At 56.0% G+C, this 54,522-nt stretch carries 47 protein-coding genes; 19 read left to right on the top strand and 28 right to left on the bottom strand.

The genetic code is table 11. The features are described from left to right. Window positions 1–193: 193 nt before the first annotated feature. Genes PU683_RS12415 through PU683_RS12395 form a run of 5 tightly spaced genes read left to right on the top strand, consistent with a single transcriptional unit; the run spans window position 194 to window position 5,060 of the window. Window positions 194–1,516, top strand: a complete 1,323-nt coding sequence (locus PU683_RS12415; RefSeq protein ID WP_277171877.1) for an MFS transporter — start codon at window positions 194–196, stop codon at window positions 1,514–1,516. Between the two features lie 17 nt (window positions 1,517–1,533). After that, window positions 1,534–2,697: a mandelate racemase/muconate lactonizing enzyme family protein gene (locus PU683_RS12410; protein ID WP_277171874.1), complete on the top strand. Its 1,164-nt coding sequence runs from the start codon at window positions 1,534–1,536 to the stop codon at window positions 2,695–2,697. Next, complete coding sequence (locus PU683_RS12405; RefSeq protein ID WP_277171873.1) at window positions 2,691–3,587, top strand: dihydrodipicolinate synthase family protein; 897 nt, start codon at window positions 2,691–2,693, stop codon at window positions 3,585–3,587. The genes PU683_RS12410 and PU683_RS12405 overlap by 7 nt, the downstream gene beginning before the upstream one ends. Then, on the top strand, window positions 3,584–4,477 hold the full coding sequence (locus PU683_RS12400; protein ID WP_277171871.1) for a 2-dehydro-3-deoxygalactonokinase: 894 nt from the start codon (window positions 3,584–3,586) through the stop codon (window positions 4,475–4,477). Before PU683_RS12405 ends, PU683_RS12400 begins: the two co-directional genes overlap by 4 nt. After that, window positions 4,467–5,060: a beta/alpha barrel domain-containing protein gene (locus PU683_RS12395; RefSeq protein ID WP_277174282.1), complete on the top strand. Its 594-nt coding sequence runs from the start codon at window positions 4,467–4,469 to the stop codon at window positions 5,058–5,060. Before PU683_RS12400 ends, PU683_RS12395 begins: the two co-directional genes overlap by 11 nt. On the opposite strand, the gene PU683_RS12390 is transcribed toward PU683_RS12395, so the two are convergent. Continuing rightward, a complete protein-coding gene (locus tag PU683_RS12390; RefSeq protein ID WP_277171869.1) occupies window positions 5,040–5,741 on the bottom strand; it encodes a helix-turn-helix domain-containing protein in 702 nt (233 codons plus the stop codon). The two genes, PU683_RS12395 and PU683_RS12390, sit on opposite strands and share 21 nt — an antisense overlap. A gap of 355 nt (window positions 5,742–6,096) precedes the next feature. Here PU683_RS12390 and PU683_RS12385 point away from each other — a divergent pair, with 355 nt between their 5' ends. Next, window positions 6,097–6,603 (top strand): ferritin-like domain-containing protein, encoded by a 507-nt coding sequence (locus PU683_RS12385; RefSeq protein ID WP_277171867.1) that lies wholly within the window; start codon window positions 6,097–6,099, stop codon window positions 6,601–6,603. A gap of 24 nt (window positions 6,604–6,627) precedes the next feature. Then, window positions 6,628–7,506 (top strand): manganese catalase family protein, encoded by an 879-nt coding sequence (locus PU683_RS12380; RefSeq protein ID WP_277171865.1) that lies wholly within the window; start codon window positions 6,628–6,630, stop codon window positions 7,504–7,506. A gap of 45 nt (window positions 7,507–7,551) precedes the next feature. Here the strand turns inward: PU683_RS12380 and PU683_RS12375 are convergent, their stop codons facing one another. Continuing rightward, window positions 7,552–8,388: an MBL fold metallo-hydrolase gene (locus PU683_RS12375; RefSeq protein ID WP_277171863.1), complete on the bottom strand. Its 837-nt coding sequence runs from the start codon at window positions 8,386–8,388 to the stop codon at window positions 7,552–7,554. Between the two features lie 14 nt (window positions 8,389–8,402). After that, entirely contained in the window at window positions 8,403–9,152 is a 750-nt protein-coding gene (locus PU683_RS12370) for an OBAP family protein (RefSeq protein WP_277171861.1), read from the bottom strand. Between the two features lie 263 nt (window positions 9,153–9,415). Here PU683_RS12370 and katG point away from each other — a divergent pair, with 263 nt between their 5' ends. Beyond that, on the top strand, window positions 9,416–11,605 hold the full coding sequence (gene katG / locus PU683_RS12365) for a catalase/peroxidase HPI (RefSeq protein WP_277171859.1): 2,190 nt from the start codon (window positions 9,416–9,418) through the stop codon (window positions 11,603–11,605). 227 nt (window positions 11,606–11,832) lie between these two features. On the opposite strand, the gene PU683_RS12360 is transcribed toward katG, so the two are convergent. The 5 genes from PU683_RS12360 to fdhF all read right to left on the bottom strand — a co-directional run bounded on the left by PU683_RS12360 (window position 11,833) and on the right by fdhF (window position 17,929). Beyond that, complete coding sequence (locus PU683_RS12360) at window positions 11,833–12,042, bottom strand: hypothetical protein (protein WP_277171857.1); 210 nt, start codon at window positions 12,040–12,042, stop codon at window positions 11,833–11,835. 68 nt (window positions 12,043–12,110) lie between these two features. Next, entirely contained in the window at window positions 12,111–13,097 is a 987-nt protein-coding gene (locus tag PU683_RS12355) for a cytochrome d ubiquinol oxidase subunit II (protein ID WP_277171855.1), read from the bottom strand. 1 nt (window position 13,098) lies between these two features. Then, entirely contained in the window at window positions 13,099–14,481 is a 1,383-nt protein-coding gene (locus PU683_RS12350; protein ID WP_277174281.1) for a cytochrome ubiquinol oxidase subunit I, read from the bottom strand. Then, window positions 14,478–14,957: a helical membrane plugin domain-containing protein gene (locus tag PU683_RS12345; RefSeq protein ID WP_277171853.1), complete on the bottom strand. Its 480-nt coding sequence runs from the start codon at window positions 14,955–14,957 to the stop codon at window positions 14,478–14,480. Before PU683_RS12345 ends, PU683_RS12350 begins: the two co-directional genes overlap by 4 nt. Beyond that, a complete protein-coding gene (fdhF, locus tag PU683_RS12340) occupies window positions 14,957–17,929 on the bottom strand; it encodes a formate dehydrogenase subunit alpha (RefSeq protein WP_277171851.1) in 2,973 nt (990 codons plus the stop codon). Before fdhF ends, PU683_RS12345 begins: the two co-directional genes overlap by 1 nt. Before the next feature lie 529 nt (window positions 17,930–18,458). On the opposite strand from fdhF, the gene PU683_RS12335 reads away from it, so the two are divergent. The 5 genes from PU683_RS12335 (at window position 18,459) to gap (ending at window position 22,069) form a co-directional block, all read left to right on the top strand. Next, window positions 18,459–18,641, top strand: coding sequence for a con-10 family general stress protein (locus PU683_RS12335; protein WP_277171849.1), 183 nt, complete (start codon window positions 18,459–18,461; stop codon window positions 18,639–18,641). Between the two features lie 102 nt (window positions 18,642–18,743). Beyond that, window positions 18,744–19,241 (top strand): YciE/YciF ferroxidase family protein, encoded by a 498-nt coding sequence (locus PU683_RS12330; RefSeq protein ID WP_034812573.1) that lies wholly within the window; start codon window positions 18,744–18,746, stop codon window positions 19,239–19,241. Between the two features lie 389 nt (window positions 19,242–19,630). Next, window positions 19,631–19,885: a hypothetical protein gene (locus PU683_RS12325; protein ID WP_277171846.1), complete on the top strand. Its 255-nt coding sequence runs from the start codon at window positions 19,631–19,633 to the stop codon at window positions 19,883–19,885. A gap of 114 nt (window positions 19,886–19,999) precedes the next feature. Continuing rightward, window positions 20,000–20,980, top strand: coding sequence for a GlxA family transcriptional regulator (locus PU683_RS12320; protein WP_277171844.1), 981 nt, complete (start codon window positions 20,000–20,002; stop codon window positions 20,978–20,980). A gap of 78 nt (window positions 20,981–21,058) precedes the next feature. Beyond that, entirely contained in the window at window positions 21,059–22,069 is a 1,011-nt protein-coding gene (gap, locus tag PU683_RS12315) for a type I glyceraldehyde-3-phosphate dehydrogenase (RefSeq protein WP_277171842.1), read from the top strand. Window positions 22,070–22,372: 303 nt separating this feature from the next. Here gap and adhP read toward each other — a convergent pair whose 3' ends face one another. Together adhP and exaC are read right to left on the bottom strand one after the other, a co-directional pair. Then, window positions 22,373–23,404 (bottom strand): alcohol dehydrogenase AdhP, encoded by a 1,032-nt coding sequence (adhP, locus tag PU683_RS12310; protein ID WP_277171841.1) that lies wholly within the window; start codon window positions 23,402–23,404, stop codon window positions 22,373–22,375. A 26-nt stretch (window positions 23,405–23,430) separates the two neighbouring features. After that, the gene (gene exaC / locus PU683_RS12305) at window positions 23,431–24,951 is read right to left on the bottom strand and encodes an acetaldehyde dehydrogenase ExaC (RefSeq protein WP_277171839.1); all 1,521 of its coding nucleotides are present in this window, start codon (window positions 24,949–24,951) and stop codon (window positions 23,431–23,433) included. 271 nt (window positions 24,952–25,222) lie between these two features. Here exaC and PU683_RS12300 point away from each other — a divergent pair, with 271 nt between their 5' ends. Continuing rightward, window positions 25,223–26,986 (top strand): sigma-54-dependent Fis family transcriptional regulator, encoded by a 1,764-nt coding sequence (locus tag PU683_RS12300; protein WP_277171837.1) that lies wholly within the window; start codon window positions 25,223–25,225, stop codon window positions 26,984–26,986. A gap of 24 nt (window positions 26,987–27,010) precedes the next feature. Here PU683_RS12300 and PU683_RS12295 read toward each other — a convergent pair whose 3' ends face one another. Then, window positions 27,011–27,748: a S1 family peptidase gene (locus PU683_RS12295; RefSeq protein WP_277171835.1), complete on the bottom strand. Its 738-nt coding sequence runs from the start codon at window positions 27,746–27,748 to the stop codon at window positions 27,011–27,013. Window positions 27,749–28,185: 437 nt separating this feature from the next. On the opposite strand from PU683_RS12295, the gene uilS reads away from it, so the two are divergent. Beyond that, window positions 28,186–29,046: a UilS family quorum-quenching N-acyl-homoserine lactonase gene (gene uilS, locus PU683_RS12290; protein ID WP_277171833.1), complete on the top strand. Its 861-nt coding sequence runs from the start codon at window positions 28,186–28,188 to the stop codon at window positions 29,044–29,046. Window positions 29,047–29,084: 38 nt separating this feature from the next. Here uilS and mqo read toward each other — a convergent pair whose 3' ends face one another. After that, window positions 29,085–30,731, bottom strand: coding sequence for a malate dehydrogenase (quinone) (gene mqo, locus PU683_RS12285; RefSeq protein WP_277171831.1), 1,647 nt, complete (start codon window positions 30,729–30,731; stop codon window positions 29,085–29,087). A 261-nt stretch (window positions 30,732–30,992) separates the two neighbouring features. Then, on the bottom strand, window positions 30,993–31,907 hold the full coding sequence (locus PU683_RS12280; RefSeq protein ID WP_277171829.1) for an N-acetylmuramic acid 6-phosphate etherase: 915 nt from the start codon (window positions 31,905–31,907) through the stop codon (window positions 30,993–30,995). Window positions 31,908–32,080: 173 nt separating this feature from the next. On the opposite strand from PU683_RS12280, the gene PU683_RS12275 reads away from it, so the two are divergent. Together PU683_RS12275 and dcuR are read left to right on the top strand one after the other, a co-directional pair. Next, entirely contained in the window at window positions 32,081–33,697 is a 1,617-nt protein-coding gene (locus PU683_RS12275; protein ID WP_277171827.1) for a sensor histidine kinase, read from the top strand. After that, complete coding sequence (dcuR, locus tag PU683_RS12270) at window positions 33,694–34,413, top strand: two-component system response regulator DcuR (RefSeq protein WP_277171825.1); 720 nt, start codon at window positions 33,694–33,696, stop codon at window positions 34,411–34,413. Before PU683_RS12275 ends, dcuR begins: the two co-directional genes overlap by 4 nt. Here dcuR and PU683_RS12265 read toward each other — a convergent pair. Next, window positions 34,394–35,356, bottom strand: a complete 963-nt coding sequence (locus tag PU683_RS12265) for an FAD:protein FMN transferase (RefSeq protein WP_277171823.1) — start codon at window positions 35,354–35,356, stop codon at window positions 34,394–34,396. The genes dcuR and PU683_RS12265 overlap by 20 nt on opposite strands. Before the next feature lie 89 nt (window positions 35,357–35,445). After that, the gene (locus PU683_RS12260; RefSeq protein WP_277171821.1) at window positions 35,446–38,223 is read right to left on the bottom strand and encodes a flavocytochrome c; all 2,778 of its coding nucleotides are present in this window, start codon (window positions 38,221–38,223) and stop codon (window positions 35,446–35,448) included. A gap of 634 nt (window positions 38,224–38,857) precedes the next feature. On the opposite strand from PU683_RS12260, the gene PU683_RS12255 reads away from it, so the two are divergent. Further along, window positions 38,858–40,369: an anion permease gene (locus tag PU683_RS12255; protein ID WP_277171819.1), complete on the top strand. Its 1,512-nt coding sequence runs from the start codon at window positions 38,858–38,860 to the stop codon at window positions 40,367–40,369. 53 nt (window positions 40,370–40,422) lie between these two features. Beyond that, on the top strand, window positions 40,423–42,072 hold the full coding sequence (gene fumA / locus PU683_RS12250; RefSeq protein WP_277171817.1) for a class I fumarate hydratase FumA: 1,650 nt from the start codon (window positions 40,423–40,425) through the stop codon (window positions 42,070–42,072). Between the two features lie 53 nt (window positions 42,073–42,125). Here the strand turns inward: fumA and PU683_RS12245 are convergent, their stop codons facing one another. The 13 genes from PU683_RS12245 to PU683_RS12185 form a co-directional block, all read right to left on the bottom strand. Continuing rightward, window positions 42,126–42,653, bottom strand: coding sequence for a hypothetical protein (locus PU683_RS12245; RefSeq protein WP_277171815.1), 528 nt, complete (start codon window positions 42,651–42,653; stop codon window positions 42,126–42,128). 17 nt (window positions 42,654–42,670) lie between these two features. After that, entirely contained in the window at window positions 42,671–43,774 is a 1,104-nt protein-coding gene (locus tag PU683_RS12240; protein WP_277171813.1) for an Ivy family c-type lysozyme inhibitor, read from the bottom strand. A gap of 133 nt (window positions 43,775–43,907) precedes the next feature. Continuing rightward, window positions 43,908–44,474: a hypothetical protein gene (locus tag PU683_RS12235; protein WP_277171811.1), complete on the bottom strand. Its 567-nt coding sequence runs from the start codon at window positions 44,472–44,474 to the stop codon at window positions 43,908–43,910. A gap of 30 nt (window positions 44,475–44,504) precedes the next feature. Then, the gene (locus tag PU683_RS12230; RefSeq protein WP_277171809.1) at window positions 44,505–44,804 is read right to left on the bottom strand and encodes a hypothetical protein; all 300 of its coding nucleotides are present in this window, start codon (window positions 44,802–44,804) and stop codon (window positions 44,505–44,507) included. Between the two features lie 250 nt (window positions 44,805–45,054). After that, on the bottom strand, window positions 45,055–45,336 hold the full coding sequence (locus PU683_RS12225; protein WP_277171807.1) for a hypothetical protein: 282 nt from the start codon (window positions 45,334–45,336) through the stop codon (window positions 45,055–45,057). Between the two features lie 196 nt (window positions 45,337–45,532). Next, a complete protein-coding gene (locus tag PU683_RS12220) occupies window positions 45,533–45,850 on the bottom strand; it encodes a hypothetical protein (protein WP_277171805.1) in 318 nt (105 codons plus the stop codon). A 243-nt stretch (window positions 45,851–46,093) separates the two neighbouring features. Further along, window positions 46,094–46,486 (bottom strand): DUF4150 domain-containing protein, encoded by a 393-nt coding sequence (locus tag PU683_RS12215; protein ID WP_277171804.1) that lies wholly within the window; start codon window positions 46,484–46,486, stop codon window positions 46,094–46,096. A 9-nt stretch (window positions 46,487–46,495) separates the two neighbouring features. Beyond that, window positions 46,496–47,104, bottom strand: coding sequence for a DUF3540 domain-containing protein (locus tag PU683_RS12210; protein ID WP_277171802.1), 609 nt, complete (start codon window positions 47,102–47,104; stop codon window positions 46,496–46,498). Then, window positions 47,101–48,186 (bottom strand): pentapeptide repeat-containing protein, encoded by a 1,086-nt coding sequence (locus PU683_RS12205; protein ID WP_277171800.1) that lies wholly within the window; start codon window positions 48,184–48,186, stop codon window positions 47,101–47,103. Before PU683_RS12205 ends, PU683_RS12210 begins: the two co-directional genes overlap by 4 nt. Next, window positions 48,183–50,723, bottom strand: a complete 2,541-nt coding sequence (locus PU683_RS12200) for a DUF2169 domain-containing protein (RefSeq protein ID WP_277171798.1) — start codon at window positions 50,721–50,723, stop codon at window positions 48,183–48,185. The genes PU683_RS12205 and PU683_RS12200 overlap by 4 nt, the downstream gene beginning before the upstream one ends. A gap of 164 nt (window positions 50,724–50,887) precedes the next feature. Further along, the gene (locus tag PU683_RS12195; protein ID WP_277171797.1) at window positions 50,888–51,151 is read right to left on the bottom strand and encodes a hypothetical protein; all 264 of its coding nucleotides are present in this window, start codon (window positions 51,149–51,151) and stop codon (window positions 50,888–50,890) included. Between the two features lie 576 nt (window positions 51,152–51,727). Next, complete coding sequence (locus PU683_RS12190) at window positions 51,728–52,075, bottom strand: DUF3592 domain-containing protein (protein ID WP_277171795.1); 348 nt, start codon at window positions 52,073–52,075, stop codon at window positions 51,728–51,730. Between the two features lie 5 nt (window positions 52,076–52,080). Further along, on the bottom strand, window positions 52,081–54,483 hold the full coding sequence (locus PU683_RS12185) for a type VI secretion system Vgr family protein (protein ID WP_277171793.1): 2,403 nt from the start codon (window positions 54,481–54,483) through the stop codon (window positions 52,081–52,083). Window positions 54,484–54,522: the final 39 nt, after the last annotated feature.

Below are 54,522 nucleotides of genomic sequence, written 5' to 3'. Positions count from 1 at the left end.
TTATCCGGCCTACAAAAGCGCATTGCATCCATGTAGGTAAACCTTACTGCTTCACTATATGAAGCACTTTCTCCGCGCAATTTTTGATAAGCCTCACGCAATGTGACATGCCGCTCGCCTGTCAGCCTGCGATCCCCAACACTCCCCGGACGATAACAACAACGCAGATACCCTACTCACTACGGGAGGCTCAATGGAGCACACCACCTCACAGCCGCGCACAGGCCTCGACGGCGCAGAGCAAAACGTGCCAGCCCGCCGCACCGCCAGGATCATGCTTTCGGCGGGCGTCGGGCACTTTATCGAATGGTTTGACTTTGGCCTGTACGGCACGCTGGCGGCGATCATCGCCAGCAACTTCTTCGTCAGCGACGACCCGGCGATCGGCCTGCTGAAATCCTTCGCCGTCTTCGGCTCCGGCTTCTTAATGCGCCCGCTCGGCGGCCTCTTCTTCGGTTCAATGGGCGACCGCCAGGGGCGGCGCAAAGTGCTGGTGACGGTGATTGTCATCACCTCCATCTCCACCTTTGTGATGGGCATCTTGCCCACCTTTCAGCAGGCCGGGATCATCGCGCCGATCCTGTTGGTGCTCACCCGTCTGGTACAGGGTTTCGCCGCCGGGGGCGAAAGCTCAGGCGTGATCACCTATCTCGCTGAAAGCGCACCGCCGCACCGCCGCGCGACGCTCACCTGCTGGAGCGAAAACTTCAGCTTTATGGCCTTTGTCTGCGGCTCCGGGCTGGTGCTGCTGCTCACTCATACCCTCGGCGAGGCGACGATGAACGACTGGGGCTGGCGCATCCCCTTCCTGCTCGCCGCCCCTCTCGGTCTCGGGGGGCTCTATATGCGCCGCAATATGGAAGACTCCGCCGAGTTCCATAAGCTAAAAGCCAGCGGCAAGCTTGAGTCCTCACCGCTGCGTAAAACCCTCTCCACCTCCATGACCGCCCTGCTGTTTTGCACCGGCTTTGTGGTGGTGAAAGCGGTGAGCAGCTGGGTGCTGCAATCCTTTATGCCGGGTTATCTCTCCACCCATCTGCACTACAGCCGCACCGACTCCTATCTCATCACCACCCTGGGGCTGCTGAGCGTGGCGGTCTGTATGCCGCTAACCGGCTATCTCTCCGATCGCTGGGGCCGGCGGCCGCTCATGTTAATGGGTTGCGGCGGCTTCATTCTTTTTACCTGGCCGGCCATGCTGCTGATGAGCCAGGGCTCGGTTGGCGCCTCGATTGCCGCCATGAGCCTGCTCGGCATCTTTGTCGCCATGTTTAACGGCGGCTGCGGCGCGGCGATGGTTGAGCTGTTCCCGACCGCCATCCGCTACGGCAGCATCGCCATCGCCTACAACCTCACCGTTGCGGTATTTGGCGGCGTGACGCCGTTCGCCTCGGCGGGGCTTATCACCCTGACCGGCGACCCGCTCTCACCGGCGTGGTACGTGATGGGCACTGCCCTTATCTCCTTTATTGTCGTGTGGATCGCCAAAGAGACCGCCGGCAAAGTCCTCGATTAACCTGACCTGGAGTCGTCATGAAGATCAGCCGTATCGACTGTTTCCCGCTCAAAATCACCGCGCCGCAGCCCTATCTCGGCGGCGAGGTGAAGGCGAGTGACAGCGATTATTACTACCGCCCGGAGTACCGCTGCGTCTATTCGCGCAAGATGGAGACCTGCCTTGTCAAAATCACCACCGACAGCGGTCACGTCGGCTGGGGCGAAGCCCTCGCCCCCGTCGTGCCGCAGGTGATCGCCGAGTTAATTACGCAACTCTTTGCACCGCTGTTAACCGGCCAGTCACCCTTTGCCAGCCAGGTGCTCAATGCGCGGATGTATGACGCGATGCGCGATCGCGGCCATATCACCGGGTATCACATCGACGCGCTGGCGGCAGTGGATATTGCGCTGTGGGATTTGAAAGGGCAGATCCTCGATCAGCCGGTTTACCAGTTGCTTGGCGGCGCGTTTCGCGAGCAGATCCCCTGCTATGTCTCCGGCCTGCCGGAGCCGGATCTCCCGGCGCGCTGCGCGCTGGCGTTGCGCTGGCAGCAGAAAGGGTTCAATGCCATCAAGCTGGCGCTCGGCTACGGCGTGCAGCAGGACATTGAGAATGTGCGTGCCATTCGCGACACCCTCGGGCCGCAAGCGACTCTCTTTCTCGATGCCCACTGGAACTACAGCGTGGCTCAGGCGGCGGAGCTGGCCAACGCGCTGCATCCTCTTGGCGTCGGTTTTCTTGAAGCGCCGCTGTTGCCGGAGGATATCGCCGGGCACCGCGAGCTGCGGGCAAAAAGCCCGCTGCCGATTGCGCTGGGCGAAACCGAGCGCACCCGCTACCAGTTCAGGCCCTTTATCGAGCAGCGGGCAATGGACATCGTGCAGCCGGACGTCGGGCGCACCGGCATTAGCGAGCTGATGCATATCGCCTCGCTTGCGCAGACCTGGAATTTACAGGTTGCGCCACACCTCAGCGTCGGCCTCGGCCCCTGTATCGCCGCCTCGATCCACGTCGCCGCCGCGCTGCCCAATCTTTTTATGCTTGAGTATCAGCCGCCGGTGTTTGAGCTTGCCAACCAGTTGCTCGATACGCCGCTGGTGTGCGAAGCGGGTCACTACGCCCTGCCGCAGGGTGCAGGTCTGGGGATTGCAGTCAATGAAGCGCGGGTGCGCGAATCGGTAATGGAGGTCACATGTTAAAGGGTAATGTGCCCATTCTGGCGACGGCGTTTGATGAGCATGGCGAGGTGGACTTAGGCTCCATCGAGAAGTTAGTGAAGTTTCTGCTGGCCCAGGGGATCGACGGGCTGGCGCTGTTTGGCAATGCGTCGGAAGGTTATGCGCTAACGACCGGGGAAAAAGAGGTGCTGTTTGCCTGTGTAAAACGTCTGACCGGCGCGTTGCCCCTTATTGCTGCCGCAGGTGGCGCCTCTGCGGTGGTGGCCATCGACGATATTCAGCGCGTACAGCGCTGGGGGGCGCAGGTGGCGATGGTCAACCCGCCGTCAGTGGTAAAACCTGGCCCGCAGGAGATCTATAACTTCTGGCGCGATATCTGCTCCGCCTGCGATATCGACATTATGGTGCAGGATGCGCCGCTGATGACCGGGGTGAACATCCCGGTGCCGACGATGGTGAAGTTGTGCGAGGATTTTCCCTCTATCAAATACATCAAGGTGGAGCAACCGCCGACCACGCTGAAGATCAGCGCCCTGAAGCAGGCGCTCGGCGATCGTGTCGGGCTGTTCGGCGGCCTGAATGGCGCTTTTCTCTATGAAGAGCTGCGCCGGGGGATTATCGGCACCATGCCCGCCTGCGAATTCCCGGAGGTCATTAACGCTATCCTTCACGCCTGGCAGCACGATAAGCAGCAGGCGCAGGCGATTTTTTACCGCTACCTCCCCTTCCTGCGCTACGGCGTACAGCCGGGGCTGGGGGTCGCCATTCACAAAACCGTGCTGCACCAGGCGGGAATTTTCGCCACCGATGTGGTGCGTGAACCGGCAAAGGGGCTTGACGAGGCGACCCGTGACGAACTGCGCGATCTTACCCATGCCCTGCCGCTGGCGGTGCTGGAGGCGAGCCGATGAACTACATCGCGGTGGACTGGGGCAGCAGCAATTTTCGCGCCCTCAGCGTGCGTAACGGCAAGGTGTTTCGCAGCGTGGAGGCCGGGTGCGGCGTGGGCAAATGCGCGCGCGAGGCGCTGCCCGATACTCTGCGTGAGCAGTTGCTGCGCCTTGAAGAGGGGTGGGATGAGACGCTGCCGGTGCTGTTATGCGGCATGGTCGGCAGCAATATTGGCCTGGCTGATGCGGGCTATCTGCCGTTGCCGCTCAGTTTTGCCCAGCTGACGGCAAAGGGGCGCGCGCTGCCGGGTATTCTGCCCAACCCCGTCACGCTACGCCCCGGTATTTGTGACCGGCGGGTGATGGAGATCTGTCGCGGGGAAGAGATGCAGCTCGCCGGTGCACTGACGCTGACCCCCGGCCAGACCTTCGCCGCCGTCGGCACCCACAGCAAATGGCTGACGGTCAACCGCGCGCAGCAGCAGGTGGAGAGCCTGCGCACCCTGATGACCGGCGAGCTCTGGAGCCTGGTGCTGAACCACTCGATAGTCGGCAAAGGGCTGCCGGAACAGTCGGCTTCAGACGAGGCGTTTCTGCGCGGTGTGGCCACCGCCCGGCAGGTGGAATCAGGGGAAACGACGCTGGTAAGCGAGCTGTTTCGCTGTCGCGGACACTATATTCTCGGCGATCTCGATCCGGCCGCTGCGGGCGCGTGGCTGTCAGGTTTATTGATCGCCCATGAGATCCTGCAGGGTCATCCACGCGCAGAAGCCGTCTGCTTTATTGGCAGCCGCGCGCTGCTGCCACGCTATGCCCTGGCCTGCGAGGCGCTCAGTCTGCCCTTCACTACCCTTGACGCAGAGCAGGCGCTGATCGCCGGGCTGAATGAGGTATTCCGTGATGAAACCTGAGCAGATTGTCGCCATCCTGCGCGGGATTGCCCCCGCTGAGTGCATCGAACAGGTGGCCTGCCTGCGCGATCACGGCATTACCACTATCGAGATCACGACCAACTCGCCGCAGTGGGAGAGCAGCCTGACGCGCGTGGCATCGGTGTTTGGCGACGCCGTCACGCTTGGGGCAGGAACCGTATTGACCGCGCAGCAGGTGGCTGCGTGCCGCGCGGCCGGGGCGCAGTTTATCCTGACGCCAAACCTCGATCCGCGAGTGGTGGAGGCAGCGCAGCAGCAGGGGCTGCGCGTCTGCGCCGGGGTGTTCAGCAGCAGTGAAATTTTTCGCGCCTGCGAACTGGGGGTAGATGTGCTGAAGATCTTCCCCGCCTCGGCGCTGCCGCTGAACTTTCCGCAGATGATCAAAGGCCCGCTCTCGAAAGCAGTGCCCTTCTCTGCGGTCGGCGGCGTAGAGATCGGTAATGCCGCCGCTTATCTGGCCCACTACGACAGCGTTGGCGTGGGTTCATCGCTCTACAGACCGGGGCAAACGACGGCGGTTACCGCGCAGCGCTGCCAGCAGTTACTCCACCGGGGGGAGTGATTCGCCGCTGATCTTGCGCGCGGCGGAGAGGAGAAACTGGCGCAGGGTGTCGATATTGACCTTATCGCCGGTAATGTTGGAGAGCGCAATCGCCGCCTGCATCCCCGGGATGATGCAGGCCAGCCGGTAATCCCCTGGCGCCCACGCCTTGCCAAACACCTGGTGCTGCCGCGCCTGCTCAATATCCTGCTGCAAAAGATGGTAATCGTGGATACCGATACGGTTAATGATCTCCTCATCGCTCAGGGTGGAGAGCAGCTTGATGCCAATGACTGAATCGCGCACCGGCCAGGAGGCATAATTGCCAATCGCGCGGGCGATGCTTTTGCCACCGCGCGTATGCAGCAGATAGACCACCTCGTTCCCGCTGAGCACGCCAATCACAATCGAGACGTTATGGCTGCCGGTCTCCTCCAGCATCTCCAGCGCGGCGGTGTAAAAGGCAGAGTGGTGGATCGCGCTGGCGGATAAGCGGTGGATGCCCATGCCGAGGCGATATTTGCGCTTCGCATCCTGCTGCACCATCTCTAATGCCAGTAAGGTCTGCATAAGACGGGTCACTTTGGCCGAGTCCAGCGCCAGTTCGCGAGCCATCTCACGAATGCCAAACGCGCGATTACCGGTCGCCAGTAAATTCAGACAGCGAAACGCATCAAATACCGTACTGTTTAATTTTGTCATTAATATTTTCTCTGCCGTTTCGCTTATTTGCCCCGCCCAGCATAACCCGCTTTGAGATTCTTCTCAATCTGGCCGTAATAACGGTTTTTTCCTCTCTAAATTTGACTAAAACGCAGCACCAGCTAGTTTTATTTGTGGGTGCGAAATATCTTCGCTTAATAATTAAATATCGATTTCAAACACAGGATTTTATTATTAGCCGATGACTTGCACATCTTTAAATTAACGACTAAGGCGAATCACTCCCGGTTCGTTATTCGAACAAAACATCACTGCGAAAATATTTTCGGTGCGAAAGCGAAACGCTGGCACACAATTCCCCTTACGCGAAAACGACGAAGAGAAGGATTACATTATGACACCTCAAGAAAATTATCATGACTGGTTACGTGATGCCCACGCGATGGAAAAACAGGCTGAGTCGATGCTGAAATCCATGAGCGAGCGTATCGATAACTACCCGGATCTGCGTGCCCGTATTGCCCAGCACCTGACCGAAACGCAGGGTCAGATCCAATTAATCGAAGAAGTTATGGATCGCAACGATATTAATCGTTCGGTCATGAAAGATGCCACCAGCAAAATGGCGGCGATGGGTCAGGCTTTCGGCGGAATGTTTGCACCGGATGAAGTCGTTAAAGGCTCCATCAGCAGCTACGTCTTTGAGCAATTTGAGATTGCTTGTTATACATCCCTTATCACCGCAGCGGAAAAAGCCGGTGATATCGCCAGCGTAGATATTTTCAAACGCATTCTTGCCGAAGAAGTGGCCATGGCTGAATGGGCGCTGAATCATATTCCGGATGTTACCGCTCAATTCCTGCTTCGCAGCGATGCGGATGGCGTAGAAGCGAAAAAATAATTATTAGAATTCAGGAGGCAAGCAATGTTTCGTCACGTAAAACAACTGCAATATACGGTTCGCGTCAGCGAGCCAAACCCGGGTCTCGCCAATCTGCTGCTTGAGCAGTTTGGCGGTCCACAGGGCGAACTGGCCGCGGCGTGCCGCTACTTTACTCAGGGTCTGGGTGATGATGATGCCGGGCGTAAAGAGATGCTGATGGATATCGCGACCGAAGAACTCAGCCACCTCGAAATCATCGGCTCGCTGGTCGGCATGCTGAACAAAGGGGCGAAAGGCGCGCTGGCGGAAGGCACCGAAAGCGAAGCGGAGCTCTACCGCTCCCTGACGCAGAACGGTAACGACAGCCATGTCACCTCCCTGCTCTACGGCGGTGGCCCGGCGCTGACCAACTCTGCGGGTAAACCGTGGACGGCGTCCTACATCGACACCATCGGCGAAGTCACCGCTGATTTGCGCTCCAACATTGCCGCCGAAGCGCGCGCAAAAATCATCTATGAGCGCTTGATCAACGTCACCGACGATCCGGGTGTGAAAGATGCACTCGGCTTCCTGATGACCCGTGAAGTGGCGCATATGATGTCGTTTGAGAAGGCGCTCTACTCCATTCGCAACAACTTCCCGCCGGGTAAACTGCCGCCGATTGAGCAGTACAGTAACGTCTACTACAACATGTCGGAAGGTGATGATCCGCGCGGAAGCTGGAACAGCGACGAGAACTTTGAGTATGTTGCTAATCCGCAGCCGGCCGTTGATGGTGGCGATGGTCTGATTACGGTGCAGCTGACACCGGAACAGCTGGCGATGGTGAAAGCGATGAGCGACCGCACCATGTCTGACCCGTCTGTTGAACCGATTACCGGCGTTGAGCTCGGTATCGGCGAACCGAAGCCGAAAAAGTAATTCCGCTTGCGGTTAACAAACACACCCCCTGCGGGGTGTGTTTTTTTATGCCCTGCCCTGCTGCAATGCACGCAGCTCAAGCGCATCATGGCTGCAAAAGAGCGTCAGATCCTCTTTATGGGCGCAGGAAAGTTCCCGCAGGCGCTGCTGGTTAACGCGGCGCGAGCGGTTATCCATCCCCATCATCCACTGATAGAAGCGCAGCCCCGGTGTGCAGTGGCGTTCAGGACGCCCCATCTCTTCACGGTAGAACCACGCATCCCCGCCGTGCAGCAACCACCCTTCCGGGCGCTGGATCGCCACGCCTGCATGACCCGGCGTATGCCCGGCAAGGGGCACCAGCAGGATCTCCGGCGGCAGACCACGCAGCGCCGTGACCGCCTCAAAACCAAACCACTTTTCCCACTGTGGCGCATAACCGTGCCAGCCGGAGCGCGCGCTCCACTGACCCGGCCGGTAGCGCTCGCGCTGGAGCCAGCTGTGACGCTGCTGGGCGGTGTCGATCTCCTGCTGCATCAGGTGTACCTGCGCATGCGGAAAATCGGTCAGGCCACCGGCATGGTCAAAGTCGAGATGCGTCAGCACGATATGGCGCACATCTTCCGCCCTGAAACCGAGCGCCTGAATGCGCGACAGCGCGGTCAGCTCCTCACGGCGCTGGATGTTGTTCAGCAGGCGAAAGAAGCCCGACAGACGGCGCTGCGGCGCCTGCATATCGTCGCGGCCAAAACCGGTATCGACCAGCACCAGCCCGTCGCGGTCAGTCTCTATCAGCAGACAGTGGCAGACCAGGTGGGCATGCAGCCCTTTGCTGAAGCCATCGTATAGCGCGCCGCCGAGCGGGCACATGCACCCGCAGTTAAGGTGATGGACGATCATCATGACCTCCTGAAGCGTCAGTGGGTATGGGATGCGCTATCCGAAACCGGCACCACGCGAAGCTGTACCGCCTCCCCCCGCTCCCAGGCATCTGCGCCCTTGGCGACAGGATGTGCGGGAAGGTCAGCGCGCTCGGCTTTGATCGCCTGGGTGTTGATATCGAAGCGGCGATCGCGATCGACCAGCAGCGCCGGGTTGAGCTGCCCGTCAGCGGTAAAGCCCATCATGAGCGCCGGTGTGCCGAGCGGCAGGGTTTTATCGCGATCTGTGTGCCAGGTGTGGAAGGTTTTGCCATAGGTGTTGACGATTTTGCTCATCAGCGCCTTATCTGCCACCGCAGGGAGGCCCGGTGCCACCAGGGTGCCGGATTTCACCTCATAGCGATGGCTGTGCCAGAGCTTCTTCTCTTCCGCGGGCAGGGTTTTGAACAGCCGCTCGCTGATGATGTACTCCACGCCCATCAGCCGCGCATCGCGCGTGTTGCCGTCGTAAATCACCGCCTGCATCACATCCTCATTTAATACCGTGACATAGTGGTGTGCCTCCATCTGCCCCTTCTGGTTGCCGCTGTAGAAGTGGAAACCATCCAGATAGGTGCTGATGGCGTCAATCGGCGGGCGGGACTGCATCACCGCCGCGCCGGTCTCCAGCGTCTGTAATTTACCCGACGTTTTTTCACCAGGGATCGGCGTCTGCGGCGGGGTGTTATTGGCGTTGCATCCGGCAAGAGCGAGGGGAAGTACGAGGTACAGAGCCAGCCTTTTCATTGTCTCTCCTTTGAACATGATCTGGAGTAATGAGGGTAGCCCATTGCGGCTATTCAGCCAGTAAAATGCGCAAATCAGATCGGCGCAAACGCAGCGGTGGCGCGGCTTGCGCGATATATCGCTATCCATAACCCGCCGCCAGCCTGCGAAACGGTCTGTTTTTTAGGAAAGGTATTAACTATCAAATCCGTAGATTCATCCAAGTACCTTTAACTGTGACGGCGGGATATCGTAACGGCATACGTAAGCCAATGGAGCCAGTTATGAGCACGTCAGACGAGACTAACCGCGATGCCGCGATGGGCAAATGCCCCTTTCATCAGGAAGCCAGCAAGCCGGACACCAAAAGCAGCGGCCCGACCACTAACCGTGACTGGTGGCCGAACCAACTGCGTGTCGATCTGTTAAATCAACACTCCAGCCGCTCTAACCCGCTGGGCGAGCAGTTCAACTACCGCGAAGCCTTTAAACAACTCGATTACAGCGCCCTCAAAGCCGATATTCGCGGCGTGCTCACCGACTCCCAGGAGTGGTGGCCCGCAGACTGGGGCAGCTACATTGGTCTCTTTATTCGTATGGCCTGGCACAGCGCGGGTACCTACCGCACCGTTGACGGACGCGGCGGCTCCGGCCGTGGTCAGCAGCGTTTCGCCCCGCTCAACTCCTGGCCTGATAACGTCAGCCTCGACAAAGCCCGCCGCCTGCTGTGGCCGGTTAAACAGAAGTATGGGCAGCAGATCTCCTGGGCCGATTTGATGATCCTTGCCGGTAACGTGGCGCTGGAGAACTCTGGCTTCCGCACCTTTGGTTTTGGCGCAGGCCGCGAAGATGTCTGGGAACCGGATATGGACGTGGACTGGGGCAGCGAGAAGGAGTGGCTGACCCACCGCCACCCGGAAAGCCTGGCGCAGGCCGCCATTGGCGCGACCGAGATGGGGCTGATCTATGTCAACCCGGAAGGGCCGAACGCCAGCGGGGAACCGATCTCTGCCGCCGCGGCGATCCGTGCGACCTTTGGCAATATGGGCATGAACGACGAAGAGACCGTGGCGCTGATCGCTGGTGGTCATACGCTGGGTAAAACCCACGGTGCGGCCCACGCGCCGGATTATGTCGGTGCCGACCCGGAGACCGCGCCGCTGGAAGCGCAGGGGCTTGGCTGGAGCAGCAGTTATGGCAGCGGCGTAGGCGCGGATGCCATCACCTCCGGGCTGGAAGTGGCCTGGACGCAAACCCCGACGCAATGGAGCCACTACTTCTTCGAGAACCTGTTCAAATATGAGTGGGTGCAGACCCGCAGCCCGGGCGGTGCAATCCAGTTTGAAGCGGTCGATGCTGAAGCTGTGATCCCGGATCCGTTCGATCCGGCGAAAAAACGTAAACCGACAATGCTGGTCACAGACCTGACGCTGCGTTTTGACCCCGGGTTCGAGAAAATTTCCCGCCGCTTCCTTAACGATCCGCAGGCGTTTAACGAAGCGTTTGCCCGCGCGTGGTTCAAACTGACTCACCGCGATATGGGGCCGAAATCACGCTACATTGGCCCGGAAGTACCGAAAGAAGATCTGATTTGGCAGGATCCGCTGCCGGCGGCGGTGCATCAGCCGAACGGCGCGGATATTGCCAGCCTGAAAGCCGCCATTGCTGAGTCTGGCCTGTCGGTGAGCGAACTGGTCTCCGTGGCCTGGGCCTCCGCCTCCACCTTCCGGGGTGGCGACAAACGCGGCGGCGCTAACGGTGCGCGTCTGGCGCTGGCGCCGCAGAGTGGCTGGGCAGTGAACGCTATTGCAGCGAAAGCGCTGCCCGCCCTGCAAAGCATTCAGCAAACCTCCGGCAAAGCCTCGCTGGCGGATGTGATTGTGCTGGCAGGCGTGGTCGGCGTGGAAAAAGCCGCAGCTGCAGCCGGGGTGCAGGTCACCGTTCCCTTTACGCCAGGCCGCGTGGATGCACGTCAGGATCAGACCGACGTCGACGCCTTTGCCTTAATGGAGCCGCTGGCCGATGGTTTCCGTAACTATCGCCGCGTCTGGGATGGTGTCAGCACCGAAACGCTGCTGGTGGACAAAGCCCAGCAGCTGACCTTAACCGCGCCGGAGATGACTGCGCTGGTCGGCGGTCTGCGTGCCCTGGGTGCTAACTATGATGGCAGCAAGCACGGCATCTTTACTGACCATGTTGGCGTACTGAATACCGACTTCTTCGTAAATCTGCTCGATATGCGCACCGTCTGGCAGGCGAGCGATGAGAAAGGCGAACTGTTCGAAGGCCGCGATCGTCGCAGCGGTGAGGTGAAGTATACCGCCACCCGCGCTGACCTGGTGTTTGGCTCCAACTCGGTGCTGCGCGCTCTGGCGGAAGTCTATGCCAGCGCCGACGGTAAAGAGAAGTTTGTCACCGACTTCGTCGCTGCCTGGACGAAAGTGATGAATCTGGATCGCTTCGACCTGCTGTAATCTCGCTTCACCACACAAGCCTGCGCCACCTGCAAAGGGGCGCAGGCTTTTTTTGGCAAAAAAATCCCGGCAGGCTGCCGGGAAAAGTGTGTGATAACGAGTTAAGTGCGGCGGCAAACGGGCCGCCAAAAACAGGGGTAACAACAGATCAAGCCGCAGGCTTTCCGGCAGGCTTGCGTTCATTAAAAGAGAGAATTGTCACGCCGGTATGACAGCCGCGTGGCATTTTAACCCGAGGTGTGGGAACTCTCCTGCTCCAGCGTCAGCACAAAATGGCGATCGTGGCGCTCAATTTTCGCCCCGCTCAAACCATAGTTGGTTGTTAACATAAAAAAGGTATCGGCATCGACATCAAACGCCAGCTCCACCTGCTGATATTTGCCCGATGTCGCCATCTGATACGCCTGTTTCAGGTTGTACGCTTTTGCTCTGGACATGAAGCCCTCTCCGCGCAGTGCCGTTGTATAAATCTTCGCCCCTAATCTTATAGACCGCTTTTGCCAAACTAGCCGCCAATTTTTCCACTAAATAACCGAAAGCCCCAGGTGTTATAGAGCAGCGTGACCGGCACCAACAGACCATAACTGATCAGCAGGAATTTTTGCGTGGTGGGCGGTGCCGCCGCCTGGCTGAGAGTCAGATGCGGCGGCACGATCCAGGGAAACAGCGTGAAGGCCAGCACGCAAAACGCCACGCTGACCATCACCAGCACGCCGAGCAGTGGCATAAAATCGCGCCCTTTACGCAGACCAACGACAAACAGCGCCATGCCCGCAAGAGCCACGGCGAGAGAGGGTCCCCACAGTAGCGGGTTGAGCAGATGCTGCCGCCAGCTCTCCTGCAACTCTGCGCACCACACCAGCAGCCCCGCCACCATTAACAGGCTGACCAGTGCCACCCTCGGCAAAACGCGCCGCGCCCATGCGCGCAGCTCGCCCGTCATACGCCACACCAGCCAGCCCGCGCCAAGCCACGCATAGCCCGCCACCAGCGCCACGCCGCAGTAAAGGGGAAAAGGCCGCAGCCAGGCGAACGCGCTGCCGGTAAACTGCTGCCCGTCGGTGGCGATCCCCTGCATCAGCGCGCCGACCACCACGCCCTGCGCCAGCGCGCAGAGCAGCGAGCCGCTAAAGAGCATCGCGTCGAAAAGCCGCGGCGCGTGGGGGCGAAACTCAATTGCCATGCCGCGCACCACCAGCGCCAGCATCATCACAAACAGCGGGATATAGAGCGCGCTCAGCACGATGCCGTAGGCCAGCGGAAAGAGCCCGAGCAGGCCGCCTGCCGCCAGCACCAGCCAGGTTTCATTCCCGTCCCACACAGGCAGCAGCGAGAGGTTGATATCCTGGCGCGCCTGCGGGTTGCGCTGAAATCCGGTGAGAAGCCCGGCCCCCAGATCGGTGCCATCCAAAAGAACATAGATCAGCAGACTGCCTGCCAGCGCCATGGCGGAGAGGGTCTCAAGCCAGGGAAAACCGAAGAGGGTCAACATGCTACTGCCCCCCCTTTCCGCTACGCTGCGCCACTTCCGGCGCCGGACCTGCTTCATCCCCGGTGGGCAAGTGCGCCATCAGTTTGAGTAAAAACCACAGGCCGAGGGCGAAGACCAGCAGGTAGACCAGCACGGTGGCGATAAGCGACCCGAGCACCAGCGGCGCGCTCACCGGCGAAACGCTCTCGGCGGTGCGCAGCACGCCGTACACGCTCCACGGCTGGCGTCCACTCTCCGTGACCCACCAGCCAGCGAGCATCGCGACAAACCCAGCGGGTGCCATCAGCACCATCACGCGCTGCAACCAGCGTGCCTGCCACAGCCGGCCGCGCAGGCGCACCACCAGGCCTGCGATCCCGGTGGTCAGCATCAAAAAGCCGAGGCCAACCATCAGGCGAAAGGCCCAAAACACGCCGGGTACCCATGGCAGATCTGCTGGCGGATATTGATTAAGGGTATGGATGCGCCCCTGCAAATTGTGCCGCAAATAGAGCGAGCCAATATCGGGAATGGCGACTTCATAGTGGTTACGCCGCGCCTGCATATCCGGCAGCGCAAAGAGACGCAGCGGCTCGCCCTTGCCCGCCGGTGGCGGATCCCAGGCCCCCTCCATCGCCGCCAGTTTGATGGGTTGATGATCGCGGGTATTCTCACCGTGCAGATCCCCCAGCACCGCCTGCAACGGTGCCAGCACCACCAGTATCCACAACCCCTGCGAGAACATTGTGCGTGCGGGTACAGCACGCGCGTCACGCAGCAGATGCCATGCGCCACAGGCCGTCACCAGGCAGGCGGTACCGAGCAAAGCCGCTACTGTCATATGCGCCAGCCGCCACGGGAAGGAGGGGTTGAAAATGGCCGCCCACCAGTCGACGGGCAGAAAGCGACCGTCGGCTGCCAGCGTGTAGCCATCCGGCGTCTGCATCCATGAATTGGCGGCAAGGATCCAGAAGGCGCTAAACAGCGTGCCGAGAGCGACAATGGTGGTGGACATAAAGTGTATCCACGGGCGCACGCGGCCCATGCCAAAGAGCATCACCCCCATAAACCCCGCTTCGAGGAAGAAGGCGACGAGGATCTCCATATACATCATCGGCCCGAGTATCGCCCCGGCGCGGCTGGAGAGTGCGCTCCAGTTGGTGCCAAAGACAAACTCCCCCACCACGCCGGTGACCACGCCGACCGCCACGTTGAGGGCGAAGATCTTGCTCCAGTAGCGCCAGAGCGAGAGCCAGAGTGGCTCCCTGCGCCACAGCCACATCCCCTCCAGAAACATCAGAAAGAGCGCGAGGCCGACGGTGAAGGCTGCCAGCACAATGTGAAAGCCAATGGTGAAGGCAAACTGGCTGCGCGCCAGCAGCAGGGCGAACTCCTGGCTCATTATGCGTCGCTGGGCTTGCCGGTAAAGGCGGAGATCGGTTTATCCACCGGCTCCTCCATACGCCGCGAAAAGGCTTTCAGCCCCTGCAACAGCGGCTGCACGGCCCCCCACAGCTCATCATCCTGCAACATCTTCCATACCCCCTGCACGCCGGGCGCTTTGCGCTGCTCCTGCGACGACGGCTGGCTGAAGGCGTCGGCCATATCGCGCAGGCCAAAGGCCAGCTTATACATCTTGTCCGGCGAGACGCTGGAGAGCGCCATCAGTAATACCGAAATATTTTGCAGGGCGTTAAGTGTCCCTTCGCGCTGTAACCCCTTCACCAACACCTGGGCTATCTCATTATTGGCGCCGACCAGATCGTTGGCGAGGCGCAGCACGCCATGTTGGTGCAATGTCTGGAGTAAACGCTCCAGCTCTTCATGGGCATCGGGGCCGATTTTGGCCGGCTCCGGCTGATAATCAATTGCTTTAGCCATTAGAATTTCTCCGGATGGGGTTCGCGTGCGGGGGGCTGGCGGTAGTCGTCGCGCTGCCACTTCTCTTCGACAGGCACTTTATCAATCGGCGTGCGGCTGCCGTGGCGGAAATTGTGTTTCGGTAACGGGTCGGGCAGCGGCGGACGATCCAGCAGCGTCATGCGCACCGCCAGCTCTTTATAGGCCGGGGTATTTACCTGCGGATCGTGGTGTTCGCCGGTGAGGAGATTGACGCCCTCCTTGCCGTGATGAATAGGAATAAAGAGCGCATTGCCCGCCACGCGATCGGTGATCACCACCGGCACCTCGATCTCGCCGCGACGGGAAGTGAGTCTGACCCAGCTTCCCTCCTGCAAACCGCGCGCGGTGGCAAGGGTCGGGCTGACCTCAACAAACCAGTTCGGCGACAGGCTGGTGGTGCGCCCGCCCTGCCCGCTCTGATTAGTGGACTGGAAGTGCTCCAGCATGCGGCCATTGTTGAGATGCAGATCGTACTCCTCATCGGCACTCTCCTCCGGCGCGCTCCAGTTCAGCGGGTAGAGGTTTGCGCGGCCGTCCGGGGTGTTAAAGCGCTCGGTATAGAGCAGCGGCGTGCTGGTGCCATCCGCGTGCACTGGCCAGATCTGCGATTTCCATCCTTCGAGACGCTGATAGCTGACGCCCGCGAAGCTCTGCGCAATGCTCGCCGCCTCATGCATAATCTCCTGCGGATGTTGATATCCCCAGTCATGACCCATACGTGCGGCGAGCTGCGTGAGGATCTGCCAGTCCGGGCGGCTGTCGCCCAGCGGCGGCATCACCGGGTAGAAGCGCTGGATGCGCCGCTCGGTATTGACAAAGCTGCCCTCCTTTTCCACGCTCGGGCAACCGGGGAGCACCACGTCGGCAAACTGCGCCGTGCGGCTGAGAAAGAGATCCTGCACCACCAGGAAATCCAGATCGGTAAAGCCCTGATGCACGTTATGGGCATCGGCGTCGGCGAAGGCGGTATCTTCACCGATCACGTACATGGCGCGGATCTGCTTGTGGCGCGCCATCTGCACCATCATAAAGTTGTCCTCTCCTGCTTTTAGCGAAAGCCTCTCTGCCGGCACGCCCCAGGCTTTTGCCCACTTCGCACGCACGGCAGGATCGCTGACAGGCTCATAGCCGGGGTAGAAGTTTTTCAGGCAGCCAAAGTCGCTCGCCCCCTGCACATTATTATGTCCGCGCATCGGATAGCCGCCAGTTCCTGGCCGCCCATAGTTGCCGGTCACCAGTAACAGGTTGGAGAGCGCGGTGCTGGCATCCGCGCCGTGCCTGTGTTGCGTGATGCCCATCGCCCACATGATGCAGACACGCCCGGCTTTGCCGATCATCTCCGCAGCGCGGGTGAGCAGCTCAGGCGATAAGCCGGTCTGCTCAGCGGCGAAATCGAGGGTAAAGGGGGCCAGCGACTGGCGGTACTCCTCCACGTTATTCACCCGATGGGTGAGAAACGCCTCATCGGCATAGCCGTTATCAAACATGTAGCGCGACATGGCGCTGGCCCATGCGAGATCGCTCCCTGGCTGAATGCGCAGGTGCAGATCGGCGCGCTCTGCCATCTCATGCCGGCGCGGGTCAACCACCAGCCACTGCTGCCCGTGGTGTTTTTTCGCCGCTTTCAGCCGCGAGGCGATCACCGGGTGGTTTTCGGCAGTGTTGCTGCCAACCATGATCACCAGATCGGCCTTGATCAAATCCTCAATGGTGCCGGCATCACCGCCGTAGCCGACGGTGCGGAACAGCCCCTCTGTGGCCGGGTTCTGGCAGTAACGGGAGGAGTTATCGACGCTGTTGGTGCCAATGATGGCGCGGGCCATTTTCTGCGTCAGGTAGGCCTCTTCATTGCTGCCTTTACTGGAGCCGATAAAACCAATGCTGTCCGGGCCATGGCTGTCGCGGATCGCCAGCAGGCGTTTCGCCACCAGATCGAGCGCCTCATCCCAGCTTGCCGGGCGGAAGCGGTCGTTTTCGCGGATAAGTGGCGTGGTGATGCGCTCGGGGCTATTGATAAAATCCCAGGAGAATTTGCCCTTTACGCAGGTAGAGATGCTGTTCACCGGCGCTTCAACGCTCGGCTGAACCTTTAACAGATGGCGATCGCGGGTCCACATCTCAAAGGAGCAGCCGACGCCGCAGTAGGTGCAGACGGTTTTGGTACGTTTGATCTCCTGCTGGCGCAGGTGGGTATCGATCACCGAAACGCCGGAGATAATCTCCGCCCCGGTGGTGTTTTCCAGCGTTTTGATAATGTCGATCAGCGGGCGCTTCAGCGACGGGCGCATGGAGGTGAACGGCCCGGCGTCGGGCTGCATGCTCTTCTCCATCAGCGCATTGCAGGGGCAGACCGTCACGCAGTGCCCACAGCTGACACAGCTGGAGCCGGCAATTTGTGTGCCGCCATCCCACAATACGCGCGGGTGGGCCATGGTGTAGTCGATGCTGAGCGTTTCGTTCACCTCGACATTCTGGCAGGCATCGACGCAGCGACCACAGAGAATGCACTGATCGGGATCGTAGGTGTAAAAGGGGTTGGAGTGATCTTTCACATAGGGTTTGCGCTCAAACGGGTAGCGCTGAATCGGGATATGCATATCCACCACGGTGTTATGCAGCGTGCAGTCGCCGGTGTTGTGCTCGCAGACAGTGCAGTAGAGCTCATGCTTCGCCAGCAGCCGATCCATCCCCTCTTCTCGCGCTGCGCGGGCCGGGGCGTTCGCCGAATTAACCACCAACCCCTCGTGGCTGCGCAAGGTACAGCCGCGCACCAGCTCCCCCTCCGACTCCACCCAGCAGACGTCGCATGTTTGCAGCGGATCGAGCGCCGGGTGGTAACAGACGTGGGGGAGTTTCACATTACAGTGTTCAAGGAAGGGGATCAGCGGCATGTTCGCCGGGCCAATAAGGGGCTTACCATCATAAATGACGGTACATTTTTGCAGGCTCATGTTACTTCCTCACCAATAAAGGGCTGTACGTCCACTCCCGGTGCAATCGACGCCTATCTGAGCGCGTTTCGTCGCACCTGTTCGGGTGGCGTATCGGTTATTAAGGTTTAAACGTAGACCCTGCCGCCCCGCTGAGCCAAACGGTCACGATATATTTCTCCGTAAGCCTAAGATTTTTCTCAAAACCATAAGAAAAAATGATATATACGCCCCTTTCGAACGTAAATTTTTGTCAAAAAAAGCGCAGCGCAAGAATGTTTTGTGACAATCAATGGCAATAGTTTCGCAGGTTATTATTTTATTTACCGTTTATTTCATGCTAAGTCGTTTATTTTAAAGATGCCTTTCAAATGACCGTTTCGCTTCATTAAAATATATCGTCTTAACCGATATTATATTTCTGTTAATTCCCGCCCCTTGCTTGCCGTTTGACTATTCCTGAAGCGGGTCTAAATTTAATGACGAACGCCGGCGACACTGCTTAAAAATAAGTGTCGTTTAACTGAAACAACGAAACAGGAGAAATATTATGGCTGAACATCGTGGTGGCTCAGGTAATTTCGCCGAAGATCGTGAAAAGGCATCAGAAGCAGGCCGCAAAGGCGGTCAACAGAGCGGTGGTAATTTTAAAAATGATCCACAGCGCGCTTCCGAAGCGGGTAAAAAAGGCGGCCAGAATAGCCACAGCGGCGGCCGTAAATCCGGCAATTAATTATATTGCTGTGATGGGATATCACCGCTTTGAAATTAAAGACTAATAACTGGCGAGCCAGCGATGGCTCGCTATTTTTAACGCTATTATTGGGTGGATATTATGCAGATTAATACGCTTAACGACCTTTTTATTCACGGTTTATCTGACATTTACAGCGCCGAGAAACAGCTGGCCCGCGCACTGACCAAAATGGCGCGTGAAGCCTCCAACGCTGAACTGGTTCAGGCATTCAAACAGCATCTCGAAGAGACCCACGGTCAGATTGAACGTATCGACATGCTGCTGGAAGCGGAAGCCAACGTTAAGCTGAAACGCATGAAGTGTCATGCAATGGAAGGTCTGGTTGAAGAAGCGAACGAAGTGATCGAAGCGAGCGAAAAAGGCACGCTGCGCGATGCGGGTCTGATTGCTGCGGCACAAAAAGTGGAGCATTACGAAATTGCCTCTTACGGTACGCTCTGCACGCTGGCAAAACAGTTGGGCTATAAAAAAGCGGCTGAGCTGCTGGCGCAAACGCTGGAAGAGGAGAAAAATACCGATAATCTCCTGACTAAAATCGCCACCAGCAAAATTAACCAGAAAGCGGAAGTGGAATAACTCCCCGCTTCGCTGTGGCTGATAATTGCTTTTAATGACAGCGGTTTAATCCGCAACACATTTAAATGCATTATCAGCCTAAAAAGAGTATGCGCACACCAAGGTAAACCGTACGGTAAAAGTCAGAGGGGCAATCTTATGTTATTAGCGGTCGCTTAGTCGTCCTTATAAGCGCGGTTAATAATATGAGAATGGCCTAATGCCTTGATGCAGAACTTTGATTAGCCGTACTGATGCATTCTGCGAGCACGGTGTGCAGTCGCGGTACAAATCTAAACTGGCGTGGTCACTGTGACCCACCCCTGGAACATATTGCGGTAATGTCGGCACGCCGATTCGCGAGACCCCTCGCCTGCAGATGTGCTGCCATCACCGATAAGGAACAAGATATGCAACAGAACCTGAAACGTGTAAGGAATGTCCGTGTTAATTCGCGCACCAGCGCCGATCTCGGCTGGCAGGTGCAGGATGAGTTTGAACGTACTCGCCTGGAAAAACCCTTCGTACCGGTACAGGTGGCCAGCAATGAAGAGGCTCTGCCGCAGCCGCACCGTGAATCGAAACTCGATCCGCTTCAGCAGTATCTCGTCGCACGGATGGCGAATCGCAAGCAGGTGCAGGAGCTGGCTGAACAACATGAGTAACAGAGGGTAAAGACCCTCCCCTATGTGCCTTGCCTGACTTGCCCGGCCTTCATGAGCCGGGCGTTTTTCTGGTTTCCTGTTGACTTCTTTTGTTATCAGCGTACTTTTCAGGACATGAAAACGTTCCTGATTATTGTGCCCGATGGCGGCATGCTGTTTGAATCCGCCGGTATCGCCGACATTCTGATGCAGGCTAATCGCCTGCACCCGGACGGCGCTTCACACCCCCGCTACACCCTGCGCATTGCCACGACCCAACCTCACCCGGTGATCCATGGTCAGTCCGGGTTGAACCTGTTAGCCGACCATCGGCTGCCGGAGATCGATCCGCGCCAGCGCTGGGACACCATCATGATCACCGGGCGCGGTAACGACGAGGAGGAAGGGACGGCGGTAGTGGACTGGCTGCGTCTTGCCGCCCCACACGCACGCCGTGTGGTCTCGATCTGCGGCGGCGCGATGCTGCTGGCACAGGCGGGCCTGCTGAATGGCCGCCGCGCGACAACGCACTGGCGACTTCTGGAGACGATGCAGCGTTGCTATCCCGCCATCACGGTCGAGAGCGGCCCGCTCTATATTCAGGATGGCTCGATCTGGACTTCCGGCGGTGTCAGCTCCGGGTTCGATCTCACCCTTGCGCTGGTGGAGGAGGATTACGGGTTTACCCTCGCCCGCGATGTGGCGCAAGATCTGGTGATGTATCTGCGCCGCCCCGGCGGTCAGTTGCAGTTCAGCCGTTACCATCTGCAACACGCTGAGAGCAGCGGGCCAATCAGCACTCTGCAAAGCTGGATTTTGCAAAACCTCGCGGCGGATTTAAGCGTTGAGGCGCTGGCCGCACAGGTGGCGATGAGCCCGCGCAACTTTACCCGCGTCTTTACCCGCGAAACCGGCATCTCTCCGGCGCGCTATGTTGCCGAGGCGCGCCTTGCCGCCGCGCGCGACAGGCTCGAGCAGAGCCGCGACACCCTTGAGCGCATCGCCCTGCTGACCGGCTTTGGCAGCAGCATTAACCTGCGCCGCACCTTTGAGCGCCAGTTACACCTCACCCCCGGCGAATATCGCCAACGCTTCCATCGCCGCACTTTGGCGTAAAGTGATCCTTTTTTGTCATTTACGCCAAAACTGGCCAGGCCTACAGTGAATGCAGACCCCGAATGGAAGGAGAGCATCATGGTTAAGGTTGGCATTAATGGTTTTGGCCGTATCGGCCGCAACGTCTTACGCGCAGCGCTGGGCAATACAGAGGTTGAGATTGTGGCGATTAACGATCTCACCGACAGTAAAACCCTCGCGCACCTGCTCAAGTACGACTCGCTTTCCGGCACCCTGCCGGTGTCGGTCGAGGCGGGCGAAGGCGAACTGTTAGTTGATGGCAAAGCGATCCGCGTGTTTAGCGAGCGCGACCCGGCGTCGATCCCGTGGCGCGAAGTAGGCGCAGAGATTGTGATTGAAGCGACCGGCTTTTTTACCGACCGTGAGAAAGCGGCTGTGCATATCAGCAGCGGCGGCGCAAAACGGGTGATTATCTCCGCGCCGGGTAAAAACGAAGATTTAACCCTTGTGCTCGGCGTGAACGACGGGCAGTACGATCCGCAAAAGCATCATGTGGTGAGCAACGGCAGCTGCACCACCAACGGCCTGGCTCCCGCAGCCCTGGTGCTGCATCAGCACTTCGGCATTGAGCATGGCCTGATGAACACCACCCATGCCTACACCAACAGCCAGGCACTGCACGACCAGCCGGAGAAAGATCTGCGCGGCGCGCGCGCGGCAGCCCTCTCAATTGTTCCCTACTCCAGCGGCGCGGCAAAAGCGCTGGGTAAAGTGATCCCGGCACTCGAGGGGCGCCTGACCGGTTACTCGCTGCGCGTGCCGGTGCCGGTGGTGTCGATAGTTGACCTGACCGTGACGCTGAAGCGCGATGTGACGGCAGATGAGGTGAATAATGCCTTCCGCGAAGCCGCAGCCGCCGGGCCGCTCAAAGGAATTCTCGGTTATAGCGATGAGCCGCTGGTCTCCAGCGATTATCAGGGCGATGCGCGCTCATCGATTATCGACGGGCTGTCGACGCTGGTGATTGGCGGCAATATGGTGAAAATCCTCGCCTGGTACGATAACGAGTGGGGATTCTCCAACCGCCTGGTGGAGCTCGCAGCCCTGATGGCAAAACGCGGGCTGTAAGCGGATTGCCGGATGGCGGCTTCGCCTTATCCGGCCTACGAAACCGCTCCGACCTCGTAGGCCGGATAAGCGGTACGCGCCATCCGGCATTGTCCCCGCCACACCACCGCCGGATGGCGGCTACGCCTTATCCGGCCTACGAACCCCATCTTGCTGAAACGGAGTAGGCCGGATAAGCGTGTAACGCGCCATCCGGCAAATTCCGCGGCACCCATTGCCTGATGGCGGCTTCGCCTTATCCGGCCTACGAAACCGCTCCGACCTCGTAGACCGGATAAGCGTTCTGGCGCCATCCGGCTAGTTTTACAACGCCATATCCACCACGATACGGCCGGTGATTTTCCCGGCGCGCATGCGATCAAAAATGTCGTTGATGTTCTCCAGCGGCTCCACGGCGATCTCGGCATGCACCTTGTTGCGCCCGGCAAAATCGAGCGCCTCCTGCAGATCTTTGCGCGTGCCGACAATCGACCCGCGTACCGTGGTGCCATCCAGCACCATATTGAAGATGGAGAGATCGAACGTTCCCGGCGGCAGACCGTTCAGCACCATTGTGCCGCCGCGGCGCATCATGGTAGTGGCCTGCGCGAAGGCCTTCGGCGACACCGCGGTGACCAGTACGCCGTGCGCGCCGCCAAACTCCTCATGAAAACGGCTGCCGGGATCTTCGTTAAGCGCATTGACCACCACCGAAGCGCCAAGGCGGCGGGCAAACTCGAGTTTCTCATCGTCAATATCGACCGCCGCGACATTCATCCCCATCGCCACCGCATACTGAATGGCTAAGTGCCCCAGGCCGCCAATCCCGGAGATCACCACCCACTGCCCGGCGCGGGCCTCGGTCATCTTCAGCCCTTTATAGACCGTTACCCCTGCGCAGAGAATCGGCGCGATTTCGTTAAAGCCGACATTATCCGGCAGAATGCCGACATAGTTAGCATCTGCCAGGCAATATTCGGCGAAGCTGCCGTTAACCGAATATCCGGAGTTCTGCTGGCCATGGCACAACGTCTCCCAGCCGCCGAGGCAGTGTTCGCAGTGCCCGCAGGCGGAGTAGAGCCACGGCACACCGACGCGATCGCCCTCTTTGATGTGCGTAACGCCCGCGCCCACTGCAACGACATGGCCGACACCTTCATGGCCCGGAATAAATGGCGGGTTGGGTTTTACCGGCCAGTCCCCTTCCGCAGCGTGCAGATCGGTATGGCACACCCCGGTGGCGGCGATTTTGACCAGGATTTTGCCGGGCGCCACTGCGGGCACCATCACCTCTTCAATGACTAATGGTTGACCAAACGCCTTCACGACGGCGGCCTTCATGCTTTTCAGCTGCATTCTCACACCCTCATGCTGATGGATAATCAATAGAGACCCAGCGGTGAACCGCTGTAGCTCACCAGCAGGTTTTTGATCTGCTGATAGTGACTGAGCGCCAGTTTGTGGGTTTCACGCCCTACGCCCGAGTTTTTGTAACCGCCGAACGCTGCGTGCGCCGGGTAGAGGTGATAGCAGTTAGTCCATACGCGGCCCGCTTTGATGGCGCGCCCCATACGCCATGCGCGGTTAATATCCAGCGTCCACAGCCCGGCACCCAGGCCATATTCCGTGTCGTTAGCGATTTGCAGCGCTTCGGCTTCATCTTTAAAGGTGGTAATACCGATGACCGGGCCGAAGATCTCCTCCTGGAAACAGCGCATTTTGTTGTGACCTTTGATGAGCGTTGGCTGAATGTAGTAGCCCTTTTCCAGCTTGTCGCCGTGCTCCAGGTGCGCACCGCCGGCGATGATTTCGCCCCCCTCTTCACGGGCAATGTTGATATAGGAGAGTATTTTGTCGTACTGCTCCTGCGAGGCCTGCGCGCCGATCATGGTCTCGGTGTCGAACGGGTCGCCTTTACGGATGTTCTCCATGCGGGCAATCACTTTTTCAATAAACTGCGGGTAGATGGACTCCTGCACCAGCACGCGCGACGGACAGGTGCAGACTTCGCCCTGGTTGAAGAAGCCGAGTACTACGCCCTCGATCGCTTTATCGATATACTCGGCGTCACCGTTCAGCACATCTTCAAAGTAGATATTAGGGGATTTACCGCCCAGTTCGACGGTGCTGGGGATGATGTTTTCAGCCGCGCAGGCCAGGATATGGCGGCCAATCGGCGTTGACCCGGTAAAAGCAATCTTCTCGATGCGCTTACTGCGTGCCAGCGGCTCGCCCGCTTCCATACCGAAACCGTGCACCACATTCAGCACCCCTTTCGGCAGCAGATCGCCAATCACCTCCATCAGCACGCAGATCCCCAGCGGCGTCTGCTCAGCGGGTTTCAGCACCACGCAGTTACCGGCGGCCAGCGCGGGCGCCAGCTTCCAGGCGGCCATCAGGATCGGAAAGTTCCACGGAATAATCTGCCCGACCACGCCAAGCGGTTCATAGATATGGTACGCGACGGTATGACTGTCGATCTCTGCCGCCGTCCCCTCCTGGGCGCGGACACAACCGGCAAAGTAGCGGAAGTGATCGACAGCGAGGGGAATATCGGCACCCAGCGTTTCGCGAATGGGTTTGCCGTTGTCCCAGGTTTCCGTTAATGCCAGCAGCTCAAGGTTGGCTTCAATACGATCGGCAATTTTCAGCAGCACATTGGCGCGATCCTGCACGCTGGTTTTGCCCCAGCTCTCCGCAGCGGCATGGGCGGCGTCGAGCGCTTTTTCAATATCTTCCGCCCCGGAGCGCGGGAACTCGGCAATCACCTCTCCGGTCACCGGCGAGGTATTCGTAAACCAGCGGCCCTCGATCGGATCGACAAATTCGCCGCCAATATAGTTGCCATAACGCGGCTTGTAAGAGACTTTCGCGCCATCAAGGCCAGGGTGCAGATATTTCATAAGATGTTCCTCGTTATTATCGGTACAGAAGAGGCGTCTCACAGCGAGGTGGACAGCAGCATATAAGCAGTTCTTATGCCAACTCCTGAGTCAGTCGATAACAACGAAAAAATCCCAATAAAATCAGTCACTAATAAAAATACTTTAAGGACAAAGAAAAGTGCGGTGACAAAAAAACGTGATGGCGATTACGGGAAGTGTGTTGCACGTCGCTACATACGCGACACTCATGTGATACACAATTGCAACATTTCAATTATCGGAGAGTAACATGCCATCTCGCGCCCGATCGTTGTCACCCACCTCACATGAGGTCAGCCTGCCGTATCAACTCGAAGATTCCTGGCAGCGCAGTTCGCGGTATGGATTAACCCGGGATGATGACGTGCAGCCCTGGGTGGCCTCCTCTCTGCTCAATGACGCCCGCGCCGAGAATGGCTGGGTGAATCACCTTGTCGCCCCGCTGCTGGCGCGTCTGCGCCCACAACTCTCCAGCCACCCGTCAATTCTGGTGTTGTCCGATGCCACCGGCCTGGTGCTGGAGACCTACGGGAATAGCGACTTTTTGCATAAAGCGCAGCGCTTTGCCCTCTCGCCGGGCCATTTGTGGGGCGAACACGCACGCGGCACCAATGCCATCGGTACCGCGCTTGCGTTACAACGTCACTGCGAAGTCTCCGGCGGCGAACACTTTCTGAGCCGCAATGCCGGGCTGTTCTGCTCCGCGGCGCCGGTGTTCCGCCCCGATGGTCAGATTGCCGGCGTACTGGATCTCTCTACCCCGGCACAGACCCCGCGTCGCGATGCTTCGGCGCTTATCCGCCGCGCGGTGTGCCAGATTGAACATAGCTGGGCCAGCAGCGCGCTCGGCGCAGATCGCTGGTTATTAAGCCTGCACCATGACCGGTCGGTGCTCGGCAGCGCGCAGGAGCTACTGCTCATTTTTGAAGACAATACCCTGCTCGGCGCAAACCGGCTGGCGATGGAGGAGTTTTCACTTACCGCCAATCACTTTGGCGCGATGGAGATCGCCACCCTCTTTCCGGGATTCACGGCACAAGCCGGTGAGTGCGCCCTCGAATCGAGCCTGGCGCGGCACTACTACGCACGCCAGACCCCACCCGCCCGCCGCTACAGCGCGCCGCGCACGGTCTGTCAGCCCGATCACCTGGCGCGTGAGAAGGAGAAAGCGCTGCGTATCGTTAATGCCGGTATCGCCCTGTGCATTACCGGTGAAACGGGCTGCGGCAAGGAGCATCTGGCGCGTGAGCTTTTCCAGCGCAGCCAGTGGCATGAGGGGCAATTTGTCGCCATCAACTGTGCGGCGCTGCCGGAGCCTCTGATTGAGTCAGAACTCTTCGGCTATGTGCCCGGCGCCTTTACCGGCGCGAATCCAAAGGGGTATATCGGTAAGTGCCGCGAAGCCGATGGCGGCGTGCTGTTCCTTGATGAGATTGGCGATATGCCGCTGGCACTACAAACCCGCTTGCTGCGGGTTTTACAGGAGAAGCGCGTAACGCCGCTCGGGGCCAACAGCAGCGTGGAGGTCAACTTCACGCTGATTTGCGCCACCCACCAGGATCTCGCCGCGCGAGTGCAGGCCGGCAGCTTCCGCGAGGATCTGCTCTATCGCATTCAGGAGTTTCACCTGCCGATCCCGCCGCTGCGCGCATGGCCGCACCTGAGAGCCTTTATTGAAAAATTGTGGCATGAACTGGGCGCGGCCCGCCGTGGGCTGACGCTCAGCGATGAGGTGCTCGCTACGCTGGCCCGTCGGCCCTGGCCTGGCAATGTGCGTCAATTGCTGAGCCAGCTGCGTGTGCTGATGGCGCTGGCGGAAGATGGCGATCGCATTACACTTGCGGATCTGCCGGGCGAACCGGCACCCGCCGTAAAAGAGCTGGCTGCGACACAGATCGATGCCAGGCAGGCGATTGCCGATGCGCAGGGCAATATCAGCCTGGCGGCGAAGAAGCTGGGTATTTCGCGCAGCACACTCTACCGGCGGCTGGAGAAGGAGCAGCCAGGCCGCTAAGCAGCAGGCCTGGCTGTTTCTGCGCTACCCGGCAACGGTGGCGTTGATCCAGTCCGCATAGTAGCTGACGCGCGTGAACTGCTGTGCAGGCAGGATCAGATCCCGCGAGACAATACCGACAACGTAACGGCTACCGTTGTAGTCCGCAAACAGCGGGCCGCCGGAGTCCCCCCCTGCGGTGGCATAACCGGCACAGATATGCATCTGCGGCTCGAAATAGGTTGGCGGATAGAACTGCGGGACATCAATACACTGGCTATCCGGCAGCACGCTTAAATGCCCTTTAAAGAGCACGTTCGGTTTCAGCCCATCTTCATTAACGCCAAAACCAACACCGGTGAGCGGAATATCCGTGAGCGCCGCCGGTGGCTCATCACCCGCGTTATTTCCGGCAAGCAGCGCAAAATCGGTGCTGGTGGTTTCACGAGCCAGTTTAATTAAGGCGATATCATATTTAGCCGTGCCCTCCATCGTCGAGGTATCGTATGAGGGGTGCACAACAACTTTCTCAATCGGCACGCTCTCTTTTATTTTTAGCGGCTGGTAACTTTCCGCGCCAATTAAAATATTGTCTTTGGTTAAATCAAATATTGTGGCGCAGTGGGCGGCGGTTAATACCCAGCGGGCGTTAACCAATACCCCTCCGCAGCGATGCCCGGCGAGCGTCGAGTCGGTATTGATCGTAATAAACTCAGGAAATTCGCCGGGTTGCGCCGGTGTGCCGTTGACAATCCTGACCATACGGTCACTGGCTGAAGACATATTTATGCTGCTGAAGGATAAAAGCGCGGCGGCAACGCAAAACGCTACTCTATTTTTTAGGGTCACTTTTCTTTCTCCTGATAGGGCTGACGCTCACGCAGGGCAGCAATAATCGCCGCCTTTTTGAAAAAGCGTGATTCTGTTAACCGGTCAAAGTGATGATTTAAACTGCGCGAAATATATAAAGCAAGGCGCGGGAAGTAAACAGAGACACTTTTCCTCTTGTTGCGATTATTCTCAATACACGTTTCGCGCAGGGCGCAGGAAATGATTTACGCCTGAGCATAACCTCTTCGTCGTAAAAATAGGCCGACATGGCCAACCCGGTTATCTCTTCATTGAGGTGTGGCGGGACACAACGCGGGCGAGTAAGATGGCCCTGCACTGTTAAGCGTTTGATTATTCAGACAAATGATAAAAAGGAAATCATAAGTTATATGGATACTTCAACTTACTCGCTCGCCAATGGTATCGCCCTCACCCTGCGGACTCCCGCCGGAGAAGGCCCTCATCCTGTCGTGGTGTTGTGTCACGGCTTTTGCGGCATCCAGTCGATCCTGCTACCGGCTTTCGCTGAGGCCTTCACCCGAGCCGGTTTTGCTACGGTAACTTTTGATTATCGCGGCTTCGGTGATAGCGCCGGGGAGCGCGGGCGCCTGGTACCTGCTATGCAGATCGAAGATATTCTGTCAGTTGTGGCGTGGGTCGCCGGGCAGCCCGCCCTCGATGCCGGGCGCATCGGGTTGTGGGGCACCTCCTTTGGCGGTTGCCACGTCTTCGCCGCCGCCGCGCAGGACGCGCGTATAAAATGCGTGGTCAGCCAGCTGGCATTTGCCGACGGCGAGGCGATCGTTACCGGCCATATGAATGAGGGCGAAAAGCGCGCCTTTATCGACACGCTGGAGAAGATGGCTCAGAAGCAGCTGGCGACCGGCAAAGAGATGATGGTGGCGATCACACGTGTGCTTTCCGATGCCGAATCGAAGGCGTTCTTTGAGGAGAACCGCATCCGCTTTCCGCAGATGGATATCAAAATCCCCTTTTTGACGGTTCGTGAAACGCTGAATTACCACCCCGCTGAGTGGGCGGCACAGGTGACCTGCCCGACGCTGGTGGTGATTGCGGCGGAAGATCGCGTTAATCCACCTGAGCAAGGCCGGGCGCTGTTTGCGGCGGTGGGTGCAGCAGAAAAAGCGCTGCACGAAGAGGCCGGTGCGCGCCATTACGATATTTACAGTGGAGATGCGTTTGAGCGCGTGAGCGCAGTGCAGACCGCGTGGTTTGCCCGCCATCTGTAGCACATAAAAAAAGGCGCACCGCGGTGCGCCTCTCTTATTTACAGCGCCATATCATGCTGTGGCGCGTTTTCGCTCTTCGGCGCAGCCGGCGTTGCGGCCTGCGCATCTTTCATGTCGATAACCGGCGGTTTGGTCAGCTCCAGCGCGGCGGCGGTGTCATCCCACACCTGCTGCGTCAGTGCGACGTTGCCGTTCAGATGCTGACCGAAGCTCGGAACAACCTCTTTGATCTTGCTCTGCCACTCCGGCGAGTTGAACTGCTCCGGGAACATCTTCTTGATGACGTTCAGGGCAATGGGGGCAGCGGTAGAGGCACCCGGCGATGCACCTAACAGCGCAGAGAGGGTTTTCGGCTGATCGACCACCACTTCGGTGCCCAGCTTCAGCACGCCGCCTTTATCTTCATCTTTCTTGATGATCTGTACGCGCTGACCGGCCTGGATCAGTTTCCAGTCCTCTTTACGCGCCTGCGGGTAGTACTCTTTCAGCGCTTCAAAGCGGTCGTCGTCGCTCAGCATCACCTGACCCATCAGGTACTTCACCAGGTCAAAGTTATCCAGACCCACGTGGGTCATCGGCATAAAGTTGCTGGTGGTAGTGGTGCTCAGCAGATCAAAGAAGGAGCCGTTCTTCAGGAACTTGGTCGAGAAGGTCGCGAATGGCCCGAAAAGCACCACGCGCTTACCGTCAATGACGCGCGCATCGATGTGCGGAACCGACATCGGCGGTGCGCCCACGGAAGCCTGGCCATACACTTTCTGACGGTGAATGTTAGTAATCGCCGGGTTTTCGGTCATCAGGAAGGAGCCGCCCACCGGGAAGCCCGCATAGTTGTCCGCTTCCGGAATACCGGTTTTTTGCAGCAGCTTCAGCGCGCCGCCGCCGGCACCGATAAAGACATATTTCGCATCGATGGTGTGCTCATCGCCGCTTTTCACATCTTTGATCGTCACATGCCAGGAGTTATCGGCATTACGTTTGAAATCGGTCACTTCAGACGACGTTTGCAGCGAGAAGTTTTTGCTCTTTTTCAGGCTACCGATCAACTGGCGGGTAATTTCGCCATAGTTCACATCGGTGCCGACCGGGGTCCAGGTAGCAGCCACTTTTTGCTGCGGATCGCGCCCTTCCATCACCAGCGGTGCCCACTGCTTAATTTGTTGGTGATCGGTGGAGAATTTCATTCCCTGGAATAACGTGGTTTGCTGCAGCGCGGCATAACGTTTCGCCAGATAATCCACATTATCGCCCCAGACAAAACTCATATGCGGCGTGGAATTAATAAAGGAGTGCGGGTTGGTTAAAATACCGCGCTTCACCTGTGTGGACCAGAACTGGCGGGAAATCATAAATTGTTCATTAATTTCCAGCGCTTTGGTGACATCAATAGAGCCGTCTGCACGCTGTGGCGTGTAGTTCAGTTCCATATTTGCCGAGTGGCCGGTACCGGCATTATTCCAGCCGTTTGATGACTCAAGCGCAACGCCATCAAGTTTCTCAACCATCACCTGTTTCCACTCCGGTTGCAGGGTCTGCAGCCAGGTGCCCAGGGAGGCGCTCATGATACCGCCGCCAATCAGCAGGAAGTCGGTTTTTTGATTCTCTTCCGCCCATGCACTGGTCGCTGAACTGACGAGCATCGCGACAGCGCTGAAGGCAATAAGTGTTTTTTTCATTGCAGGCATAATTATTCGGTTAGATAACAGCAAGTGATTCGTGGTGACGCATATTAACGTATTTTTACGTTAATTTAAAATATCATTCACAAAATAGAATAATTTTGTTTTTATTTTCTCTTTGCTTTTTTTAATTAAAAAAAGTAGTGGCGTACTCTGTGTGGATTTATTTTGACGGGAATTTATCTTAAGGCGAAAAATAAAATTTAGCGTATTTCAATTAAATGGAAAAATAAATAACGGCCGCACGCAGCGGCCGAATGGGCATTATCAGGCATCAGCCCGTTCACTTTTCGCTCCGGCGATGGCGAGGCGCAAATGGCGGTGATTTTCAGCCAGCAGAACCTGCGCCCGCGAGGCACTTACGCCCGTAAGCAGCATTAAAATGGCGGCGCGACACTCATTATTCGCCTGCGCCAGCGCACGTTTCGCCGCTTCACGCGTACAGTGACTCGCCGCCATAACCACGGCGATTTGCCGTTCAGCCCAGTGCAGGTTCACCGGGGCGACGTCAACGCGCAGATTTCCGTAAACCCGCCCGCAACGAATGGCCAGACCGGTGGAAAACATGGCGAGGATCTGCTGCTGCGCCAGCTGCGCTTTCGGCTCGCTCAAGCCGCTGACCGCTTCGGCACCCGTATCGGGCGCAATGACAAGATCCGCATACTGGGACGCCTCGCACACCTGTGCACGGGTGATCAGCACAACGCGTGCACCGGCGCGACATGCCTGATGCAGCACGCCACCGATCCACGGCGTGTTACCGCTTAGGGAGAGCGCCACCAGCATATCGCGCGCGGTTACCCCCAGCGCCTGCAGATCGTCGCTGCCGCAGGCGTAGTCACCTGCTGCGCGATCCTGCTGCGTTTTCCCCGACCGCGCGCCGCCGGCCATTATCGCCAGCAGCCCGTGCTGGCTATCCGGCGCGAACGCCTCGACGGCTTGCACTGCCGCCCGCCCTGACGCTCCCGCCCCGGCAAGCACCACTCTTCCCCCCTGATTAAGCGCCGCGCTGGCGTTATCAACCAGCCGGGCGATCGCTGGCAGGCAGGCGGTGACCGCCTGCGTGACCTCTTCACTCTCCTGATGGATAAGCGTCAGCATATCCAGCGTGGCGAGGCGGTCGATTTCACCCGTGCGGCGATTACGACGCGCCTCCATTGAACCGTTTGGCTTACTGCTCATACCCTGCTCCTTGTTAAAGGTTCCACACACACTATAAGGGTATTTGCGCTTCTCGCTTGCGAGGAGGGTCACGCTTCCCGGCGCGGCTCTTTTTCCTCTTTTATCACGCGCCTTTATGAATTGCCGCCCATCGGCGATAATAGCATTTCACAGTTTAATGATTCGGATTCGGCATGACTCAGAGAGCGCCCACGGCGACACCTCCGCGGAAACGACCAATGAAGTTTGGCACCATGGTGACGCTGATGGTGTGCAGCGTGACGGGTTCCGTGCTGCTCCTGGCCTGCGCCCTCTGGTTCTGGCAGATAAGCAACGCCACGCGCGACGGCGTGAAAGCAACGGGCTTCGCGGTGGCGCGTACCCTTGCCGATGCGCCGGAAATCAGGCGCGGGCTGCTGCTGCCGCCCAATAGCAATGTTATTCAGCCTCTCGCGCAGGCAGTGGCCGCGCGAAACGATCTGCTCTATGCGGTGGTGACCAATATGCAGGGCATTCGCTATGCGCACCCGAATGCCAGCATGATCGGGCAGAACTTTATTGGTGAGGATCTGCAGCCTGCGCTGAAGGGGCGTGAGAATGCGGCGGTTAACCGCGGCGTGCTTGCTCCGGCGCTGCGCGTGTTTACGCCGGTTTATGATGAGCGTCACCAGCAGATAGGCGTGGTGGTGGTCGGCATTTCGTTAAGCGAGGTCGACGAGCAGGTAAGCCGCAGCCGCCAGGCGGCGATGTGGATACTCATCTTTAGCGCGCTGGTGGGCTTTTTTGGCATCTGGCAGGTGGTGCGGGTGTTAAAGCGCATTCTGCTCGGGCTTGAGCCGTATGAAATTTCGGCGCAATTTAAGCAGCGGCAGGCGATGTTGCAGTCCCTTAAAGAGGGAGTGATGGCCGTCGACGCCGAAGGCCGCGTGACGCTGCTTAACCATGCCGGGCGACGCATGTTGCTCAGCAGTACGACGCAGGGTGCCGGCACGCATCAACCACTGCTGGCCGATCTGTTGAGTGTGCTGCAGACCGGCACGCCTATTTTTGACCGTGAACTGGGTTGCAATGGTCGTTTGCTGCTGAGTAACACCGTACCGGTACGCAGCCAGGAGAGTATTATCGGCGCGATTTGTACTTTCCGCGATAAGACCGAGGTGAGCCAGTTGATGCAGAGGCTCGATGGTATGGTCAATTATGTTGATGCCTTGCGAACCACTTCGCACGAATTCATGAACAAGTTGCATGTCATCCTCGGTCTGTTAAATATGAAACGCTATGACAAGCTGCAGGAGTATGTGCTGCAAACGGCCCAGAACTACCAGAGCGATATCGGCGCCATCCAGCATCAGATCAAGTCGCCGGTGGTGGCCGGTTTTCTGCTCGGCAAAATTAACCGGGCAAAAGAGTGCGGTTTTACCCTGACGCTGGCCGATGAGAGCCAGGTACCGGATAACCCAAATGAGAAGCAGGTGACGGTGCTGGTCACGGTGCTCGGTAACTTGATTGAAAATGCGCTGGATGCAATGAGCGGCCAGCAGGAGGGTGAAGTCGGGCTATTCCTGCATTATCAGGATGGCTGGCTGGCAGGTGAAGTGAGCGATGACGGGCCGGGTATTGCGCCGGGCAATATCGACGCCATCTTTCGCAAAGGCTTCTCCACCAAGGGTGAAAACCGCGGCGTCGGGCTTTTTCTCGCCAGCCAGCAGCTGGCTGACCTTGGCGGCACCCTGAGCGTAGAATCTGAACCCGGTGTGTTTACCCAATTTTTTGTCCATCTCCCGTGGGATAGTGAAAGGAAGAACGCGTGATAAATGTATTAATTGTTGACGATGATGCCATGGTTGCCGAGCTGAACCGCATGTATGTGGCGCAGATAGCCGGTTTTCAGTGCTGCGGCACGGCGTCAACGCTGCGTCAGGCCGAGGAGATGGTGAATAATCCGCTGCTTGAGATCGATCTGGTGCTGCTGGATGTCTATATGCAGCAGGACAGCGGTCTCGATCTGCTGCCGATTATTCGCGCCAGCGGGCGGGCTATTGACGTGATTATGATCACCTCTTCCGCCGATGCCGCCACCATTCAGACCTCGCTGCATTACGGGGTGGTCGACTATCTGATTAAACCATTCCAGTTCCCGCGTTTTGAAGAGGCGCTCACCACCTGGCGCGAGAAGCGCAAGCTGATGGATGCGCACCCCTACTATGAGCAGTCAGACGTTGATCGCCTGCTGCACGGCGGCGCACCGGAGGTGGCAGACACTCGTCGGTTACCGAAGGGGCTGACGGCCCAGACCCTGCGCACGATTTGCCAGTGGATCGATGCCCATCCCGGGATTGAATTCTCAACGGATGAGCTGGCGAGCGCGGTCAACATCTCCCGAGTCTCCTGCCGTAAGTACTTAATCTGGCTGGCGCAGATCAATATTCTCTATACAACCATTCACTATGGTGCCACCGGGCGTCCGGTTTATCGCTATCAGCTGATTGCGGAGCAGTACAGCCTGCTCAAGCAGTACAGTCAATAAAGCGGTAGCTGTCATCAACGTGGGTGTAACTAAACCGGCGTCGTGAAGAGAGGATCACGTCGCGCTTTTTGGTGACGAAAAGCGCTTCAATGTCCTCGCGCTGTTTCAGCAACTGGCATCCTTTCTCGACGCCAAGGCCGAAGAGAAGCGTGGTCCAGATATCGCCGTCGAGTGAGTCGCTGGAGATAATGGTCACGCTATCGAGTTCATTTTCCAGCGGGTAACCGCTGCGCGGATCGAGGATATGGTGCCAGCGTCGACCATCCTGCTCGAAGTAGCGCTCATAGGTGCCGGACGTGACAACCGACTGGTTGGCGACCTCCAGCGTGCCAATCAGCGCGTCTGCTTCCGCAAACGGCTTTTTCAGGCCGACAGACCACCGCCCCTGCGGGGTACCCAGCGTCTGCACGTTGCCACCGAGATTGATTAACCCTTCTGTCACCCCCTGCTGATGCAGGTAGTCGCGTACCCGATCGGCAATAAATCCTTTGGCAATCGCGCCGAGATCGATCTCCATCCCGGCCTGCGTAAGAAAGACGCTGCCCGCGGCATCATCAAGGACAACGTCCTGAACGCGCGTGATGCGCAGCCGCGCGGCAATCGCGCCCGCCTCTGGCACCCGGTCGCCTTTAAACCCGATTCGCCACAGCTTTACCAACGGGCCAATCGCCAGATTAAAGGCGCTGCCTGGCACCATGCTGGCGGCTTTCGCGCATTTGATAAGCTCAAAAACCGGACGGCTGACGGCAACCGGATGCCGCCCTGCGGCGTGATTGATCGCCATCACTTCTGAATGGGTGCGGTTAACGGTGAAGAGATCTTCGTAGCGCTTAATCAGGGAGAATACGCGGGAGGCGAGCGCCTCATCCGGGACAAAGAGCGTGAGCAGAATGGGCGAGCCCATCAGCACAGCTGAGTAGCGCCAGCTCGGGTTAGCGGACATTGCATACTCCTTCTGTTGCGTACTGCTGGTGCTACGCTTATCAGGCCAGTGAGAGGCCTGATAAGACGCAGCCTGTTGGCATTAACGCGTTACCGTTTGGCGCGCAGCGCGGCCTGATGCCCAGCCAGCGAACCGAAGACGATAATGTCTGCCACGGCGTTGCCACCGATGCGGTTGCCACCGTGCAGACCGCCTACCACTTCACCCGCCGCGAAAGCACCCGGAATCACCTGCTGCTCGCTGTTAAGCACCTGGGTGTCGGCGTTGATGGTCACGCCGCCCATGGTGTGATGCACGCCTGGCGCAATCTGAATGGCGTGGAATGGCCCTTCGTTAATCGGCGCACGCAGTGCGGTGGTGCGCCCAAAATCATCGTCGTGCTGTTTTTCCACAAAGCCGTTGTAGCGCTCCAGCGTGGCGAGGAAAGCATGATAATCCATGCCCAGCTTATCCGCGAGTTCACGTGGGGAGCTGGCGCTGGTGACAAAACCGCGGGCAATATACTCATCCGCCGCTTTGTTTTTCGCGCGAACGTGCTCATCAAAGACAATGTAAGCATAGTGCTCCGGCAGCGCGATGATGGCCGCCGAGACTTTATCGCGGGTCGACATCTCGTTAAAGAAGCGGTTACCCTGCTGATTAACCAGAATAGCCCCGCCGCCGCGAATCGACTCTGAAATCAGGTAAGAGGTGTTTTGCTCAACCGTTGGGTGGATCTGAATTTCGCCCATATCCACGGTGGCAGCACCCAGGCGCTCCAGCAGTGCGATACCGCTGCCGGTCGCGCCTTTATGGTTGGTGGTGACGAAGCCGTCCAGATCGGGGCGATATTTCACCACCATCGCACTGTTGGCGCTGAAGCCGCCGGTGGCGACAATCACGCTCTTCGCGTCGACACTGAGGGTTTCCTGCTCTTCGTTCAGCAGACGCACACCGCGCACTTCGCCTGACTCAAAGAGGATCTCTTCGACGGAGGTATCCAGCATGACGTCGATATTGCGTTTGGTGACGTTGCGCAGCAGGCCGCTGATCAGGTAGCCACCGACCGCCGATCCATCACGCGGGCGATGGGTACGGTCAATGCTCATGCCGCCAGTGGTGGTGATGTCGTTGAGCATGATGCCGCGACGTGCCAGCCACTCAATCGCTTCAGGAGCATGTTCAACAAAGCGGCGCAGCAGCGCAGGATCGTTCTTCTCGCCACCCCCTTTCAGGGTTTCTGCGTAGAACAGCTCCTTACTGTCCTGAATGCCTTTTACGCGCTGGAAGCGGGTTTCCGCTGCGTTCATCCCTGCCGATGCTTTGATGGTGTTGCCACCGATAGTCGGCATTTTTTCGACGATCAGGACGCTGGCACCTTCGTCGTGCGCCTGAATCGCCGCCGCAAGGCCGGCACCACCGCTGCCGATAACAACCACATCGTAACTTTTCGGCGCGCTGGTATCGCCGCCCTCTTCTGCGATCCGCGCTTTGCTCGATTTCACCATCGCTTTCGACACCGCTTTTTTCACCGCCTCGCTCTGGCTTGTCGCGCCGGAGATGGCGTCAACATGCGGCGAGTTCGCATCGATAATGCGGCTGCGGATCTCTTCAAAGCTGCTGGTAAACTCGACGTCATCCAGCGGGCCTTCAGCCAGCGTAATATCCGCAATGCTGTCGGTTTCGAGACTGACGTTGACCACCAGCGTATTGCTGTCATCCTGCACGGTTTCAGCAAAAATCCCCGGTTTGAACTTCGCCGCGCCCATGCTCATATCGCGGATCATCGCTTCAACCAGTGAGAAACGCCACAGCGGCTCGGGGATGTTCAGTGCTTCACGCTGGGTGCTGTCCATGAAAAGTTCAAGGGTTTCACCGTTGGCGATACGCGAAGCCCAGTCCGGGTAGGCGATGCAGGCACGGCCTACCGCCATCAAATCGTACCCATGATCCAGCCCCTCTTCCGCATCCGCCGCGTTGACGATCCCGCCGACACCCATTACCGGGATCTGCGCCAACGTTTCTGAGCGCAGCGCACAGTATTTATCAATCAGCGGCGTCGGATCGGTCGTGTCATTGATGGAAGAGCGCAGCGCCGCTCCCACGGAGAAGTGCAGATAATCGAGACCGCGAGCGGCCAGCTTCTCCAACAGGAACATGGTGTCATCAAAACGGATGCCGGGAACCTCCAGCTCTTCCGGAGAGAAACGGTAGCCAATGATAAAGGCGTCATCTGCGTACTGGCGCGCCATCTTATGGGCGATATCCAGCACGGCCAGCGGGAACCGCGCCCGGTTTTCGCGGCTGCCGCCCCACTCATCATCACGCTGATTGGAGTGAGGAGAGAAGAATTGCTGTATGAGATAAGTATTGGCGCCGTGGATCTCAACACCGTCGAAGCCAGCCTGGATGGCGCGACGTACGGCTTCACCAAATTTGGCAATCATGCTTTCAACTTCTGCAGCACTCATCGCCACGGGCGTCGCGGCACCTTCGCGCGGTGCGGCAATCGCGCTCGGCGCAATCGGAGTGCGTCCACCGATCAATTTCGGCTCCACCATACGCCCGCCATGGTAAATCTGCAGGATGGCTTTTGAACCCTTCTCCTGGATGGCGGCAGCAATTTTCGCTAGCCCAGCAATTTTTTCATCGCTATCAATCCCAATCGCGCCTGGAAAAGCGAGGCCGAGATCGTCGACAAAGCAACACTCAACAATAATGGTGCCTATAGCTCCTGAACGTGCGCGGTAATACTCCACCAGTTCGCTGGTGACAGTACCGTCAAAATACCCGGTGCAGGTGGTCATTGGCGCCATTAACAAACGGTTTTTCAGTTCCACGCCGTTTGGCAATGTAAACGGGCTGAGAATACGTTCGTTGCTGGTCATAATAAACTCCACATCTAAAATTGATAAACCTTGAATTTGGTGACGGATCTATTTTCGTTCTGGTTATTAATCCTGGTGTCGTGTATTTAATATACCGCGAATTTTATTTACCAAATTAATTACGTTAGTTATAAAACTATTTAACCCCTGTAATAACAGACCTACCACCACTGTATTATCATTTTTAAATATTGCGTTCACATTTTTATAATTACCGGTAACATAATTATTACTTTGAAAAATGTCTATATTCACAACAAAACCAATAAAAAACCAATAAAATCATAGACCTCAAGAGCATTTCTGTCTTTTATAAATTAAAATAAGATACAAAAATTTAACACTTTCCTGGTTTTTCTGGAAATTAACCACATTATTCGTAGTGGGTATTCCAGATATTAAAAATAGTCTCTCTCTTTTCGTTTTATTGATCTTAATCAAGAGAAATCCCATTGGTCTGGGCAATATAGAAATAGACTTATTTTGTTATTTATTGCTGCTTCTGTTGGTGATAAATAAAGATCGATGGAATAAAAGAAGATGATTTTAATAACTAAAGTAACTTTCGAAAATAAATAAATCACACTTTACTCCACGACAGACCCGAATTTTTAACTACTTGTAGATGCTCACTATGAAAGAGAAAACTCCAACCCCAGCTTCTGCTCCGGCAGAGAGCGTAAAGGCCGGTAATAAAAACCGCCTGGTGATGATGGCGCTGCCCATTATCGTGGCCATACTGTTACTGTTCGTTCCGGTGCCAGAAGGCTTACCGCCCTACGCATGGCACTATTTTGCAATCTTCGTTGGCGTGATTGTTGGCCTGATCTTCGAACCGCTACCGGGTGCCGTAATTGGTATGACGGGCGTGGTCGTGATCGCGCTTTGTGGCCAATGGCTCCTTTTCAGTCCGGAACAGCTGGCAGACCCGAAATTTAAGCTGGCGGGCCAGTCCTTCAAATGGGCAGTCAGCGGTTTCGGCAACTCCACCGTCTGGCTTATCTTCGGCGCATTTATGTTTGCCGCCGGCTACGATAAGACTCAGTTTGGTCGTCGCCTGGCACTGATCCTTGTGAAATACCTGGGCCGCAGAAGCCTGACGCTCGGCTATGCCATCACCTTCGCCGATCTGCTGCTGGCACCGTTCACCCCGTCAAACACCGCGCGCAGCGGCGGGACCATCTATCCAATTATTGCCAACCTGCCCCCTCTGTATGGTTCAAAACCAAACGACCCGAGCGCGCGCCGCATCGGTTCTTATCTGATGTGGGTGGCCATCACCGCCGCCTGCATCACCAGCTCTATGTTCCTCTCTGCACTTGCACCTAACCTGCTGGCACTGGCGCTGGTGAAAAGCATCGTTGGGATCAATATCTCCTGGGGCACCTGGTTTATCGCCTTCCTGCCGCTGGGCCTGCTGCTGATTCTGACTATGCCTCTGCTGGCGTACTGGTTCTACCCGCCGGAAGTGAAAGTGAATGATGAAGTCCCGCTGTGGGCGAGCCGCGAGCTGGAGAAGTTGGGCAGAATGTCCCGTAATGAAATCCTGCTGCTGGTCTTTGTCTGCTGTGCGCTGCTGATGTGGATTTTCGCCGCCGACTTTATTGAACCGGCGCTGGCCGCACTGCTGGTGGTGGTGCTGATGCTGTGGACAGGTGTATTGACCTGGAACGATATCACCAGCAATAAACCAGCCTGGAACACCTTTGTCTGGTTCGCCACACTGGTCGCGCTGGCTGATGGCCTCTCATCCACTGGCTTTATCGCCTGGCTGGGTAAAGAGGGCGGACTGTTGATGAGCGGCATCTCTCCGGGTATGGCAACTATCGCTCTGCTGCTGGCGTTCTATCTGCTGCACTATCTCTTCGCCAGCACCACGGCACACACCACCGCCCTGCTGCCGGCGATGCTGACCATCGCAGCGACCATTCCTGGCATCAATATGGAAGTGGTTGTGCTGGTGCTGTGCACCTCGCTCGGTGTCATGGGCATCATCACCCCATACGGTACTGGCCCAAGCCCGATTTACTACGGCAGTGGCTATCTGCCGACTAAAGATTACTGGCGTCTAGGTACCATCTTCGGTGCCATCTTCCTCGCCGCCCTGCTGTTGATTGGTTATCCGTGGATCACCATGATGTTCTGATTCATAACCGTCGGGCTTTCCCGGCGGTTTTATTTTTTGTGGAGTAATGAGCTATGTCGAACAAACCCTTTGTTTATCAGGACCCGTTCCCGCTGGCGAAAGATGAGACGGAATACTATCTGCTGAGCCGCGAGCATGTCTCCGTGGCCGAGTTTGAAGGTGAGCAGGTGCTGAAAGTCGAGCCACAGGCGTTAACTCTGCTGGCACAGCAGGCGTTCCACGATGCCGCGTTTATGCTGCGACCTTCTCATCAGAAGCAGGTTGCCGCCATTCTGACCGACCCGCAGGCTAGCGAAAACGACAAATATGTCGCCCTGCAGTTCCTGCGTAACTCTGAAATCGCCGCCAAAGGTGTGCTGCCGACCTGCCAGGATACCGGTACCGCCATCATCATGGGCAAAAAAGGCCAGCGCGTCTGGACCGGCGGCGGTGATGAAGCCGCGCTGGCGCGTGGGGTGTATAACACCTACACCGAAGATAACCTGCGCTACTCACAGAATGCGCCGCTGGATATGTATAAAGAGGTGAATACCGGCACCAACCTGCCCGCGCAGATCGATCTCTATAGTGTGGATGGCGACGAGTATAAATTCTTGTGCATCGCTAAAGGCGGTGGTTCGGCGAATAAAACCTATCTCTATCAGGAAACCAAGGCGCTGATTACTCCGGCGAAACTGAAAAACTATCTGGTTGAGAAGATGCGCACGCTGGGCACCGCTGCCTGTCCACCCTACCATATCGCCTTCGTGATTGGCGGAACCTCTGCTGAATCAACGCTGAAAACGGTAAAACTGGCATCAACCCGCTATTACGACGGTCTGCCAACCGAAGGGAATGAGCACGGACAGGCCTTCCGTGATGTCCGGCTGGAACAGGAGCTAATGCAGGAAGCGCACAACCTCGGTCTCGGTGCGCAGTTTGGCGGGAAATACTTTGCGCATGATATCCGCGTGATCCGCCTGCCGCGTCACGGTGCCTCCTGCCCTATCGGTATGGGTGTCTCCTGCTCCGCTGACCGTAATATCAAAGCGAAGATCAACCGCGACGGGATCTGGATTGAGAAAATGGAGGCTAATCCGGCACAGTATATTCCACAAGAGCTGCGCCAGCAGGGTGAAGGCGATGTGGCGAAAATCGATCTCAACCAGCCGATGAACGCGATCCTCGCCCAGCTCTCCGCTTTCCCCGTTTCAACCCGCGTTTCGCTCAACGGCACGATAATTGTGGCGCGCGATATCGCCCATGCGAAGCTGAAAGAGCTGATTGATAATGGCGAAGAACTGCCGCAGTACGTGAAAGATCACCCGATCTACTACGCCGGTCCGGCAAAAACACCTGAAGGTTATGCTTCCGGTTCGCTTGGCCCAACTACCGCCGGGCGTATGGATTCTTACGTGGATCTGCTGCAATCGCACGGTGCGAGCATGATCATGCTGGCAAAAGGCAACCGCAGCCAGCAAGTGACCGATGCCTGTGCCAGACACGGCGGTTTCTATCTGGGCAGTATTGGTGGCCCGGCTGCGGTGCTGGCGCAGCAGAGCATCAAGAGCCTGGAGTGCGTTGCATACCCGGAACTGGGAATGGAGGCGATCTGGAAGATAGAGGTAGAGAACTTCCCGGCGTTTATTCTGGTGGATGATAAAGGGAATGACTTCTTCCAGCAGATCCAGAACAAGCAGTGCGCGGGCTGTAAACAGCAGTAACGAAAAAGCCCCCGACAGGGAAACCTGGCGGGGGCTTTTATCTCGGGCGTTGATTACTGCCGATGGTCAACGTAATTGATATTGATGGAATTCACGTTACCTTTGAGTATCTCAAAAGAGATCCGCTTGTTATCACGCTGGTAGCCAATCCACTCAGCCCCGTCGCTGCTCTCCTTTTCACCCGGCCCGTAAAGCTCTGTGACCTTATCTTCACTGCAGCCCGGTGCAATACCTCGCGTGGTTTTCAAAGCCGCTCCCCGCAGGGTTATCTGCGCGACGATATAACTGTCAAAATCTCTGTTCTGGCTGTCCCACCACAGGTTGGCGGTGTAAACATCAAAATCCTTAAACATGTGGCGATAAAACTTGTAGATACCGTCGCCAAAGGGAACTTCGCCGACAAAGCTGTCGTCGCTGCTGTTGCCGAGCTTTGCCTGGAGCTTATCACTCCATGGCTGGCCCAGGGAAACCGGCTGCTTATTCAGCGTGACCGTAAAATCAGACTCCTCAAGAGCCTGCTGCGCTCCGGCAAAGGTATTGAAGCTCAGAAGCAGTGCTGCAAGGGATACACGTCCGGTCATTATTGGGTTCCATTGAGTCATTCGTTCAGCCATTTTGCTGGCTGTTTAACCAGCACCTTTGTCCCCTGCGTAACGACCAGGCCCGGCGGCTGGTAGTCGATGCGATAGGTGATGTTGCCATTATGAAATTCGGCACCGACAACGTCGTTTGCACTGTTCTGCACCGTTTTTCCCTTCAGGCTGATGGTAGTGTTATCGCTGTTGCGCACGCCGTTATAAAGCATGTCGTCGCACGGCTTTGAGAATGCACCGCAATTGTTGCGAACAAAGAGGCTGAACTTTGCGGTTTGTAATAAACGGGTCGTCGCTCCCGCAGGGACATCCTCTTTGATCAGGTTGTAGTGTTCAGGTGCATAATATTCGCCATTTTCCGGCGTTCGGGTCATCGTCCAGCGTAGCGTATTTCCCTCAAGCTTTAATGTCGCCTGGCCATTTACGGCACCAAAGTTTGAATCGAAGCTGATTGTCGCAACGTTATTTTTCACCGAGCCCATTAAGTTGGGTTTATCTTCATCAGCGCAATCAATGCGATTCCCCCCCTGGGTGATATAGCAGTAAGTCCCGATGAGCTTGCTACCCTTCTGCGTTAACTTCAGGCTCAACGTTGAGGCGTCGTTATCCTTGCCCTGCCATGTTCCAGAGAAGCTACTGGCCTGGGGCGCGATGTCCGGGAGTGTTTTTCCCTCCAGCTGGCTTGCCCATTGTTGAATATCCTTATCGATGCCGTCGCCAGGATGATTGGTACGGTAGTTCACCACACTGTCGTCGGGCAAAATCCACGCAGCAGAGAGGCGTCCATCCGGATAGATGACAAATACCGAAGCGTTCTCCTGAGCAAGGTGCTGCAGCCAGCCAGAAACGAACAGGCCATCCTCTGCGGTATGATGCGGCTCACCATAGACATCAAAGTTAGAAATGAAGTTGTCGTAATCATTGCCCAGTAGTTTTTTCAGTTGTACAACTACCGTTTTGTTGGCGGTGATGCCCTCAACCGTTTCTAACTTGTCGTACTGGTTAAGCTCGATCGCGGCTGATGCAGCATGAGGCAGCGTAAATGACAGGCAGGACAATAAAGCAGCGTAACGCAATACCTTACCAAAGGTGCGAGGGTGACAGGCCATACTCTTTCCCTGATAACTTAAGTTGATTCTTATGATGTTTTAATTCCACGGAACAAAATACATCACAGGTAATGAATGAATCTATAAAAAGGCATGCAATGCAGAAGGTAAAGTGTTACAGAGCGCATTAAAGTTACATATCATCGGCAAAATTTCGCAGCGTCATGCTCTTCAGACAGGCAGGCTCAGCATAGGGAAAGCCAAAAGCTGTCGCATTACCGTTTTTATCTAAAGGGGTGATCCAGGCGAAAGTTTCATTAACCGAGTGCCCATGTGGCGCACTAAATAGCTTTAGCTGCGGATAGACCTTTCTGACGTCGGACAATAAAATACAACCGTTACTTACGTCATAGTGAATGATGAACACCTTTGGTGGATGGTTGCGATCCATGCGCACAGCGAGATTAGAAAGGGTGATTCCGCCTTCAAGCGTGAACGGTTTGGCGGTCAGCCAGGCCCCATCGGCCGGATTCAGACGAAAAAGCGGATGACCCACAATCGGCTCAACGGTATTCACATCCTGGCCGATAGTCTCTTTGAGCTGGTCTGCGAAGTCAGTCAATGTTTTTAGTTTAGTGAGGTTTGCGTCTGCGTAAAGAGGAGACGAAATGAGCATCGTGGCGATAATAAGAAAGGATCGAATTAACAATTTAATTTCCCCAAAAAATATACTTCGATTCATAGTGTTGATCGTAAGCATTCAAAAATCCATTAACCATCTAATACTCACCTACTCCATTTCAAAAGGTATCATTACAATCCTCTGAGGAACTTGAGGCATATAATAAAGAACAACGGTATTCCTTCGCATGATTTTTATGAGCTCTTCAGGAGTAAAAAACCTCTTAGCTGTCACTCTCGCAACTCCATCTTTAGTCGCAAATTCAACAAGCATACGGAAACGCGTATTTCCAGAACCTGAAGCACCAATTTTTTCTTTGTTAATGATTTTTGCCTCAGTCTTTACTCCCTCTTTTCTATATTTGTTGTAATCCTCATCCGTTATGCAACAAACAACGAGAACAATCACGCATGCAATTATAACCCTGCAATTGTCATTAAAGGAGAGCTGAGCAAAATTAATACCCTTTCGCTGTGAATAAGTTACTGAAAAAGTATAAGCTTTGATTTTAATTGTCTATGTATTTTTAATGGCTAACTAAAGAACGGCTAAAACCTATGATCTTAATCAGTTGTTAAATAATGTTTTAAATGATTGATAGCTGCGTATGAGATGCTGCAATCTCCTGACTCATAAAAATAATCCATAAATAAACCAATCACATATCTAAAAGGCCTTTCGTCTCCCTCAAAATATGCTTAGATGAGTCGCCTCTAAGATAAACAACCGGAATATCTGCACCAATTTGATAGTTGCCCAGGTCCACTGTTTTTACAACAGTTAAAACGTTCTCTCTTGTCAGAGTCATGCCATTCTGATCAATAAAAGAATAATCCACAGTAATGTTTACCAGCCCATTGGTAGTGGGCGTACCCGGCGTCACGGCTGTAATTATGCCATTAACATAAACTCCGTCTTTTCTGATTTCCTTTTCGAGCATGCCATTTTTAACGGATCTTAACACCATAAATGAAAAGACACTTATAAAGGCCGCGCATAAAACATAATTGATATATTTAAAATAAACTATTAATAGCCCAATTAATTGAGTGTTATTAGGATCAATTACTCAAGCACAGACTTCTTCCTTAACGTCACCATGCGCTATTAATAAAGAACCAAAACCATCACCCTCTTCATTTGTTAAAAATAAATGCAATATTATTATCATCGAGGTATTTTATTTTAATCTCTTTTCCCGGCTCAAGCTGACTTCCATAAAAAGTAGGAACGGTGCCCTTACCTTCAACCAACCTTTGCCCATCAGGAAAGTCAACCCAAAGGGAATAACGCACATTTGAACTGCCACCATCATTGGAACTCGTTTCACGCATAGAAATGATTTTAGCGTTGAGAACAACACCATGTTTTTCTATTCTTGCATCTTTATAGAACAACCATCCAATCCAAAAAATAAAACCGCCTAACATAAGTGGGCCTAATATCGACTCCATGTCACCCTCCTGTTCCATCACAAGTAATTTAATATTAACGAATATCAGGCGCGCCTTTAAAGCAGTTTCGACGGGAAAAACCTCACACTGAATCAATAACTAACAATGAATTTGATTAGCTTACAACTTCGGCATCTTTCCGTCCTGGCATTACGGCTATACGCTCGATATATAGTCAGGGCGCATAAGAAGATGCTCATGCGCCTCTATATTTAATAAAATCAATCTGTATTAATGCTCGGATTAAGGTGCCAGCATCAATACCTTGAACTGGCTCGGCACAATGCGCATGCCGACAGCATTGGTGGAGTTTTGCATGCTCACACTGGTTAAGCGCGTCGCCGGGGTTCCTTTTAGCAGAACGGTGAAGGCACCCGTCAGGTGGCGGGATGGCCCCATCACGGTACCGGATGCCACACCGGTGGCGACACCAGGGTTATCGCCGTTGGTAAGCGGCGTCACTGTCGCCATATTGTGCGCGGGCATTCCCATAAAGAGGATATTGAGCGCATTCGGAATCGCCGTTGGCCCCAGCGCAATATCCGGATAGGGAATGGGCGTGGGGGCAGGCATCGGCGTCAGGCAGACGTCCGGAAACGCCAGGTCAACGCCCATCAGCTGGCAGTTAGCAAACATACTCTCTCCTTAGCCCATATGGATCTGTTCAGAATCGACTTTGGTGATCGCTTTCGAGGTGATCACCGTATTCTGCGCATGCATGCGCAGGTAATCTTCCGCTTTCATGTCAAGCTGCCCGGCGCGCACATGCTCCGTCTGGCGCGTGGTGCGAAACAGCTGCTGGCTGATTTGCGTCACGGTCTGCCACACTGACTCGGCCCGCTTGCCGACAATGCGCGAGAGCGACACCCAGGCGGAGATCTTATCGCCGCTGTAATTCATCTCGCTGATATGACACTCCCCTTTTGCCGCATTGATATTGAGCGCTTCACTGCTCAGACTCAGTGCGCCCTGGCTGGCAATATGCAGATCGCCCTGCACGCTCAGCTCTGCGGCAGAGGTCGGGTTCTGGCGCTCCAGTACCGCGAGCAGCCACATCTGGTTATCGACGGCGCTAATCAGCACCGTATCGCCCGCCTGCGGAGCGATGACGCAACTCACGGCGCGACGGCAGTGCCAGCCGCGGCCTTCGCTTTCAACCATCAGGCTGCCATCCTCAAAGCAGTGAGTGACCTGCGCGGAAAATTGTCCGCCAGGGATCGCCGCCATCAGCAGCTGGTGATTAATGTTCGTCATAATGAGTCTCCGTAAATTCTGCTATGGCGTTCGGCGCTCCAGGCTTCCGCCGCCAGTAACTCTTCGTCATATTCAAGGATGCCTTTACGATCGGCGAAGCGCGCATTGTCCTGCCGGGCACGATGAAAACGGGTGCGCGAAAAGATCGCACCGCGAAAATCCGCCAGCCGGACATCGGCGGCAGAGAAGTCCGCATAGGTCAAATCACACAGGGTGAATTCTGCCTCCTGCGCGGTCGTCTGCTGCAGGATGCTCTGGAAGAAGCGGCTCTGCTTAAAACAGGTTTTGTTGAGTGTCGCGCCGACAAAAATTGCCTGATCGAACAGGCTGCCCTGCGCCTGTGCGCCGCTTAAGTCTGCTTCCATAAACAGCGCCTGCGTGGCATTCACACCACGAAGCTGTGCCTGCTTTAATGATGCGCCTTTAAAATTACACTGCGTAAGCTGGGCACCACTGAAATCAGCGCCATCAAGCTGGTTATCGGTAAACTGGCAACCGGTGAATTTATGCTTCGCATAGTGTTTGCCGCGCTGGTCGCAGTTAAAAAAGACGGTGCGCTCAAACTGGCTCTCCTGCAGATCGACATCACGCAGGTCAATACCAAACAGCGTGGTCATCAGGTTGTGGCACCTGTCGAGCTTCGCGCCGCCAAGCGGGGTTTCATAGAAGGTGGAGCGATCGAAGGTCGAGCCGCTAAACAGGCTCTGCTCCAGCGCACAGCGCATAAACTGGCTGGTATCGCTGCTTATGCGCGAAAAATCACTCTTTGCCAGATTACAGTCGTTAAAAACGCAGCGGGTCAGCGTCGCGCCGCTGGCGGTAATGCCCGCCATCTCGCACTGGTTAAATACCGTCTCTTCCAGCATGGTGGCTTTAAGATTTGCGCCGCTCAACTGGCATTCGGTAAAAACGCTCTCTTTAAGGTTCGCGCCTTGCAGGTTGGCTCCCTGCAATGACACCTCCTGAAAAATCGCGCCGGAGAGATCGCAGCCCTGCAGATCGAGGTCGTCGAGGCTGAGTTCCATGATCGCTTCGCCGCCCTTTATTTTCTGCTGTAGTTCTGCGGCCGTTAATCTCTTCATATCACCTCCCCGTCACGCTTCGGCAATGTTTTAACCCGTTTGGTATAAGCACCCTGGAGCTGCGTCGTCTCGCTGGTAAAAGATTGCGCGAGATCGGCGCGGAACAGGTTGGCAAAACTGAGATCGGCCCCTTCGAGGCGGCTTTTCTGCAACATCGCCCCCATCAGATTGGCCTCATTAAGACGTGCACGGCGAAAATCGGTACGAATAAACATGCTGCCGGTAAGCGTTGCGCCGCTAAAATCCGCCGCTTCGCACTGCGCTTCGCTGAGATCGCTATTATTGAGCCTGGCCCGAGTGAAGCGCGCACCCGTTAACAACGCCTGGCGCAGGTTGCTCTGCTTAAGATGCGCACCGCTGAAATCTGCTCTGGCAAGCGTGCCGCCAGAGGCCACCGCGCAGGTCACCAGTGTGGCGCCCGCGAAATTCGCCTCTTCCAGCAGGCTTTCAACCCATGAGCAGCTCTCCATCTGCGCGCAGGCAAAGCTGGCATGCTGAAGCTCGCACTTGATAAAGCTGGTTTTATTCATCACCGCATGGCTGAAATCCGGCTTCGGTAGCGTCAGCTCCATAAAGACGCCGCCATCAATAGTGGCGTGGTTAAAACGACACTCGCTGAAACCTGTTTCCCGCAATAAGAGATTGTTCAGGCGGGCATAACTAAAGTCACAGGCGTCAAACAAGGCGCCGGTCATCTCGGTTTCACTGAACTGTGCCCCCTGAAAACCGGTTCCCTTACACTGCGCCAGCGCCAGGCTCGCCTTATCCAGGCAGCAGTCGCGCAGTGAGGCATTTTGTAAATCGGCACGCGCCAGCATCGCCTGCGTGAAGTTCGCACCATCAAGCTGACAGTCGCTCAAATTCGCGCACTCCAGCAGCGTGTGAGTGAAGTTCGCCCCACGCAGATCCATACCGGAGAAGTCAGCGCCGGTTAAATCGAGCCCACTAAAGTCGCCGCCCTGCGCCATGGTGCGTTCGGCGCGCTGGCGAATAATGAGTGCAATATCACCGGTCAGTTTGATCGCAGGCGGCTGTTGCGCAGCGGACATGAGGTACATCTGATGCAGCGCTTCACGGCTTTGCGCCAGCTTTTTCTCGCTCATCTGCGAAGCGTTGCGCTCGAGCATATCATTCATACGGTGCATCGATTCCGGGCCGCGAGGGCGATTTTCATCATTAGCGGCGTCAGGATATTTTGCTTCCATCTCCGCTTTACGCGCCTCGGCCTGCTGCTGCATTTCCGCTGCTTTACGCTCCATCTCTTCGATAAACTCAGGCAGTTCATCCAGTTTGGGCAATTCAGGTTCATCAAAAGATTTCATCAGGTCACTGACATCGCCACCTTGCGCTTCCAGCCGCGCCCGGTGCTGCTCACGTAACTGTGTGGCGCGCGCATTCTGATTCTCGCGCATCGGGCTGTGATTTTGCTGCACCTCATTGTCAATCCACGGGCCGATCACCTCCTCCGGCACCAAATCTTTTTCGCGGAAGGCAAACAGCGCGCCCTTCTCTTTATCGAGACGCTGGGTGAGAACTTTGCGGTAGTGATTAACAGAGCGTGTCGCACCGGTTTTTTCCAGCGCCGGCATCAGGTGCAGCACATCGGCGGCATCATCTTCGTTGATCCGCTGGTTGCCGTGCCAAATCAGCACCATCTGCTCAAGATGGGGGAAGAACCAGACGGTGGTGGCACGCAGCGCGATCTCCTCAAACAGGATCTCCTCCCCGCGCTGGCGCTGAATAAAGCAGCGCGCCTGCCACGGCGGTAACGTGCCCTCCTGCACCGGCTTTTGCGGGTGCATGTTCCAGATGCGCCATGCGGCCTGCGGCGGCAGCGAGTCGCGCTCCTCCCACCACTGATCGGGGCTGGCGGCATTAAAAACACGCCAGTCGATGTCCGGGGCGAAACCCGGGAAATCATTCTGCAGCCAGCGGGCATCATAGTTTTTGCCCATGCGGCGGAAACGGCGCGGCCATGTCAGATCCAGCGGCCCAAAGCTTGCCGGCTCCGGTTTCATGCGCGGCGACACTACACGTTGTTGCAGGGCTTCGATATTTGGCAGGCGACGGAACTGCGTGCCGTTATGGTTTTCCACCACCGCGCCGATGCCGTGCGGGTTCTCTTCATACCCTTCACCACCAAACGCGCGGCTCCAGTCGAGTCGCATCTGTTCGAACGGTTTCGGTGCGGTCGCCCTTGAGCCTGCCCAGTAACGATCGCCAGTAACGGCAAGGGTTTTGGTCAGCGTGTCGACTTCAATACGAACCGCACAGGCTGTTTTATCCTGATGGTGCTGCGTATAGGCATAACCGGTAGCGAGAAACTCAGCGCGCGCTTTCGGCATTGCCATATCCAGCACGCCGCCGCTGGTTTGCAACTCGCTGGCCGCCAGTTGCCAGAGTTCAACTTCAGGACGAAGCTTTGGCGCAGCACTCATATCAGCCAGCGCCATCACGGCAACGCCCAGATGATTCTGGCCCTGCAAACGGAACGGACGGTTTAACACGCTGAGCCGCAGCGGTTTGATAATCTTCATATAACTTCCTTTGGAAGATTAAGAGTGATGTTGGCGTCTGAGAAAAGGTTATTTCAGTACGCTCGGAAGAGTATGGTTATTTTGTGTGGGATCGCTTCGCAAATAAACGATCGGCACCGTTGCGCCAACATTGTATTGCGTCATTTCTATGGTTTTAACAGCGGTCACAACATTTCATGAGGCATATAATAAAGAATTACGGTATTGTTCATCATTACTTTAATGAGATCCTCAGGCGTAAAGTATTTTTTAGGTGTTACCTTAACAACCCCATCCATGGTTGCAAATTCAACGACCATACGGAACTTTGTATTACCTGTGCCTGACGCACCTATCTTTTCTTTGCTTATTATTTTAGCTTCGACTCTCGCTCCCACTTTTTTGAACTTATCGTAGGTTGCGCCAGTATGGTAGCAATAAACAATCACACCAGTGCATGCAATAACGAGAGCTATAATAGTAATGAAGGGTGAATGAAGCAAAACGAGCCTCTACCAGAATTAGTTGCCGAGAAATAACATATTGTAAAGTATGAATCCATATTATTATGCCTTTTCACTCTTCACATTGAGCATGTTACGGAAAGGATCAGTCTTCAAATAACCAACCGGGACCTTCGTGCCGACTTTATAATTACATAAGCCCATCATTTTGATCACAGTTCGTGCATGTTTGTTTCGGTAGGCCTTACCATTTTCGCCATTAAAAACATAGTCTACCTCGATGTTAACAACACCAAGTTTTGAAGGTGTGTCGGGGACTATTTTTGTAATGGTCGCCTCAACATAAACTGGATTACTAAGTATTTATTTTCCGCTTCGGCCGTTTTTTATAATGACGAATAATTGTTGACAAAACGAGGGTGATAATAATCACAGGAAAAACGATGTGTAAATACTTTAAACACTGCTTTATACTGGCTCGCCTTATAAAAAACTTGGATGCCCGAAGCACCACTTTGCCTACCCTACTAAGAGCAATAATTGGCGTTTTCGGGGCGGACTTTATTCCATTTCAAATGGCATCAGTACAATCTGTTGAGGATCGTGAGGCATATAATAAAGAATAACGGTATTTCTCCTCATAACTTTTATAAGCTCTTCAGGGGTAAAAAACCTTTTCGTCGTCACCCTTACAATTCCATCTTTAGTAGCAAATTCGACAACCATGCGGTAACGTGTATTTCCTGTACCCGAAGCGCCTATTTTTTCTTTACTAATTATTTTAGCCTCGGTTCTTACCCCTTCCTTTCTAAACTTATTGTAATCCTCACCCGTAATACAACACACAACAAAAACAGCTATACATGCAAGTATAATACCTGAAATCGTGATAAAAGGAGAATTTAACAATTTTATTACCCCACTATGAATAAGTTATTGAAGAAAGTTCTGAGGTTCGATTTTGATACTTCAAATGTATTTCTCAGTCTGGCTCTAATTCTGGCATCGCTTAAATCTACAGTTTTAGTCGAGCTATCAATGATATTATGAGCTACCGACAGCCCGGTCAAACCTCCCGATGCAGCAGTAAAAGCGATTGATAACCCCGTAAATGAGGTGGACATCCCCTTGGCATTACTTACCCAGAACGGAGCGTCAATATCTACATTAGTATCACTTTTAATTGATATAGTTCCAGGAGAATAAACATTTACATTTCCTAATATCGTCTCATCAAGATTACCTTTAACACTTAAGGCTGCATTACCTTTTACATCCGTAATTTTATTTTGATGGACAGTGAGCATGTCAACTCCTTCAACTTCTGTTACCACCCCTTTTTTATATGTTACTTTTGTAGCTGCACTTATAGACGAACTTGATGCGGAGGCCAAATAATCTGACGCTGTTGGAGTTGACCCCATTGCAGATATTACCTGACCTTTTGTCTGTTTTATATCATAAGGAACTGTTTTTACAGCACTTGAATTACCGCTAGCATCAACTACCTGCCCAAAAACAACCTCAGGAACTTCATACATGATTTTATTTGCAGCTAATGTACTCACGCTTGCATCTGTTTTAATCACCAGGTTCTGAGTATATGTATTATCCGAATATCCCTTTACCGACTTAGTCTCATTATCGACTATCGTCTCTTTTCGGCCTTTAGCCGTAACGGCAATTGTCTGGCCACTATTGTATGTCTGCGTATCGTGATCATCGACAGTCACTGAACGGGTTGTTTTATGTTCATAAATTGTCGCTTTATGAACAACTTCATTATGTACACCTTCAACTGAAACATTCATGTCGCGTTCAGAATGCAGATCGACAGATTCGCTACCCAGCCTGTCTTCAAAGAACAAATAGCTGGCGTTATCTTTACTTCCATCCTTACTACGCGTCATAAAGCCCATGCGCGTGGAGTCATCAGGCAGTGACCACGGCGGCATGCTCGCTTCGTTGTAGACGCGCCCTGTCACTATCGGACGGTCCGGGTCGCCGTTGATGAAGTCAATCACCACCTCATCACCCACGCGCGGGATCTGCACCCCGCCGAAGCCCTGGCCTGCCCACGCGCTGGAGACGCGCACCCAGCAGGAGCTGGTGTCATCCCCTTTCGCCTGCCGGTCCCAGTGGAACTTCACCTTTATGCGGCCATATTTGTCCGTCCAGATGCTTTCCCCCTGCGGGCCGACCACCTTTGCCGTCTGCGGGCCGTGGGTTTTCGGCCACGCCGTCACCGGTGCCGGGCGGAACACCACCGACGAAGGAATCACGGTGAAGTCGGTGCGGTGCACCGTCTCGCCGTCGGACCCGCTGGCGTAGCGGTTTTCTTCCAGGAAGTAGTTCGCCTCGGTGGTCAGGTACTCGCCGTTGTCGCTGAAAAAGGGGGCGTTATAGAGCGCGAAGGTGTGACCCGGCGCGATACCCATCGCCGTGGCGGTGGCCTGAATCTGCTGGTGCTCCACCTGCCAGCGCTCCTGGCGGATGCGGGCGTAATATTCCCCGTGACCGTGTTCGACAAAACGTCCCGGCCAGTCATAGACGTCGATGCTCCCCGGCTGCGGTGAGGCCGGGTTCTGCCGGGCCTGGAACAGCCAGGCGTTTGGTTTGCGGAAGTCGTAGTCGTCGAGGCTGTAGATACCCGGCGTCACGCTGTCCTCCAGCGCCCACTGGCTGATGCCCTCTTCGCTGGTGCTGCCGCCGGAAGGCGTCGCGTGGTAGGGGATGGTTTCGTACCCGCTGAAGGGCTGGTGTTCGGTGGCGGCGTCCGTCAGCACCATCACGTGCCGGTCGGCTTCGTGACTGAAGTGGTAGGCAATGCCCTCAAGCTCCATCAGACGGCTGATAAAGTCAAAACTGCTCTCCTGGTACTGCACGCAGTAGCCCCAGCTCCGGTAGCTGCCGGTCAGGCGGTCCTCAAGGTTCACCTGGTATTCACCAAGCAGGGTTTTCACGATTTGCGGCACCGTCTGCTCCTGGAAGATTCGCAGGTTACGGTCGCGCTTCATCGGCCACACGTCCGGCTCCACCGTCAGACGGTAGACCGCATACCGCGTCCCGGACATCTCCGTGGCGCTCACCGCCACGCGGGTGATTTTGCCGTTGAAGTGGCGCATGCCGCCGGCAATCCCCTGCGTCGGCACATTCACCGTCACCGGCTGGCCGAGCAGCTGGCTGCGGTCAATGCGCGCGTCGGTGCCCAGCACCGTCAGGGTGAAGGCAAACGCCTCAGACAACGCCTCGCGTCCGGTGAGTTTCCAGAAAAGCAGGCCGTCTACCGGCAGCTTGACCGTGATCCTGTCTTGCATGGTGAAGTCCTCTGTGACACTTAATTTTGATAAATGGTG

Source organism: Candidatus Kosakonia sp. 282A-S69, assembly GCF_029433855.1.
GTDB lineage: Bacteria > Pseudomonadota > Gammaproteobacteria > Enterobacterales > Enterobacteriaceae > Kosakonia > Kosakonia cowanii_A.
This window is presented reverse-complemented; position numbering and strand designations above follow the sequence as displayed.

Coding starts and splice junctions, on each gene's coding strand:
- PU683_RS12415 (WP_277171877.1), top strand. CDS start 194: ATGGAGCACACCACCTCACAGCCGCGCACAGGCCTCGACGGCGCAGAG.
- PU683_RS12410 (WP_277171874.1), top strand. CDS start 1,534: ATGAAGATCAGCCGTATCGACTGTTTCCCGCTCAAAATCACCGCGCCG.
- PU683_RS12405 (WP_277171873.1), top strand. CDS start 2,691: ATGTTAAAGGGTAATGTGCCCATTCTGGCGACGGCGTTTGATGAGCAT.
- PU683_RS12400 (WP_277171871.1), top strand. CDS start 3,584: ATGAACTACATCGCGGTGGACTGGGGCAGCAGCAATTTTCGCGCCCTC.
- PU683_RS12395 (WP_277174282.1), top strand. CDS start 4,467: ATGAAACCTGAGCAGATTGTCGCCATCCTGCGCGGGATTGCCCCCGCT.
- PU683_RS12390 (WP_277171869.1), bottom strand. CDS start 5,741: ATGACAAAATTAAACAGTACGGTATTTGATGCGTTTCGCTGTCTGAAT.
- PU683_RS12385 (WP_277171867.1), top strand. CDS start 6,097: ATGACACCTCAAGAAAATTATCATGACTGGTTACGTGATGCCCACGCG.
- PU683_RS12380 (WP_277171865.1), top strand. CDS start 6,628: ATGTTTCGTCACGTAAAACAACTGCAATATACGGTTCGCGTCAGCGAG.
- PU683_RS12375 (WP_277171863.1), bottom strand. CDS start 8,388: ATGATGATCGTCCATCACCTTAACTGCGGGTGCATGTGCCCGCTCGGC.
- PU683_RS12370 (WP_277171861.1), bottom strand. CDS start 9,152: ATGAAAAGGCTGGCTCTGTACCTCGTACTTCCCCTCGCTCTTGCCGGA.
- katG (WP_277171859.1), top strand. CDS start 9,416: ATGAGCACGTCAGACGAGACTAACCGCGATGCCGCGATGGGCAAATGC.
- PU683_RS12360 (WP_277171857.1), bottom strand. CDS start 12,042: ATGTCCAGAGCAAAAGCGTACAACCTGAAACAGGCGTATCAGATGGCG.
- PU683_RS12355 (WP_277171855.1), bottom strand. CDS start 13,097: ATGTTGACCCTCTTCGGTTTTCCCTGGCTTGAGACCCTCTCCGCCATG.
- PU683_RS12345 (WP_277171853.1), bottom strand. CDS start 14,957: ATGGCTAAAGCAATTGATTATCAGCCGGAGCCGGCCAAAATCGGCCCC.
- fdhF (WP_277171851.1), bottom strand. CDS start 17,929: ATGAGCCTGCAAAAATGTACCGTCATTTATGATGGTAAGCCCCTTATT.
- PU683_RS12335 (WP_277171849.1), top strand. CDS start 18,459: ATGGCTGAACATCGTGGTGGCTCAGGTAATTTCGCCGAAGATCGTGAA.
- PU683_RS12330 (WP_034812573.1), top strand. CDS start 18,744: ATGCAGATTAATACGCTTAACGACCTTTTTATTCACGGTTTATCTGAC.
- PU683_RS12325 (WP_277171846.1), top strand. CDS start 19,631: ATGCAACAGAACCTGAAACGTGTAAGGAATGTCCGTGTTAATTCGCGC.
- PU683_RS12320 (WP_277171844.1), top strand. CDS start 20,000: ATGAAAACGTTCCTGATTATTGTGCCCGATGGCGGCATGCTGTTTGAA.
- gap (WP_277171842.1), top strand. CDS start 21,059: ATGGTTAAGGTTGGCATTAATGGTTTTGGCCGTATCGGCCGCAACGTC.
- adhP (WP_277171841.1), bottom strand. CDS start 23,404: ATGCAGCTGAAAAGCATGAAGGCCGCCGTCGTGAAGGCGTTTGGTCAA.
- exaC (WP_277171839.1), bottom strand. CDS start 24,951: ATGAAATATCTGCACCCTGGCCTTGATGGCGCGAAAGTCTCTTACAAG.
- PU683_RS12300 (WP_277171837.1), top strand. CDS start 25,223: ATGCCATCTCGCGCCCGATCGTTGTCACCCACCTCACATGAGGTCAGC.
- PU683_RS12295 (WP_277171835.1), bottom strand. CDS start 27,748: ATGTCTTCAGCCAGTGACCGTATGGTCAGGATTGTCAACGGCACACCG.
- uilS (WP_277171833.1), top strand. CDS start 28,186: ATGGATACTTCAACTTACTCGCTCGCCAATGGTATCGCCCTCACCCTG.
- mqo (WP_277171831.1), bottom strand. CDS start 30,731: ATGCCTGCAATGAAAAAAACACTTATTGCCTTCAGCGCTGTCGCGATG.
- PU683_RS12280 (WP_277171829.1), bottom strand. CDS start 31,907: ATGAGCAGTAAGCCAAACGGTTCAATGGAGGCGCGTCGTAATCGCCGC.
- PU683_RS12275 (WP_277171827.1), top strand. CDS start 32,081: ATGACTCAGAGAGCGCCCACGGCGACACCTCCGCGGAAACGACCAATG.
- PU683_RS12265 (WP_277171823.1), bottom strand. CDS start 35,356: ATGTCCGCTAACCCGAGCTGGCGCTACTCAGCTGTGCTGATGGGCTCG.
- PU683_RS12260 (WP_277171821.1), bottom strand. CDS start 38,223: ATGACCAGCAACGAACGTATTCTCAGCCCGTTTACATTGCCAAACGGC.
- PU683_RS12255 (WP_277171819.1), top strand. CDS start 38,858: ATGAAAGAGAAAACTCCAACCCCAGCTTCTGCTCCGGCAGAGAGCGTA.
- fumA (WP_277171817.1), top strand. CDS start 40,423: ATGTCGAACAAACCCTTTGTTTATCAGGACCCGTTCCCGCTGGCGAAA.
- PU683_RS12245 (WP_277171815.1), bottom strand. CDS start 42,653: ATGACCGGACGTGTATCCCTTGCAGCACTGCTTCTGAGCTTCAATACC.
- PU683_RS12240 (WP_277171813.1), bottom strand. CDS start 43,774: ATGGCCTGTCACCCTCGCACCTTTGGTAAGGTATTGCGTTACGCTGCT.
- PU683_RS12235 (WP_277171811.1), bottom strand. CDS start 44,474: ATGCTTACGATCAACACTATGAATCGAAGTATATTTTTTGGGGAAATT.
- PU683_RS12225 (WP_277171807.1), bottom strand. CDS start 45,336: ATGCTCGAAAAGGAAATCAGAAAAGACGGAGTTTATGTTAATGGCATA.
- PU683_RS12220 (WP_277171805.1), bottom strand. CDS start 45,850: ATGGAGTCGATATTAGGCCCACTTATGTTAGGCGGTTTTATTTTTTGG.
- PU683_RS12215 (WP_277171804.1), bottom strand. CDS start 46,486: ATGTTTGCTAACTGCCAGCTGATGGGCGTTGACCTGGCGTTTCCGGAC.
- PU683_RS12210 (WP_277171802.1), bottom strand. CDS start 47,104: ATGACGAACATTAATCACCAGCTGCTGATGGCGGCGATCCCTGGCGGA.
- PU683_RS12205 (WP_277171800.1), bottom strand. CDS start 48,186: ATGAAGAGATTAACGGCCGCAGAACTACAGCAGAAAATAAAGGGCGGC.
- PU683_RS12200 (WP_277171798.1), bottom strand. CDS start 50,723: ATGAAGATTATCAAACCGCTGCGGCTCAGCGTGTTAAACCGTCCGTTC.
- PU683_RS12185 (WP_277171793.1), bottom strand. CDS start 54,483: ATGCAAGACAGGATCACGGTCAAGCTGCCGGTAGACGGCCTGCTTTTC.